The following is a 57,671-nucleotide window of genomic DNA, read 5'->3' on the forward strand; positions in this document are numbered from 1 at the left end:
ACCCGCACCGAGATCAATACCTTTCTTGACAACTTCACCCCCGCGGACCGGGACAAGGTCAGCTCCGGCACCGCAGCGGACCTGTACTCCATCACCGTCTGAACCGCAGCGCGGACACAGACGCCGGCCACGGACCGTCGCGACAAAATTTCCCGCCCGGTGGTCCGCCCCGACTAGGGCACAACCCGAGCGACACCGCTGAGGCGACGGTCCCGGCGTCGGCGACCACACCGACCGCGCAGCCGCCGCCCGCAAGCCCCCGCCCAGGCTCGCAGCATTAGCCAGCCCACATCAGGCAGCACATCCAGCACCTGACCAGCACGCAACCATCTCGAAGGAGAACATCATGACGACAATCACGAGCACACCGACGACCGAGCAGGAGGCGGCGGCGACCACCGGCGTACGCGCGGCACCGCGGACCGGTCCGCGGACGGTGGTGATCACCGGCGCCGCCGGCGGGATCGGAACCGCCCTCGTCGAGCGGTTCCTTGCCGACGGCGACATCGTCATCGGCGCCGGCCGCGACCTGCCCGCCCTGCGCAAGGCCGCCGAGGGCTGGGTCGAGTCACTGGCGTCCTCGACCATCACGGCGCACGTACTGGCCATCGACGTCGCCGACCCCGTCAGCGTCTCCGCCTTCGCCGCCGACGTCGCAGCACTGACCGATCACGTCGACGTCCTCATCAACTCCGCCGGCTATTTCCCGACAGCCTCGTTCGAGGACATGACTCTCGAGCAGTGGCAACGCGTCATCGACATCAACCTGACCGGTGATTTCCTCGTCATCAAGAGCCTGCTGTCGCTGATGAAGGCCTCCGGTCGCGGACGGATCATCAACATCGGCTCCGGCACCACGTTCGTCGGAACCCCGGGCCAGGCGCATTACGCAGCGGCCAAGGGCGGGGTCCTCGGCCTCACCCGAACCCTGGCCCGCGAGCTGGGACCTCACGACATCACCGTCAACTTCCTTACACCCGGCCTCACCATCACTCCCGCCGCGGTGTCGGCCATGCCCGAGGCCGCCATGAAGATGCAACGCGACACCCGCGCTATCCAGCGTGACGAGTACCCCGCCGACGTCGTCGGGTCGGCGGTGTTCCTCGCCTCCGACGACGCCGCCTTCATGACCGGCCAGACCGTCAACGTCGACGGCGGTCGGTACCTCGTCGGCTGACACGACAACGCCCGACGCCGCTACCCGCACCGCCCGCTGGGCCGGCCGCCCTTCTGCGATCGCAGGGGCCGGCCGGCCACCACGGCCAACCGCCCCACCGCCGCGATCGTGCGGTGATAGACCGGCCCGCAGCGGCGGGTATTGGGTCCGGGCCGGGGTCGAGACCCGCCACGGTCCACGCACCGTCAGGACGTGCCGACATCTAACGACACGCTGCACAACCACGGAGGAACAGATGACCGCATCCACCGAGTCAGTCGCCGGCCGGCCCGTCAGCTTCGCCCGTGTCGCAACCACGCGCGCCGGACGCTACGGCAAACAACTCACCGCGCACCTGGGGCACCGCCTGACGACCCACTGGAACGACACCGACAACATCGGCTGGATCCAACTCGGCGAGGCCCGGGCCCACTTGATCGCCGACGACGACGCGTTGCACATCCGCATCCATGCCCCCGGCGACCTCGACCGGCTCGAGGACGTCGTAGGCCGCCACCTCGTCCGGTTCGGCACGAAGGACGAGCTCGTCGTCAGTTGGGCCCGCGACGACGGCAACCCCGGCACCACCCAACGCACTTAGTCCCGGGCCCGACGCTCGCCCACGTCCGCCACCGCCAATGCCCCGGCCCGGACACCGGTGGTCCCGAACCCCCACCGGCCACCCGTGGGCGCCGTTCCGGCGCCGCCGCGTGGACCAGACCGGGAGGAAGGCCAGATAATGATCGATCCCAACACCGAGAACCACGCCACCGTCGACTGGAGCAAAAACCACCGGCCTGGTGATCGCCCTCCTCGCCGACATCAGCATCTCCGCCCAGCACGCCTTACTGGTCGACGGGCACATACCCAACGGGGTGTGAGCAGCTGGCGGTGATGCGCCCGACGGTGGCGGTGATCGCGGCGTCGTCGACGTAGACGGTCATCGGCAGTACCAGCGCAGTTCGATGGCGCGGACGTCGTCGGGTACGGCGCAGTGCCGTGGAAGGCGGTGCACGCTCATCTGCCAGCGGAGGGTGGGCCGCGGGTGACGCGGCTGGACGAGCCGGGCCGTGTCGACCAGGTAGCGCGAACCTGCCGGGGTGGTGATCCAGTCGCCGGCGCCAATCGCGGCCGCATCCTCGGGCATGTCGATGTAGAGGGCGCAGCGGCGGCCGAGCGGCAGCGGGGGCGGGCTGATCACGTGCTCGACCCGTGTTGGGCGTTGGCGGCGTGGCGGGGTGTGGGCAGCGCGGGCATGGTCTCGCCGACGACCCAGGTCCAGGTGTCGGTCCCGGTGGTGACTTGCAGGGTGTCGATGGCGTCGCGTTCGTCGGCGTCGTCGAGCAGGTAGGCGGCGGTGGGGACCTCGGTGTCGGTGAACACGACCGAGGCCATGGGCGTGGCCGCGGCCAGGTTGTAGCGCAGGCTCTTGGTCAAGCGTCGCCGCGCCGTGATCGCGGTGTCGAGCAGCAGCTTGTCGGCGGCGTTCTCGTAGGGCAACCAGTGCTCATCGGTCATCGCCAGCGACAGCTCCTGGACGCTGGCCAGCCCGGTGCGACCGACCGTGAACGTGGCAATGACCATCAGGTGCCCTGCCTCGTCGGCTTGCCACAGCTCCAGTTCATCGGCGAAGCGTTTGAGCATCCGACGGTGCAGATCGTCATCGAGCATCAGTGGGGCGTCGGGCAGGTGCTTGATCACGAGCTTGTGCCCGAACCGGGCTGCTGGCTCGACCGTCTTCACCTCGCCGATGAGGATCATGAACTGACTGCTGCGGCCCTTGGCGCGGGCCGGGGCCCAGGCCGACATGCGTCGCGCGGCCAGCTCGGCCTTGTGGTCGGTGCTGAACGGTTCGGGGATGAACAGACGGCCGGCCAGCGGCTTGCCGCGGGTGAACTTGCCGCGTGCGGCCTGGCGCAGGTACCAGCTGACGATGCGCCAGTTGCGTTTGCCGGCCATCGCAGCCGACCAGGTCGCGAGGTCGGCTTCCTGCCAGAGGTAGTGCAGGACCGAGCGCATCCCCAGTCGGGTGCCGTCCGCGGCCACCGAGTCGCTGCCACCGTCGCCGCTGCTGGCCGGTGACGGCCCGTTGCGGTCGGCCTTGGCCATCCGGAATCCCAGCCGCAGCGCGGTGACCCCCGTGTCGGCCTGTTCGATGATCGCGGCGCCGAGCACCTGACCGAGTCCGGACAGGGCCTCGGGCGGCAGGTAGGACGGGCAGGCGGTGGCGTGCACCATCCCGGTGTCGGGCATCCGTTTGACGATGAACCGCTCGCCGACGCGCGCGATGTACATCGGCACGCCACCGTCGACGCACAGGCAGGCCGGGCGCACGCGGTGGCTGTAGGCCTCGGCGAGCACACGTTGGGCGTCGACGCTGGTGGCGCTGATCTGCGCGCCGTCGACGTCGTAGATCGGACCGTCAGCCGTCTTGTCGACGTCGTGCTCGGGCGTGGTCACGGGGTACCTCCGGCCGGTTCGGGCTGGGTGCTGCGTGCTTGTGCGGGGAACTGGTCCCAGGTGCGTCCGTCGAGGGCTCGGCCGGTCTTGTGGCCGCCCAGTCGCACCATCAGCTGGCCGTCGACGGTGCGCATGCGGTGGCCGTTGACGCGGTTGTTGCCGACGCAGCGACGAAACAGCGGGTCGTCCTCGCCGGCGGCGTCCAGGCCGTGGTCGACGTCGGTCCACTCGCCCCACTGCTTGAACGTGGAGGCCACCTCGGCGGCAGTGCACTGGTCGCGCAGCTGCCGGACCCACCTCGGCGACATCGGCCGCGCGCCTGGTCCGGACTCGCTGCCGGCGACGACCCAGTCGATGCCGGGCACGCCGAGCAGGTGCGGGGTGAGGTCGGCCTCGTCCAGCAGCGGTTCGCAGGACAGAAACCGGACGGCGGCCGGTGTCGCGCGCAGCAGCGGGATGCGCTGCTCGGCCCAGCGCTGGTTCTCGACCGAGACGCCGAGCCACACGTTCGACAGCGGCATCATCACTGACCGGCCGTGGTCGATCGCCCAGTAGCCGCGTCCTTGTTCGGCAGCGCGACCGGCCAGGCTGCCGTCCGTGGCGGCGTCGAAGACGGCGGCCTGGCCGGGGTCGGCCAGCAGGGCCCGCATCCGGCCTGGCCGTTTGGTCAGCACCTGGAAGGTGTGCAGCCAGGCCAGCCCCATGACGGCGAACACGCGGGCGATGAACTCGTCGGGCACGTCGGCGTGGAACAGATCGGCCATCGAGTTGACGAAGATCATGCGCGGCCGCCGCCACCGCAGCGGCTGGTCAAGGCGCTGCGGGTGCAGCTGCACGCCAGTGCTCGCACCGACGCCGGGTCCTTCAGAGCGGCGGCCGCTTATGCGGAACGGGGGAGTGCGCTCGATGTAGCAGTGCTCGCAACCCTCGCTGACCCGGGTGCAGCCGGTGACCGGGCCCCAGGTCGCGTCGGTCCAGACGATGCCGCTGTGGTCGCCCATCGGGCCCTCCAGGCGCGGGTGGTGGTGTGCGGGCGGTGGTGACGGCAGGACGCGGTCCGGCATCGGTGCCGGGGACGGCGCGTCCTGCCGCCTGGCGGCGTGCGGGACTGCGGGGTGGTGATCTTGGCGGGCTGGCCGTAGTTCCACGCGTGGTCGGTCACGGGTCGAGCTGGTCGTGGGTCTCGATGGCTGGATGTGCTGGGCGGTCCGCGAGCCGGTTGTGGGCGGCTCATCGGGCGGTGGCCTGGGGGTGCGCCGACCGCTCGGCGACGGCGTGCAGGTAGTCCGCGACGGCCTGGTGCAACTCGTTGGTCGCCGCGGTGATCCACGCGTCGACGCCGGACTGGTGGGCGGCGTGTAGCGCGCATTCGGCGTCGTAGAGGTGACAGGCGCACGCGTCGACGTCGAGGTCGACGCGCTCGGCGGCCGGGTTGGCTGTCGTGTGGGCGGTGGTGGTGCTCATCGGGGGTTCCTCTCGGCCTGGGCGTCGCGGTAGGCGCCGAGTAGTGTCAGGCGGCGCTGATGCGTCGCCGGCGGGAGACGGTGCGGGTGCTGGTGGCGAGCTGCTCGGCGATGTCGCGCACGGACTTGCCGTTCTCGGTGAGGCGGCGCACGACCTCGTCCTGCTCGGCAGGGGGCAGCTGGGACAGGCGGATGCTGCGGCCGCTGAGCGCGAGTTCGATGGCGATCTCGTCGATGTCGTCGAGGGCGTTGCTGGGCGGCGTCGGTGGCTCGGGGTCGGTGTCGATGTCGTCCCAGGCCAGGGGAGTGAGCCACTGACGCTGGGTGGCCATGGCCAGGGCGTCGGCGATCGCGCGCTCCCCGCGAGGGGTCTGCGGCTCGGGCCGGGTGTTCCACAGTTCGTCGTAGAGGGTGGCGACGTCGCTGGCAGTCCGGGCGGTGACCTCGTCGCCGGCGAGCAGCGTCATGCGGAAGTTGCCGCGGTCGCGGCCGAGGCGGTCGGCGATCCAGGCTGGTGGCCAGCCCAGGGCGACGAGCGCCTGCAGGCGGCGGCGGGTGCCGGTGCCGTCGATCTTGCGGTTGGGCGCGAGGTTGTCGTGTTCGGCGTCGACGGCGAGGATGCGACGGGCTGTGTCGGCGCGCACGTGCGCCTGCAGCTGGCCGTTGTCGCCGTTCATGATCCGCCGCAGCCAGCGCTCGCTGACGTCGGCCAGGAAGGCGATGCGGGGGACGCCGAGGCCGGTGTCGCGCAGCCGCTCGAGGTGGGCGCGGACCAGGTCGGCGTCGACCAGCGGGCTCCACCGGCCGTAGGTGAGATCGCGGTTGCGGACCCGGGTGGCGGCGGCGTTGGCGGCCCGGCACTCCAGGCAGCGGCACTCGTCCTTCTGGTAGGCGAGCAACGTTCCGTGCTCGTGCGGGTGCCCGGCGTGCTGGCAGTCGCGTCGGCGGCCACCGGCCTCGCGTTCGGCGCGGGCCTTGGCGATCGCTGCCAGGCGCAGCTGGGTCTCGCAGGAGTGTCGGACGAAGTACTTGTTGGCGAAGCCCTGGCTTCGGTAGGTGCGGGTGAACCCGCACGTGGGGCAGCTGCGGGTGATCGGGCCCGTCGGGGCGGCGGCCATCTCAACCCGCCTGCCCGAGGACCAGCTTGAGCGCGTGCTGCTCGCGCTCGACGCGCTGCTGCAGGTGACGGGCCGACAGGTCGTGCCCGGCGGGGCTCTGCTTGGGGTCCAGCACGTCGTCGAGTTCGCGCAGCACCTTCTCGGCGCTGCGGATGTGTTCGGCGGCGACGTCGAGGGCCGCGCGGGTCAGGCGGCTGTGCGCGTAGCAGGCCAGGTTGCCCAGACGCGCGGAGGTCTGATGCAGGAGGGTCAGGTAGGCCAGTTCCTCGCCGCGCAGCTCGGCGATCTGCTCGGGGGTGGCCAGGTCGTCGGTGACGCTGGCACCGGCCAAGTCGTAACCGTTGTGCCGGTCGGCGGCGCTGGTCATCAGGCCACCTCGCCCTCGGCGGTGTAGCCGTAGCCGGGCACGCCGGCCTTGTCGAGCACGCTCTCGATCCAGTCGGTGCGGAAGGTGGCGGCGTCGCCGACGTGGTCGTCGAAGTCCAGGGCGTGGAACTGGCTGCTGGTGGCGGCCCATTCGCCCGCGGTGAGGCTGCGTTCGAGGTGGGCTTCGATGGTGGGTCGGTCGACGTAGGCGATGCTGAGGTCGAGGTGGTCGCCGAGGTCGCGTAGCAGCCGGTACGTGCTGCCGGTGCCGTAGGCGGCGTAGGCCTCGACCATCTCGACCAGAGCGCGGCACTGGCGGGCGAGCTGCACGGTGCGTCGGGTGAACTCCACTGCCTCGTCGGCAGCCTGCGCCACGGCGGTGTCCTCGTCGAGGCCGGCGGCGATGAGCGCGCGGGCGCGGCGTTCGCTGTGGTCGGCGGCGGCGGCGCGGATCTCGTCGGTGATCTCGGCGGGGTTAGTGACCGGGGGTGCGACGGGACTGGTGGTCATCACCGGATCACCTCGCCGAGCGTGGCGATCTGGAAGACGACGTCGACGACCATTTGCTCGAACGCGGCGGGGTCGTAGTCGGTCACGCCGTCGGCGACGCCGGGGACGGCGGCAACGGTAATCACGCCACGCTCACGGGCCACGGCCAGCGCGCTGCTGACCAGGGTGAGCAGCTGCGGGTCGCTGATGCGGTCGGGGTGGGCGTAGGTGAGGGGCTGGTCGATCAGAACGGTGACGGCGCGGTCGATGTCGTCGAGGTCGCCGCTCCACACGGCGCGTGTGCCCAGGTGGATGCCTTCGGCGAGGACCTCGTCGGGTGGGCAGTCGGCGGTGTAGCCGTGGACGCGGGCCCAGTGCAGGCTGGCGCCGTTGACGGCGTTGAGGAGTAGGTCGCGGTTGAGGGCCTGTTCGGCGGTGTAGCCGGTGAGATCGGACATCGGTGTCTCCCTGGTGGCGTCGTGGCCGCGGGTCGCGCGGCTCAGGCGACGTGGGCGGTGGGGTGGCTGGCTGCGGTGGGCAGCGGGTGCCGGAACTCGGCGAGGACGTAGATGGCTTCGCTGTCGAGGTCGAGCACAAAGCTGCGGGTGCCGAGGGTGTCTTCGAGGCCGATCAGCTGGCGGCCGCCGTTGAGTTGGGCGCTGCCGACCAGGCGCAGCTGGTCGCGACGGTGGTGGAAGACGGCCATAACGATGGCGCGCACGACCTGGCTGTCCAGGCACGTCGGTCGGGTCGGGGTCTCGACCCAGTTCATCCGGTCGATCGCGGCAAAGATCTCGTCGCGCTGCGGCTGCTCGCTGGTGAAGCCCATCCGTTGTCCGAGCGCGGTCCAGGACAGCCGGTCGGGGCTGTGGGTGCTACTCGTCATCGCTGCTCGCCTCCGGTGGGGGTCAGGAAAGTCGAGTGGCCGGAGGTGGTCCAGACGTTGACCACCGCTCCTAGGCCGCCGTCGGGGCCGTCGAGGCGCACGACGTACTCGATGCCGTTGTCGTGGTGGTGGACCGAGCTAATGCGCCCGAGCCGGCGAGTGCCGCGGCGGTGGACCTGTACGCGGTCGTTGACCTGATGCGGGGTGCGCGGGGTGGTGTCACGCTGGGCTGCGTGGGTGGTAGTCATGGCTGCCTTTTCGCAGTGGGTACCCTTGTAGGGTACTACCCTATTCGGGTAGTATGCAAGTGGGGTAGCACCCCTTCGGGGTACGCTTCGAGGGTGAATGAGCAGCCGCCGGTCGTGGCCCACCAAGAGGTCGGGCAGATGCTGGATGTGACCAAGCGCCGCGTGACGCAGCTGGTGACGCGCGAGGATTTCCCGAAGCCGATCGCGCACCTGAGCGTCGGCCGGGTCTGGTCCTACGAGCAGGTCAAGGCGTGGGCCGAGAGCAACGGCCGGACGGTGCACCCGATTGCGGGCCCCGCCGGTTCCTGACCCCGCGCCGACGCACACGGCCATGCCCATGCCGCCCAGCCAGGCGTGTGGCCTTGCCTCGGTCGCTGCGTCCTGACCGGAGATGTGCGTTGCGCGGGAGGCCGGCGGCGTCGGCCGGGATGCACGCCACGGTGTTAGGCGCTGGGGCTGCCGATCGGTGTCCGGCGGCGTGATCCGCTGGTTCGCGGCCATGTCTGCTCCTGGTGGTGAGTAGTGCTCTCACCACGAACAGGTGCAAACGGAGGCCGATCACTGTCACCTGTGGCTGAAATTTCTTGGGCCACGTAGTGCTGGACCCGGTGGGGTTTTGGTTTTTCTGCTTGGCGCCATGAATCGGCGGGCCCGATCGGGTGTCGACGACTGCGTGGCGCGGTCATCGTGCGGGCCCGTCGCGGCGCGGTTGGGGGGCGCTGATCGGCGTCGACGGCGAGCTGGGCACGGGCCCGCGTGGATCGGTGGACCATGGCCGGTCAGGGGCCGCTGCGGCGACGTCGGGGGCTGCGTCGGCGAGGCGGTAGTCGAGGCTGCGGGCCGGGTTGCCCTCGGGTAGGCCCCGACGGCTGGTCACCTCGTGCAGCAGCTGTTCGACGTCGTGGCCGCCGGCGACGATGCGGTCCAGGGATTGGGCGAGCGCGGGCCAGTGCGGGTCTTGCAGCACGCGGGGGTCGATCGCGCGGCAGACCGCTGCCCACCGGTCTTCGGCTGCGGGGGGTTGGGCCGGCGCGGGTGCGGACGGTGGGGCGCTCGGCGGCTCGGTGGGTCGGCTGACCTGGTTGAGGTGGGCGACCCGTCGGGTGCCGTACGGGGACTCGACGATGACGTGGTTCGGGCTGGGGTGGTCGACGACTCGGCCGTGGCCTAGACGACGCCCGCCGCCGCCGTTCTCGGTGACGGCGTGCACGGTGGCGGTGGTGCCGAGCGGGAACTGCTGCGCGGAGCGGTAGGTGCTGGTGTCGCGTGGCTGCGCGGGGTGGACGCGGTCGGCTTCGGTCCATCCGCCGGGTGGGGCCTGCTGCATCGGGGCGTTGCCCTCGACGTGATCGCGCGGGGGAGCGGTCGTGGGTGCGTCAGCGGACTGGCCGAGGTGTGGCTGGCCGTCGACGGTGACGTTGGTGAGGCTTGGGTCTTGGTCGATGCGGCGTAGCAGCCGGTCGAGGTGCCGGGCGTTGAGGTCGGTCGGCTCGGAGCGTAGCTCGAGGCGCATCTTCAGATCCAGGTCGACGGCGTAGGTGACCCAGACCCGTTGCCCGCTGTAGGTGGCCTGGACCTGGTGCACCGACGCGTCGGCTGCAGGCGCGGTGCCGGCGGGGGACTTTTCGCCGGCCGGCGGCGGCGCAGCGGTCGCTGCTGTGGGTGTCGGCGTCGCGGCTCGGGCCGCGGTGAGAGCGTCGCGGGCTGCGTGGGCGGTGTTGTAGTAGGTGTCGTCGCTGTGGACGTGCCGCAGCTCGCGCTCCACGCTGGGGCGGTCCATCGCCGTGACGGGGGTGCGGGCGGCGAAGCTGGCGGCCGCGGTGTCCTTGGCCATCTGCTGGTGTTCGGCGGGCGTACGGGGCGGCTGAGCGGCCCAGTCGCGTACGGCAGCGGCCGCGGCGGGCTCATTGACCGGCGTCGACGGGACTGGCACGGCGTTCGCCGCGGCGGCCGGTGACCGGTCGGCAACGACACCGTCGGCGGGGCTCGCGGGCGGTGCGGCGGCGCGGCCGCCGCCGCGGGGCTGCTCAGGCGTCGCCGTGGCGTCGTTGGCGGTGCGCTGTCGTTGCTTGTCCTGCTCGGCGAGCTCGGCGGCCAGCTCGGCGCTACGGGCGCGGGCTGCGTCGAGGGCGTCGCGGCGTGCGAAGGGGCGGCAGTAGTCGTCGCGGGCCCGGTCGGCCTCGCGCGACAGGTTGTCGGCCTCGGCGCTGATCCTGTCGCGGGTGCGTTCGAGGTCGCGGACGCGGTTCTCCAGTTGGATGACGATGCCCAGTGGCCGGTCGGTGCGCAGCTCGTCGTAGGCGACCTGGATGGCGCTGCGGGGGATGCCGGCCAGCTCCAGGGACAGGTGCGGTTCGAGGAAGCGGCGAGGGGTGGCGATGACGTCGAAGCCGCCGAGGTTGCCGATGTGGTTGGGCTTGTCCCAGGCGGCGAACTGGGTGGTGTCGGGGTTGCTGCCGCCGATGGTGGCCAGCGCGTTGCGCAGGGCGATCGCGGCGTCGGCTCGGGCGCTCCACCGGTTGCCGCGCACGGCCATGCTGAAGCGGTCGCCACTGGTGTCGATGCGGTGGTCGATGGCCTGGTCGATCTGCGTGAGGGCGGTCTCGAGGGTGGACAGCTGCCGCTCGGCCTTGTCGATGGTGCCGGACAGGGTGCGCTGGTTGCGGGTGTGCGAGCGCTCCAACCGCTCCAGGCGGGTGACTTCGGCGTCGAGCTTGGCCTTTTCCAAGATCCTCGGGTCACCGGTCGCGAGCGCCTTAACCTCCGAGTAGCTCAGTGCGGTCTCGCCGACGTCCTCGATCTCGCGCACGTCCAAGCTCCCGCGCATGACCTGGCCGATGAAGCGGGCTTTGCGTTCGACGGTCTGCCAGAGGTAGGCGTCGAACGATCCCTCGGAGACGTAGCGGACGACTTCGACCTCGGGGTTCTGGTTGCCTTGGCGCAAAATGCGGCCCTCGCGCTGGGCGATGTCGGCCGGCCGCCAGGGGCAGTCGAGGTGGTGCAGCGCGACAGCGCGGGCCTGCACGTTGGTGCCGACGCCCATCTTCTCCGTCGACCCGATCAGCACGGAGACGCGGCCGTTACGGCAGGCCGCGAACAGCTCGCCCTTCTCCTTGTCGTTGCGGGCGTCGTGCACGAAGCGGATCTGCTCGGCGGGCACACCGCGGTCGACGAGCAGCTGCTTCAACTCGTCGTAGACGTTCCAGTTGCCGGCCAGACCGGTGCCGCGCCCGCGGGCACTGGGGGTGCCGAGGTCGCTGAACACCAGCTGCAGCGCGCCGAGCACGTTGGAGTCGCTGTAGCGGCGCTCGGCGTTGGCGTGGTGGGTGGCGGCGATCCGGTTCGCGGCGACGGTGAGCTTGCCGTCGCGGTCACCGGGGACGGGTTCACGGCCGAGCAGACGCAGATCGAGCGCACCCATCCGCCCGTGGGTGGCCACCCGGAGCATGTTGTCCTCGTCGGGCTGCACCTGCCGGGCTTGCACCTTGTCGGCACGCTCAGACAGCTCGGTCATGAACTCGCGCAGCTGGTCGGTTGCGGGCACGACGACCGTCTCGGCCTGCCCGTTGCGCAGGTCGGGGGTGGGGAGTTGGAGGTCCTCGGCGGTCTTGATGTCGGCCGAGACGTGCCAGATGCGCAGCAGCTCGGGGACGTTGCGGAACTTCGCGAAGCGAGCCTTAATCCGGAACCGGGACCCGTCGGGGGCCAGTTCGAGGTCGGAGGTGACCTCGCCGAAGGTGGCGGCCCAGGTGTCGAAGTCGGTGAGGCCGGCGTCGTCGAGCAGGTCCGGCCGCAGGAACCGCTGCATCGTGTAGGCCTCGGCCACCGAGTTGGCGATCGGGGTAGCGGTGGCGAAGGTCGCGACGCGGCCGCCGTGGCGTTCGCGCAGCCAGGCCAGTTTCATGTCCAGGTCGGAGGCGCGTTGTGAACCGTCGACGGCGACCCCGTCGATGTTGGACACGGTGCGCAGGTTTTTGTAGCCGTGGGCCTCGTCGGCGAAGACGTAGTCGATGCCGGTCTGCTCGAAGTTGATGCCGGGGTCCTTGGCCGAGTCGGCGAGCTTCTTCAGCCGCTCCTCGGCGCGGGCCAGGGAGTTCTCCAGCCGTTTGACGGTCAGGCCTCGTCCGCCCTTGGCGGCCTCGAGCTGGTGGCGCATCTCGGCCAGCTGCCCGTCGAGGTAGCGCTGTTGGGCCTGGATCGACAGCGGCATCCGCTCGAACGCCGAGCGGGAGACGATGACCGCGTCCCAGTCGCCGGTGGCGATGCGGGCCACCATGAGCCGACGCTTGTCGCGCTGGAGGTCCTCGACCGAGGCGGCGAGGATGCGGGCTTGCGGGTAGAGCTGCATCCACTCGCGGGAGAACTGCTCCAACATGTGGTTCGGAACCACGACGCACGGCTTCTGCGCGAGGCCGAGCCGGCGCAGCTCCATCGAGCCGATGACCATCTCGGCCGTCTTCCCGGCACCGACCTCGTGGGCCAGCAGCACGGCGGGCTCGGCGATGATGCGGGCGACGGCGGCCAGCTGGTGTTCGCGGGGCTGGAAGGTGACGGTCAAGCCGGGCAGCTGCATGTGCGCACCGTCGTAGGAGCGCAGCACGATGCTGTTGAACATGTCGTTGTAGCGGCGGGCCAGGCGTTCGGCGCGGTTGGGGTCGTCCCAGATCCAGTCGCGGAACCGCTCGGTGATCTCCCCGGCCTTCTCCTGCGCGGCGATGGTCTCGGTGAGGTTGGGGATGCGGGAGCCGTCGGGGAAGTGGTCGTAGATGCTGATCTGACGTTGCTCGAGCAGGGCCGCGGTCAGTTCGCCGGCCGAGGCGCGGCTGGTGCCGTAGGTGCTGGTGGCCAGCACGGTGTGCCGCCCGCCGCGCACGGCCCAGGTGGACCCACCGGGGTGTTCGACGGCGATGCTGTCCTCGTCGAGCAGCTCGCGCAGGAACTGCTCGACGACGTCGGCGCTGATCCATGACGCGCCGAGGCGGGCGTCAATCTCGGCCGGGGCCAGGTCGGCGGGCACGACCTCGCGCAGCGCGGCAATGTTGGCATCCCAACGGCGGCCGCCGTTGGTGCCGTCGGGCAGCTGGGTCGCGGCGTCGCGTTCGGCTGCGGCCTCGGCGGCGGCGAGCTTGGCGCGCACGTTGCCGCTCAAGTACTCCGGAGCCGGGATCAGGCGCTCCTGCTCTTGTGAAGAGCCGCCGGCGGGGTCGGCGAACACGATTCCGGTCAGGGCCTCGCGGGTGTCGTGCTCGCTGCGGCCGAGCAGCCGGGCGACCTCGCCGAGGCGGACCTCTCCGTGGGTGTCCAGGCAGATGGCGACGGCGTCGGCGGGGGAGTCGGCGCCCAAGCGTGGGGTGCGGGGGGCGATGACGCGTCCGCGCATGATCGGGGCCTTGCGCGCGGTGCCGGTGGTGGCGTCGAAGTCCTCCAGCGCGTACACGGCCGGCGCGTGCGGGTCGGAGCGGAACCCGCCCTGGCCGGGGTTGATGCGCGCTAGCCGGTCCTCGCCGGTGACCTCGTCGACGCGGCCGGTGCGCCGCCAGCTGATCCGGTTGATCGGTCCGAACTGTTTGACGTAGGCGTCGTAGCGGCTGTTGAGCTGGCCGCGCAGCGCGGCGAGCTGGTCGGTGTCGTCGACGACGGCGGCCTCGGCGGCCAGCAGGGCCATCGTGGTGTCGCGCAGCCCGAGCAGCGCGGTGAGTTCCTTGGCCTGGCTCTTGGGCACCTTGTGCTCGGCGAGCGCGCCGTCGGCGACCACGGTGAACGTCGTCGCCCGGCCGGTTCCGTTGTCGACGGCGAGGTGGCCTTCCTGCCGCTCCAGCGCGGCGTCCGGCCGGGAGATCGGCACCGGCGCGGGTTGGCGCTGGTCGAGGGTCAGGGGTGGCGCGAACAGACCGCCGGCCGGGCTGGGGTTCTTGGCGACAGCGCCCTCGAGGATGTTGCGGAGCAGGCCGGGCAGTTCGTCGTCGTGGTCGCGGCCGACCGTAACGGCCAGCTCTGGCCCGAACTGCCCTGAGCGGGTGCCGACCTCGCCGATTACGTGGTGCGGGTGGTGCTCGGCGAAGTAGCGGTTGACCAGGACCTGGCGTTGGGCGTCGCCGCCGATCGAGACGGTGCTGTCCCATTCGCTGGTATCACCGGGTCCGTCGGCGGGGTCGCGGCGGCGCAGCACGAGCACGTCGGTGATGACCTGGGTTCCGGCGGCCTTCTGGTGGGCGCTCATCGGCAGGCGCACCGCGGCGACCAGGTCGGCCATGCCCGCGATCTCACGCCGGGCGGCCGGGTTGGCCGAGTCCATCGTGTAGTGGCTGGTGAGCACCGCGACCACGCCGCCGGGCCGGGTTAAGGCCAGGGACTTGATGATGAAGTGGTTGTGCAGCGAGTGGCCGCCGGCGTTGTGGGTCTTGTCGTGCAGTTTGATGTCGCCGAACGGGACGTTGCCGACGACCAGGTCGAGGTAGTCGCGCGGCATGCGGGTGTCGGCGAAGGACTCGTTGCGGATCTGGGCCTGCGGGTAGAGGTGCTGCGCGATCGCCGCGGTGGTCGGGTCTAGCTCGACACCGAACACCGCCGCATCGGTGTCCCGCGCAAGGTCGGGGGCCAGGCCGAGGAAGGTGCCTGCTCCGCAGCCGGGCTCCAGCAGCCGCAGCGGCCGCCCGCCGGTGGCCGCCGCGGTGTCGAGCCCGTGCTCGGCGACGACGTCCCAGATCGCCTGGGCCAGCCCGGCGTCGGTGTAGTGCGCGTTCAGGGTCGTCTTCGACGCCGCTCGCCACTCCCGCTCGTCGAGCATGGACCGCAGCTCGGCCCGCGCAGCGGCGAACTGCTCGTCGGTCTCGTCGAACACCTTCGGCACCGCGCCCCAGCCCGACCAGCGCGCCAGCACCGTCTGCTCCGCGGCGGTGGCCGGACGGCCCTCGGCCTGCAGCTGGCGCAGCATCCGCAGCGCGGCCACGTTGGCCGTCACCTTGGCGACGGCGCCGGCCGGGGCGAGGTCCTGCTGCGAGCGGGGCCGGAACACCGGCGGCGGGTCGGTGCGGTTGTTGGCGGGCGTGGCCTCGTCGAGGGTGGGCTGGGGGTCGGGCAGCTGGAGGAACAGCCTGTTGCCGGCGCGCTGCACACGCGGGCCGCCGCGGCCGACGTCGGCAGAGGGGCCTGCGGGGTCGACTAGCTCGGCGGCCTCTGCGGGTCGCTGCCGTTCGAGCTCTGGCGTGCTGCCAGTTCTTCCTCCGTCACGTAGTGCAGGAACGGGCTGTCGTCCAGGTCGTGATAGTTCGGGTGGTCTGGGGTGAGCACCATCGGCATCCAGTCGGTCTGGCCGATCACTCCCGGCTCCCGCTCCTGCGTCGGGTCGTCCGGGTCCGCTGAGTCCTCCGCGTCCGGGTGCCCCGGTTCCGGTTCGAGCAGCACCATCTCCCGCAGCACCTGGGACTCCGCGGTCGCTCGGGCCATCCGCAGCCGGCCCACCTTCTGCAGGTACTCCTCCCCGCCCGGGTCGTCCCCGGCCAGGCTGATCTCCAGCGCCTCGATCTGTATCTCCACCTCCTGGCCCAGGTCGGTGAAGAACGTCTCCGGGTCCTCGATCTGGCGCAGCTGGTTCGGACGCCACTTCGCCCAGTGCTGCTGAGCCACTCGTCCGTAGCGGTTCATTGCCTGCACCTTCTCCCGTCTCCGAACCCGCCGCCGTGTGTGACGTCGGGTCGTCCGCGTCGACGACATCGTCGGCGGGGCCCCACAGCAGCGCGTCGAACGACATCTGCCCGTCCGACACGGGGGACTCGTGTCGTCGGTTGCGTCGGTTGTTCCCACTGCCGGCCATGCGTGCAGCCTGCTCACGAGTGTCGCACCGGATGCGAGCGCAGCGGCGCTGTGACGGCGTGTGCGGGCCTCAACCGGGCCCGGTGTGTGTCAGTACGTGGTGTCACGCTCAATACGACACAACAGCGGACAGGCGGGCGGTGTGTGATGAACGCACGAGACGATCGACGGCGCGCGGGCCTTCGTCGGCAGCGGCGGCGCGGCTACGGGGTGGCCAGGCTGCTGGTCGCGACCCCGGCCATGGTCGGCAGCCTGCTGCTGTTGGTGCTGTGCAGCTGGGCCGGGCAGTGGGAGGCGTTGCTGTTGCTGGCCTGGCTGGCCAGCGCCGCGGCCGTGTTCACGCCGGTAGGGGAGCGGGCAGCGGTGCGATGGGCATGCGGGTTCGTGCGTCCCAGCGCGCGGCAGCGGGCGCAGCTCGAGCCGGCGTGGCGCCGGGTCCTGGGCCGGTGCGGCGTCGATCCAGGCGACGTCGACCTGTACCTGCAGCGCAGCCGAGCGGTCAACGCGTTCACCGCCGGGGGCCGCAGCGTGGCCCTCACGACGGGTGCTCAAGCAGAATTTGTAAAACCCCACCTAGTCCAGCATCACGAGCAACCCGCGAACACGGCTCGTGTCGAGGCGCTGCTGGCGCACGAGCTGGGGCACTGGGCCGGCAACAGCACCCGCGTAGGCCTGGTCACCGCGTGGCTGGCCGCGCCGTGGCGTTTGGTGAGCCGACTGTTCCTCGCACTTGGCCTGGCGTTCGCGCATCGGCAGCCGCGACGCCTACTTGCTCTGCTCGTCGTTGCTGTGGTGGGCGTGGCGGTGGTCCAGGCGATCCAGCACGGGCAGCCCACGGTGGCTGCTCTGCTGGTCGGCCTCGCGGTCGGGGGGGTGGGCTGCCCGCTCGCCGACGCGGCGCTGAGCCGTCGTGATGAGTACGCCGCCGACCGTTACGCCGCCGACGCGGGCTACGGAGCGGATCTGGCGGCGGCGCTGGCGTGCCTCGATGGCGGCAGCGAGCACCGCCGCCCGGGCCTGCTCGACCGGCTGACCGCCCGGCACCCGTCCGTGGCGCAGCGTCTTGACGCGCTATACGAGCTGGAGCTGGCCGGCACGCAGGTTCCGCAGTCGCCGGCGATCCTGGCGGCCGCCGCCGCGGGGCCGGCTGTCGCGGTGCGCTGATGCGCTCGCGCGCGTGGGGACGGCGCGGTGCCGCTGCGGTGGTGCTCGCGGTCATCGCCGTGCTCGGGGTCGCCTGGCGGGCCCAGTCCCACGGCACCACACACACTGGTTCGCGTCCACCGACCAAGACGGCTGCGTCGCCGACGTCGCCTGCGCGCCCTACGGCTGGCGATGCGCCGCTGAGCTGGGCGGCAGCACGCCAGGCGTTGGCAACGCTTCGGGTGCTGCCGCGTCGGCCGTATGAGCAGGGCTACCAGCGTGACTGCGGCCAGGGGCAGGGCTGCGTATTCGGTCCTGCCTGGACCGACGACCAGAACGCCCCCGAGGGGCACAACGGGTGCCGCACGGTAGTCATTCTCGCAGCGGGGACATCCAGTCAGACGCCGAGAGCAACGCCATGCGGCACCGACTACGCAACGAAGTAGGCCACCCCGAGCCTCGGGTCTACCAGGAAGGCTGCCCCACGTCGCCTAGTCGCCGCGGCCGCGGACATGGTCCCACGACAGTTGTCCCAAGACTGTTGGGACGACTGCGCGGCCCAGCGACGCCGTCATGAGGTGGCCTTGGAGCGGCGTTCTCGGTGATGTTGTCGACCCACCGCGGATCCTGTGGGTAGGCCATGCGGCGCTGCTCGACCTGAATGGCCAGACGAAGGGGCCATCCATCCGCATCACTCCGAGAGTAGCTCGAGACGTAGAAGCTTGGCAGTGCGAACGGAGCCGTCCGGCAGTGGGTTGGTTGTGCCGCCGTCGGTGGTGAAGAAAGCCACCCGCCCGACCTGCCCCGGCTCGCGGCCCCAAGCGCCACTGGACGGACCGAGTAGGCGCTCATCCAACGGATCGCCTGCGACGATGACACGGGGCTGGTCGACCGGACCGGCCAATGCGACCCGGTCGATCGTGTTCTCACGGTGGGTGGTGATGTAAGCGACGCCGGCCTCCTCATCGATACAGAAGTCGTCGGCCATCGTGCCCCCGCCGACCTGTTGCGGACTGCCGGACGGCGCGTGAGTCGTCGGGTCAACGCCGACGCGCATGAACAGTTTGCGGCTAGTAGAGGTGTAGTACACGCATTGCGTTCTCGGGTCGTACCGGACACCGTTGATGCCTGGCTGTGGCGGCTTCATCGGATGTCGAAGATCCTGCGTCATGCTCACGTCGGCGAGCCAGACGTCCGGTGTCAGAGCCGTTCCGTCTTCGTGTAGATCGACGCGCCAGACGAGTCCGGCGATGCTGTCGGCGACCAGCATGACGTCTGGGGCGACCAGGCACCCACCGTTGAGTGCGCGGGCACGATCGTCGAATGTGCAGACGTCGCTGACTCTGGGCTGATCGCCCGGTTTCCACCCACGCAGATCAACTCGCTGTAGGTACGAACCCGTTCCTGCATAGATCTCGGAGGTGGCAACGACGAAGACATCGGGCATCACCTCGACAATGGCCGTGGGCGGGTGAGCGAAATTGTGGATCAAGGTGGGCGTCTCGGGCGCAGCGCCCTGCTGGGCGGGGACGAACCACAGTTCGTGCTGGTTCATCGCCGTCACCAGAATTGAGTTATCGCTGCGGACGGCGAGATTTTCCAGGAAGTAGTGAGCCGAAAACTCCGCAACGACCGTCAGCGCTGCTCGCGAGGTCGGCACGTTGACAGGCATCCCATCGTCACCCGGCGGTGTCATTGATCAAGACCGAGGGCATTCGACGGCACGTCGAAGGCGGACAGAGTGAGGGAGACGCCTGTGAACCAGCCGAGCAACATGGTCAGGTCGACTATTCCGGCGTCGCCGATCGCGTGCTGGGCGCGTCGGAATAGTCCGACCGGGACGACGCGCGGTTGCGTGAGCGCGCTCGCGAGCTCGTACACGACGCTCTGGCGAGGGTCGTCAAACGAGGTAGGCCGGTTGGCGATGAGTGCCTCAACTTTTTCGGCTGGCAGGTGTCCGGCTCGCTCGCCAATTTTCTCATGCTCGTAGTTGGAGTAAGCGGCGAGCCAACGACCGTTGATGATGTTGGTGGCGATCTCGATCTCGGCCTTCGTCAACGTCGACGTTGTCTGGTAGTACGCGCCCACCGGAACCACGGTTTTCGCCAGCGTGGGGTTGCACAGCCAAATCTTGTGCGGTCCAGGTACGAGCCCGCGCAAGCTCACCGTGTAGTTGTAGGCGTCCTTCATATCTGTCGGCATCTTGTCGACGGGCGTCTCCACGAATCGCCCAAATGTCCCAAAGTCCGAGGGGTCGTTCGTCTCGGTCATGAGGTCATACTCCATTTCGACGGGCTCGTGTTCGGGTACAGAACGGAGGGGTCCTGAGACAGGGCGGACTTCAATTGGACGGTCCCGTCGTCCGCGAGAACCTCCAAGGTCCCTGCTTCGATTCCGTCGAGCGCCTTCTCAACCACCAGTTTGGGGTCGGCCTTCGGGACGTCCCAACCAGCCATCATGTCGGTGTCGACGCTACCTACAAGAAGTCCGGTGACTTGAGTTCGCTGATCGACAAGTTCGAGCCTGACGGAGTTCGTCAAACCCCATTCTGCTGACTTCGCCGAGCAGTAAGCGCCTACGCCGTCGAACGCCAACCACGACAGTGCTGACAGCATGTTCAGGATGGCGCCGCCGCCGTTCGCGCGCAGGATCGGCGCGAATGCTCGCACCATGTTCAGGGTTCCGTAGTAATGGGTGTCCATCTCAAGCCGTATCTTGTCGAGATCTCCATCCACCAGACGCTGATTGGTGGACGACCCGGCGTTGTTGATTAGCAGTGAGGTGTCTTGGGCTGCAGCGGCAGCGGCCGCGATCGCGGACTGATCGGTGACGTCGAGGGTCAACACTTCGACGCCGGGTATGCGTTGCACGGCATCTGGGTTCCTGGTTGCTGCGTACACGCGTGCCGCTCCCCGCTCGAGCAACTGTTCGACGAACTGCGCTCCCATGCCGCGGTTGGATCCCGTAACGAGTGCCGTCGCCCCGACTAGCTTCACGTCGCCTCCTGGTGCGGTTTTGCTTTCTGGGCCGACTGAGGTCATCGACGGCCGCCAGATCAGCGTTCCGCGGGAGACATGACCGGGACAATGACGCGCGACCACAAGACGAGGCCACCAATATGACGTGATCCGAACGCTGGCCCGGTCGCAAGGGGTGCAACTGGTCTGACCAGTTTCTGTGTGACCTTTGTCCGCAGAACAGTTCTACTCCGTCTCGGCCTCGGTACCGCGCCGCGGCTGACCAATAATGATGACGTTGCCGCTGTTTCGTCGTTGCAGGGCTGCCGCATCGAGTGACGTATTTTCGTGCCCGCGTTGGGTGACACGGCATGCGACGTCGAACTCCGTGAAGCTCGAACTCTGAGCTGTAACGAGCGCGCGGATTTTGGCAGAACGCCTTGGGCCATGAGCTGGTCGAGGTCGCGATGCACATCATGTTCTTTGCATCGGTCAACGCGTCGCAGGCATCTTCTGTCGCGCCGGCTGACCGTCAATGGCTCGACGATTGTTTCGACCCGGAGTCAGCCTCCGCAGGCGAAGGTCGGCGCCATCGGCACCTACGACACTGCACATGTGCTGGGCGCTCTATCACCCACCGACTGAGACGTCATCCACCGAGGCAACTGTCGGCGTTACTCCTGGGGGGCGGCTCTGAGATCAATCGAGCGAGTCGCCGAGGAGATCCTTCATGCGGCCTTTCGCGCTGTCCCCCGAAGCGCGCAGCAAAGCCACGCGCGACCTGCGTGACGGTGGCCCCTTGATGTACTCGTCGTACGCGGTGGGGTCGTCGGCACCGGCGCAGTGCTTGATGCGATGAGACGCAGTTTGCGCGTGGGCATCGTGGAAACCCGAAACTGGGGCAGCGGCACGTCCTCGCGCTGGTCCAAGTTCAAGCGTGCGGGCTTGCGCTACTTCCAGATGCTCGACTTCGGTCCGTCCCGTGAAGCGCTTCGCGAGCGGGGCACGTCGAGGACGCTGGCCCGTACCTGGTGCAGGTGGTGCCGTTCCGGTGACTGCTCAGGCACAGAGTGTGGGAACGGCTCGATGTGGGCGCAGGGGATCGTTGCCCACGACGCGATGGCTGCGGCGTCCGGTCACGGGCCTTCCAGGGCGCTGGCACCTCACCAGACGCGCGCCCTCAGATCGCACCCGCACTGCTGTCCACCCCGCTTGTCGGCGCCATCCGGTGTTTCAATGCCCAAGTCGATGACACCCGCCACACCATGCACTGTTCCGCACTGCCGCGTCCTATCGGGCCCTGGCCGCCAGCCGGGCTCGTGTCGTCGATCAAACGCTTCGGCGTTCGGGTGACCGCATCGCACTACGCGACGTCAGAACGGGCGAGTAATTCGCGGTTGCCACCAAGCAGGTCTTCAACGCCAGCGGCGTCTGGACTGACGACCCAGACCATGGTCGACAGTCGGAGCCGGCTGCGTGTTCGAGGGTCTAAAGGCGTCAATGTGGTGGTCCGCAGGGACCGCGTGCAGCTCGACACCGGTCGGATCTTGAGGACCGAGGCCCCGGTCCCCTGTGTAATCCCACGGGGCGGCACTGGACAATGGGGCCACGACCGACACCAACCGGAAGCCGACAAGGCCCATCCCGCGGACGCCGCGGGCGAAGTCGACTACCTGTTCGATCGCCTCAATCGGGGCGCTACGGACGGCCGTGACTGCACATGATGGCGAGGGTGTTTCTGAACGTGCGGCCGCGCCTGGCTGATAGGCGATTCGACATCGAACTGTTGCGAGCACAGAATGACGCGGTGGACTAGACCTTTCGCTCAGGCAACAACCCGATGACGCGGACGCCGCGCGCTTCGGTGCGAAAGACATCGTTCCGGCAAATAACGCTACGGAGCGGGCGCTTGTCGCGACGGGTGTGCAGCTGGCCGCCACATGCTTTACGGGTGTTGCGGTGCCTCGTTCGAAGGCCCGGCGCCCGCTTCCAGGAAAGCAAAGACGGCAGCAGCATCTTGATCCCCGCGCCCTGCGTCTTGGGCTCCGCGGTAGTAGCTAGCCGCCCTCGTTAGCAGGGGCGTCGGGGACCCGGCAGTTTCTGCAGCACGGTCGATCAGATCTAGATCCTTCAAGAAGGTGCGGATTCTGACGAAGGGCTCCGAGTAACCCTCATCGGCCATCAACGGTCCACGCAGTTCCAACATCCGCGAGGTGCCAGCGCTGTTTCCAACCACTTCGAGGACACGGTCGAAATCAAGCCCGAGGCGTCGCGCAAGTAGCAACGCCTCCGCCGCAGCCAAGGTGTGCACAGCCACGAGCATGTTGGTCACGAACTTGAAGCGAGAGCCATTCCCGAACGCGCCCACGTCATACCACCGGCTGACGAGGTCGCCCATCACGTCCGAGGCTCGGCTCTTGGCTGAGTCGTCGCCGCTGACGTAAGCGACCAGCTCGCCGGCGAGGGCTTGCGGGGCCGAACCACTCACCGGGCAGTCGAGCAGGGTGATGCCGGCGGCCTGAGCGAGTGCGCGCGCGGTGCGTTTTGCATCTAGCGAAAGCGTTGAGGTCTCGATAATGACTAGATCTTGACGATCAGCGGTTTCGAGTCCATGAAGCGCGGCGATGACCTCAAGCAATGCGGTGTCACTCGGCAGCGACGTGATGATCGCTGACGCGTGACAAGCAACGTCGTAGGGCGTCTCGACGATCACGCCGCCCCGCGTCCGATGTTCGGCCAGGCGCAGGTCGTCTACGTCGGTGCCAATCACGCGTCGGCCTGCTCCAATCATTCGCGTACTCATCGCGGAACCCATGATCCCTAGCCCGATCACGCCAACGTTCTCTGTCGGCTCGACAGTCACCCCGAGCTGCCGAGGGCGGCCGAAACCTGCGGCATTACTTTCGAGGACATGAGTTCCATCGACCGGCGGGCCAGTTCGGGATCGACCCAGTCCATGCCGGCGTAAACCAACTCACCGAAATCTCCGGTTGTCTCGCGTAACGCAAGTATCTGCTCGGCAACGGAGTTTGGTGTGCCGCAAATGACGAGGGCATCCAGGACACCGTCAAGTGTCACCGACTCGTCCGGATCGTCTTGGTCCGCTTTGAACAGACCCAGACGCCCACCTTTCGCCATCTTTCGCAACATCTGCTCGTAGTAGAACCGATAAGGGCTTTGGGGCGACTCGCGGCCGTAGGACCGAGCATCGGCATCGTTGTCTGAAACGAAGATCGTTCGGGCTACGCGCCAATCCGCCGGCTGCGCGGCCTGACCAACCGACTCCTTGCCTTCGCAGTACTTCGGCCAATGGGTGGTGACCCATTTGGGCAGCAGGAAGTTGGCCGACAGAGGGTGAAAGTCTCTGGTCCCCATCGCTACGACGCCGCGTGAGTAGGGAGCGACGACCGTGCCCACGATCTCGGGTCGCGGCTGTTGCAGCGGTCTGGGCAGGATGCCCATTCCAACCTCAGCGTCCCAGGTTCGAGCCGTTGTCAATTCCCACCGATTTCCGGCCATCTCTAACTGGTATGGCGCGTCTTCCGACCATGCGGCCAGGATGACGTCTATCGAGTCGGCAAACATGGCGTTGCGATCGGTGTCGAGGAGTCCTAGAACCTCGGCATCGGACGGCAACGCTCCAGGACTGATGCCAAGGATGAAACGCCCGTCGGCGAGGTGGTCGAACATCGCCGACTGAGCGGCGATCAGCACCGGATGCATGTGCGAGAGGTTGGTGGTCCCCGTCGCGAGTTTGATCTGCTGTGTGTCAGGGATGAGGGTGGCAAGGAAAAGCAGGCTGTTGGTGATTTTTTCGAACTCGTCGGTAAGGTGCTCGCCGATAAAGGCGTCGTGAAACCCGAGTCGGTCGGCAAGAATGACCGCGTCGCGATCCTCTTTCAGTGTGGAAGACCAATCGCGCTCTCGCGGGTGCATCGGCATCGCGAAGTATCCCAGTCTCATCGTCTCATCCGTCCTCTCGACCGGCACAAGGTCGACGCGTAGCAGTGCGGCGTTGTCGGCGACCGACACAAGACAGCTAATAGGCATCGCCCTCAGAAGGCACTCGCGCTGGCTGTCAAAGTCGGCGACCCCTGCTGACGACCTCCGCCATTGCGGCCGCGCCCGACGCCGTTGCTACCGGGGTCAATCGGACTCAGGTGTCGGCCGGTCTGGACGGCGACGTCGGATTCGGTCGGAGTCACCCTCCCCCAGTTTGTCGACTAGCTCGGCCAGCTTGACCTGATACTCGGCCACGTTCTTCATCTTGACGTCTTCAAACCCTCGAACGAGGTCGGGTAGCTGCGCGATGGCTATCGCCGTCGCAACGTTGGCTGGGCTAAGCCCACGAATGACCAGGTCCAGCGCCTCTACGTACTCTCGTACCAGCGCCCGCTCTGTGCGCCGTACCTTCGAGTGTCCGAACGGGTCCATGACGGTCCCTCGGAGCCGGCGCATCCGCGTCAGCGCGATGAGCGCAATGCGACCTGCCGGTCCGAAGGCCAGTTTGTGCTTGAGACCGAACGCGCGCAGAACCGGGGGATGAAGAAGAACGGCCGTCTTTACTCCGGTTCCGAATTGCTCAGTGAGATCGTGGTTGATTATCGGATCCAGGGCGAGTCGCGCGACCTCGTATTCGTCCTTATAAGCCATGAGTTTGTAGAGATGCCGGGCGACGGCCATGGTCAGGCCCGTCGAGCCCGGCACGCGCGCTCTCTCCGCCTGGGCAACCCAAGCAACCTGCTCCGTGTACCGACGCGCGTAGCTGTGGCTCTGGTAGGCAATGAGCTCGGGCACCCGGATCTCGAGAAGGCGGTGTAACTCCGAGTTGGGCTCCGCACCGATCGAGTCGACGAGAGCAGACGCGGCCGCGTCGAGTCCGGCCTCAGTCTCATTCGGCGTCCTGGTCAGCTTCTCCAACACGGTTCGGAACGCAGCGGGGTCGAGGACATACTGCTGACCCCGTCGGAATGCCTGCGTGTTCTGGGCGACGGCCGCGCCGTTGAGCGCTATAGCTTCTTCGATCGCCGATGCGGGGATCGGCATGGCCCCGAGTCCGGACGCGATCCCAGCCAAGAAGAGATTGGTGGATTGGTCGCCGCCAAACAGAGTGCGCGTGATCTCGCGCGCGTCGAGATATACGCCTCGGTCGGTCGGAATTCGATCCTGTATTGCGGCGACAACATCGGGCACACTCGGAAAGTCAAGCTTGACGTCGGCGACCATGGGCCCTGTAGGTACGCGAGCGGTAGAGATGACCGGGATCGTGCGTTCCGCGGCCGTCGCGGCGAGGTTCTTCGGGTCGGCGGCGACCAGAAGGTCCGCGCCGAGATACAGGTCAACGTCACGCTCTATTGCCTTGCCGGCCCGCGCAAGCGGACGGTCGCTGACCGTGACGTCGGAAACGACGGCTCCGCCTTTCTGGGCCAATCCGGTCTGATCCAGCGTGACGACGTACTTGTCGCTCCGGGTCGCGGCCGTACTCAGCACCTGAGCGAGGGTCACGACGCCCGTGCCACCGATCCCGAGAATGCGGGTGGTGTGACTACCGACCAACGGATGCGGCACCGAGTTGGCCGGCGGAAGATCAGGCGCACGACGCTGTGTGACCGGGGTGGAGCCGGGTCGCACCCGGATGAACGCTGGACAGTCGCCGTCGATACACGTGTAGTCCTTGTTGCACGAGCTTTGATCGATTCGGGTCTTGCGGCCGAACTCCGTCGCGACGGGTTGCACGGACAGGCAGTTGGACTTCGCGCCGCAGTCGCCGCAGCCCTCGCAGATGCGCTCGTTGATGACCACGCGAGTGGTCGGTTCCTCGATCTGCCCGCGCTTGCGCTTGCGTCGGAGCTCGCTGGCGCATTCCTGGTCGTGTATCAAGACGGTCACTCCGGGCACGCCGGCCAGTCGTTCCTGTGCCTCGACCGCTCGTACGGTGGGCCAGACTTCCGCCAGCCGCCGTTCTCTCCGACCGAGCACCCCGGGACTGTCGGACGTGACGATCGTCCCGGCCACACCCTCGGCATGAAGTTGGCGGACGATTTGTGCAATCGTCATCCCTCCGACGATGTCTTGACCTCCCGTCATCGCGACCGCAGAGTTGTACAGGAGTTTGTAGGTGATGTTGGTTCCGCTCGCTACTGCTTGTCGGATGGCGAGACTGCCCGAGTGGTGGAAGGTCCCGTCGCCGATGTTCTGAATGAAATGAGCACGGTCGAGGAACGGAGACATTCCGACCCACTGCGCTCCTTCGCCGCCCATCTGAGTCAAACCTGCAACCTCGCCGACCTGCTTGGGTTGCATCATCAACACCATGGTGTGGCAGCCGATGCCCGCTCCGACCAGGGAATCGTCGGGAACCTTCGTCGAGGTGTTATGCGGGCAGCCAGAGCAGAAGTAGGGCGTTCGGGGCGCGAGCGGAAGCAGGTTCTTGCGGGCGGCTCGATCCGGTCCGGTGCTCTGCACCGCTCGCCACCTGTCGACCGATGGGAAGGATCCACGACGCGAGAGAACGCCGGCCAGGGCGGAGGCGATGGAGTCCGGATCGAGTTCTCCGGTCGAACGGAAGAGGTCCTGGCCGCTCTCGTCCTTGCGTCCGAGGATCCTGGGTGCATGCTGACGTCCGTACAGGATGTTTTTAACGGCGAGTTCGACGAATGCGCGCTTCTCCTCCACGACGATCAGGTCGTCCAGCCCTTCGGAGAAGCGTCGCACCACGTCGGGCTCCACGGGGTGGATCATGGCTAGCCGGAGCAACCGCACACCTCGGCGCGTCAGCTCGTCGTCGTCCAGGCCCAAGATCTCGAGAGCCTGGCGTACATCGTTGAAAGTCTTACCCGCGGCGACAATGCCGATTCGGTCGTCAACGTCGGACCGCACGATGCGATTCAGCTCGGCGATGCGGGCGTACGCCACCGCGATCTCGCTCCGTACGCCGTTACGCGACCTCTCCAGGTCTGTGATGACCGGGTTGAGCAGCTTGCCGGTGACCTCGTGGCGAAACCTGATGCCGGTCGATTCCTGGTTGACGATCGGCGCCACCCGGGCGGGATCGAGAAGGACGGTGGACGATCCGTCCGCGACGCTCGTGGTGATCTTCATGCCGACCCACAGACCCGAAGCGCGGGACATCGCGACCGCGTGCTGGCCAAGGTCCAAGACGTCCTGGGAATCGGCCGGATAGAGCGTGGGCATCCCGAGATCAGCGAGCAACGCCTCGCTCGCGCCGGGCATCGTCGATGACTTCGCGCCCGGGTCGTCCCCCACGAGCGCAACGGCGCCGCCGGAAGGGTGCGCGCCGGCCAGGTTTGCGTGTCGCAGCGCATCGGCGGCACGGTCGAGGCCGGGAGTCTTGCCGTACCAGAATCCGGTGACTCCGTCGACTCGGCAGCCCCTCATCGTCGCGGCAAGCTGCGCACCCTGCACCGCGGTCGCGGCAAGTTCTTCGTTGACCCCAGGTCGGAAGACGATGTCGAGTTCGTCCAGAAGTGCTCGCTGACGGTTCAGCTCGAGGTCATATCCAGCCAGCGGGGATCCCTCGTAGCCGGAGATGAACGCCGCGGTCCGCCGAGTGGCACGCTGGTCGGCTCGGCGAACATCCAGTGGCAACCGGACAAGAGCCTGAACGCCGGTCAGGTGTGCTCGACCCGTCGTCGCGACGTACCGATCGTGCAGGACGGTATCGGGCGTCGAGGTCACTTGCATCGTTGCCGAATGGTGCCGATGGTCTCAATGGTGGACACCAGCTCGTCGCCTGGGCGCAGGAACACCTTGGGGTTGCGTGCGTTACCGATTCCGCCGGGCGTGCCCGTGAAAATGAGGTCGCCTGGCCAGAGAGTGCAGACCCGCGAAAGCCTGGCGATCGTTTCGGCGACGCCGGCGATCATGTACGACGTGCGAGAGTTCTGCATGATCTCGCCGTTGACTTCGGTGCGCAGCTCGAGGTCATCAGGATCATCGATCTCGTCGACAGTGACCACGCACGGTCCGATCGGCCCGAACCCTGCGTAGGACTTGGCGAGTGAGAACTGTGGAGCGGCCCCCTCCATCTGCTCGTGGCGCTCGGACAGGTCCTGTCCGACTGTGAGGCCGGCCACGTGAGACCACGCGTCGTCTTCGGTGACTTCGCTGGTCTCTCGTCCGATAACCACAACGAGCTCGACCTCCCAGTCCACGAATTCGGTCGGTAGTCGGATGTCACCGAACGGGTCAGCGATGCAGCTCGGGAACTTTGTGAAAACGGGTACCGGGCCCTTCGAGTGCAGACCTGCCTCGCGGGCGTGCTCGTCGTAGTTCAGACCGAGCGCGAACACCTGTCGCGGGCGGGGGACCGGCGCCCGCAGCGTCACCTCACTCAGCGCACCATCGATGTCGCGCTCGCCGCGGCTGCCCTGCCACCAGTCAACGAGTTCGTCCCGTCGCGAGTACACCTGCTGGACGTCGCTCCCGAACTGCCGCGCGCTCGCGCGCGAGACGTCGATGTACCCGTCGCCAACCACGATCGCGAGGTTGCCGTCAACATTCGCGATTCTCACTCGGGTCTCCTTGCTAGGGTTCCAACGATCCTCACCGACAGCAAGGTCACTTGGTGACTTGAAGATTTCCCGATGGGCAGGGCGTTGTCAAGCGTCGTCGCTAGACAGGTTCAAGAGGTCGGCCGTTGTGGTCCCGGCCTGCACCTGAGCGACGATGTTCTGCTCATGAGCTTCTCGCCCGGCGGCCGCGACGAGAACGTTCTCCACGTCGTCGGCGGTCACGATTACGACGCCGTCTCGGTCGCCCACCACAACGTCGCCCATCGACACCGCACAGCCGCCGATCACCACTCGTCCGCCGGTCTCGCCGCGATGCTGTTTCGAGGTCGCTCTGATGGACAGCCCGCGGGCGAAAACCGGGAAACCGAGGTCGACAATCCGCTGCGCATCGCGGACCGCACCGTCGATGACCAAGCCGACCACCCGAGCCTGCTGGGCCGCGCGGGTCAAGACGTCACCCCACGGTCCGGCGTGCACGCAACCGCGTGCGTCTACAACGAGGACGTGGCCCGGCGGGACGCGAGTCAGCGCCAGGTGGAGCATCCGGTTGTCCGCGTACCCGGCGTCGACCGGGTACGCCGGCCCGACAATCTGCATGCCGGGGTCGATGGGCTTGATCGCCTCATCGACCGCTCCGCGGCACCCCTGCGCTTCGTACACCGTTGCGGCGCCGAACTCGAGCAGTCGCCGCCAGTCGGATTCAGCCGCCGATACACCCGCGGGCCACCTGCCTTGCGCCATGATTGAAGATCAGCTCAGGCGGGGCGACACGTTGATCGCGATGTCGCCGACCGCGTCGATCGCGTCGCGGTCGTCGAGCGTGATTTGTGACAGCACCGGATCGGTCTCGAAGCGGGTGTGCTGTGCGTCCATATAGCCTCGCCAAGCAGAGAGGACCGCGTCGACGTCTCGTTTGCGCAGACCCTCGAGTAGTCGGACACGGTGGTTGCTGAGCTCGCTGGCGTAGGTCCGCCACCAGTCGTCGCGACGAGTTCCATAGGCCATCAACTGGATCTGGAGCAAGATCCGGATCAGCACGCTCTCCAGAGCCGTGAGCAGTGCGTTTCCACCGGCTGCGGAGAACGCGATCTGGTAATCCGCGATCGCGTCGGCGACTCCCTGGGCGTCGGTTGCGCGGTCGATCCGGTGCAGCGCGCTCTCCATTCCGTCGATGTCCTTCTCGGTGGCGCCGACGCACGCCAGCACAACCGAGTGCATGCTGAGTGCGCGACGCACCTCAAACACCTCTCGAATGTGCGCACGCTGCATCTGAAGAAGCGCCTCCATGCTCCGAGACACGAAGTCGTCGCGAGTTGCCTTGACGTACACGCCGCTTCCGTGACGGCTCTCGACGAGACCGACCGCTTCGAGCCCACGGATGGCCTCTCGGACCGTTGGTTGACTCACTGCGAAGTAGGTGGCGAGGTTGCGTTCGGTGGGCAGTCGCGCTCCCGGCGGGAGCGAGCCGGACGCAATGTCGGCACGGAGAGATCTCATGATCCCCTGAGATGCCTTGATTCTCTCCGGGGCGGGTGGCCGGGTCAGGGCACTGGTCTGCGTAGGGGCCGCTCGCGACTGACCTGTGCTGGTCACTGTCGGATCCGTCGAGTAGCTGGGTCGGCTTGAGTCAAGGTCACCAAGTGATCTTAACGCAGGCGGACAAATCATGGTGTTAAGACGATGCGACCCACGACCACACCCTGGCGTAGCAAGTCGATGGCATCGTTGACGTCGTCGAGGTCGATCGTTCTCGACACGAACGGGCGGATCCGCCCGTCTGCCACCGCGACCAAGGCCGCGCTGGCCTCCGCGGGTGTGCAGTTGCGGCTGCCGAGAATGCTGATCTCGTCCAGCACGAGCCGTCCGGAGTCCATGCCGTAATCGACGCCAGGACGATAGCCGTTACATACGATCCTCGCTCCCGGCGATACGAGGTCGGACAAGGTGTCGAAACCTCGCTGCGTCCCACTGCACTCGACACCCACGTCAATGCCGCTGTCCGCAGCCCAGTCCAGAAGGTGTGCCGCATCGGCGGGTGCCACGGCGAGGTCGGCTCCGACGAGGACAGCGGCATCGCGCTGTGCCGGCGACGGGTCGATCGCGGCAACTCTCGCTCCGGCGCATCGAGCGATTTGGATCGCCGAATTGCCCAACCCCCCGGCCCCACATACGACCACCGTCTCGCCCTCGGCCACGGACGCACGGGTCCTGAGCGCACGCCACGTCGTCGACACCGCGTCCATGGTTACTGCCGCTTCGGCCATACCTAGCGTGTCCGGGATAGGCATCGCGGAACTGCTCGCCACCGACACGACCGAGGCGAGTCCGCCGGGAAGGTCGAAGCCGAGGTGCGCTGCGGATGTACAGACGGTGACGAGCCCCCGGTCGCATCGGTGGCACCGCCCGCACGGCTGTAGGCCGCGCACCGCCACCCGAGTGCCGGATGCCAGCCGGTCGTCGCCGTCCACAACGACGCCCGCTATCTCATGGCCCAGGATCAGCGGCAGCGAGGGCGGTTCACCTAAGAGGCCGTCGATTATCTTCAGGTCGGTACCGCACAGCCCCACTGCCTGAACCTGCACGAGGAGTCGGTTGGAGGCCGGCTGCGGAGGCGCCACCTGCGCCACGGTCAACGGCGTCCCTACGGACCGCATCAATGCCGCGCGCACCGACGCCGCTCTTCTGATGGGACAGATACCGTCATACCCGCGCAACGAACTAGAGCGGCTTGCGCAGGCGGCTGAGCACTCCGCCTGCCGCCGGTCGCGTTGGTCGCGGTCACCGTGGACCACCCACGATGCGAACCTCATAGCCCGCCAGCACGGGATGTAGCTCGGGCCGCACGACGCCGGATTCGCATGTGCGCCGGAAGTAGCACGGGCCGCATGGCCCGCGCATCTGCAAGGTCACGCTACGCCGGCTCTCGTCGACTTCGACGAGAGCTATACCCCCAGCGTGCGAGCTGAGGGACGGACGCACACTGCGGTCGAGTATCCGCTCTACCGTCGCGCGCGTTCTCTCGGCACGCGCCGGGACTTCATCCGATGCGTCGGCGGCAGCAGTCACGCGATCCGTCCGACCGGAGAACGGGGGCCGCCCACTGCCGGCAACGGCTCCAGATCGAGCAAGCGGAGCAGGTTGTGCCCGAACATGAGCCGGCGATCGTCGTCAGTGATTTCCGGGAAGTCCCATCCTCGGCGGAGGTCCTCGGAGATCTGAAAGGTGTAGGAGTCCTCCAGCAGGGCTTGTGCGCTCGGCCATAGCGGCGTCTCACTTCCCCAGATGGCCTTCTCGGGCCCACACCACCGGAGCATCTTGCCCAGCCGCATCGCGGTCTCGACTGGCGCAATGCGGATCATATTTATCCAGGTCGACATGGCGACGTACACGTTGGGGAGCCGCGCGGCCAGGTCGATAGCTTCGTCCTCGAATGGAAAAGCCAGATGATGCACGATGAAGTTCAGCTCGGGGAAGTCGAGTGCCGCTTGGTGGACGTCGCGTGGGTGCAGCGCGTCGAGCGGCTCCGTTCCCTGCGGGTCGCCCTTGTGGACCTGAACCAGATTGCACCCTAGCTCGAGCATGCGCTCGTACATGGGATAGGCGATGTAACGATCATCCATTCGCCAGGACGCGCCTCCGGCGTGCGCGGTGTACAGCTTGATCGATCTGGCCCCCAAGTCACTCACCTGACCCTCGATATCGCGAAGGGCGGTGTTGACTCCACGAAGCACGGGATCGGTTCCTCCGCAGAAGACTATTCTGTCCGGCGCGAGCCTCGTGAGCTCGTACACGCGCTGGTAGTTCTCCTCCGGACTCTCAGCGAACAGGTCGAACATGGGCACGACCTGCGCCATGGCGTAGTCAATTTCTGAGCCGTGGCCGAAGATCTTGTCGTACACCACCTGCGGGTCCGGTGGCACCCGGAAGGCTTGGGCCAGTGGTGGAATGGTTTCGAGACCACGCTTGTACATCTGGAGGTTTCGATGCACATAGGGTGTGGCCACCCTTGCTGCTGGAGTGGTGAGGTTCTCGCGTAGCAGGTTGTGAACATGGACCACGAGGTCGAAGATCATGTTTCCGTCACGCATCGTGCGCCTTCCCGCAGGAGTGTTTTTTCTCGGTCGGGATAGTGGACGACTCTACTTGTCCTTCGATTTCTTGAGATAGCTCATGTTGACGATGGTGGCGTAGCCGAACTTGGGATCCTTTGCATCGAAGCCAGGCAGACCGAAGTCCAGCTGGAAACTCTTCAGCGCGGTCGTCCAGTCGGCCTCACTGATCACGCCTGCGCGAGCCCCACTGGGGAAGGAGGACATGGCTGGTTTGAGGGACTGAGCCAGCTGAGCCGCTGACAGGCCTTGGAAATACGGCGTTTTCGCCAAGATCGCCGCAACCTCGTCGGCGGACTCCGAACGCAATTGGCCGAGTCCTTCTTGCAACCCGGCCAGGAACCGCTCCACGGCAGGAGACTTCTTCTTGAGTGTGGACGTCAGGCCAGACACAGTCAGGATGGGGAAAGGCTTGGGCACGATCTTGGCGGCCTGCCTGTCGGTGATGGAGCTAGGGTCGATCAGTGCGTGGGCCCCGCGAGCGATCACGGTCACCGCGTCGGCCGGGGTGAACGCCGCCGCATCTGCTCGACCGGCTGTCATCGCGGCTACCTCGAGCGGATTGGTCGTCAGCTCTGTGAGTGAGCACTTGAGACCGTAGGCCCGGGCGACCTGCCGGGCGAACGCATAGACGGCCGTGCCCTTCTGCGTGGTGGCGATCTTGCAGTTGGAACCTTTGGCCTTCAACTGCGCCATCGACTTCACCTTCGAGCTCCCGACGAAGGCGAGCCCTCGCGGCGAGTAGTTGAACATCGCCTGGATGATGTTGATGGGCTTGCCGGCCGCGGCGACGGAGATCTCCTGCGAGGCGCTGGTCAACAGTAGATCTGTTCGACCGCTGGTCAGCAGCGAGGGCGCTACGGCAAGCGCATTGGCGTTGACTACGTCGACCGTGACGCCATGCTTCTTGAAGAGATTCTCGCCCGATGCCACCCAGAAGGCGGCGTAGTTGACCGCGTTGGAGGCGACCGCAACTTTGATGTGGGCGCCGCCGGCATCGCCTGACTTCCCGCTCTCGGAGCTGCACGCGGACAACGCGGTGACTGTCGCCGCGGCCGCGAGACAGACAGTGGTGTTGCGGAATCTTGCCTTGGTGTGACGTTGCATGAGGGAATCTCTTCTCTACGAAATCAGGTGCGGGCAAGTTGTCGCGACATCGCCAGGATTCATTCCTCCCAGCGCAGCACGACTTTCTTGATTGCTATGGCGGCTCCGTAGAGCATCAAGCCCAAGACGCTGAGGATCACGACGATGGCAAAGGTGGTCGAGGTCTGAACGTAGGTCGTGGAATTCTGGAGCAGCTGTCCCATTCCGCGAACACCTGCCAGTAGCTCCGTCGTGACGGCGACGATCAGGCCGAAGGAAATGGCGTTGGGGACGGCGGCGAACGTCCAGGTCAGAACTCGAGGCAGTCTGATAGAGCGCATCAGCTGCCACGGGCTGGCCCCCAGCAGTCGAGCGTTTTCCAGCATGGCTGGCTTGACGCTCCGACCGCCCTCGAAAGCGTTGAAGAAGCCGACGAAGAAGACGACGGCGATCACATTGATGATCGAGGCCAGGGGCGTCGGGCCGAAGATGACGACCGAGATCGGGATCAACGCGATGCGCGGCACCGAATTGGCCAGCACGATGAACGGGCGTGAGACCTCGCTGAGCCGCCAGCTGTTGCTCAGGAGCAACCCTGCCAGCGCGCCCAGGACCAGGCCGATGGCAGTGCCTTCGACCGTGGCCAGAACGGTTGTACGAAGGTATGGCCACACCGAGCCGCCGGTGGCGGGATCACCCTCGAACAACAGACGCAAGCTGTGCCATACCTGGGTGGGCGAGCTGATGTAGAAGGGATCAAGGAACCGTATGTGGTCGGCGAGGAAGTCGATCTTCGGCAGGAATTGCCAGGCGAGCAGACCGAGCACGACCAGTGCTGCTTGGATCAGGCTGCGGGTTATCACCCAGGGCACAGCCGGCCGGCCGGGCCGGTCATCGTCGGTTCGACCGTATACGGGCGTCGAGCGCGGCGGGGACACGGTCATGACGCGGATCCGTGCGACGAGAGTTGGCCTTCCATGCCAGCCCAGAGATGCGCGTACAACTCGAGGAACTGTGGATCCGAGCGGAGCCCGGCGACGTCGCGATCGTGGCCGAACGGGATCGCGAGGTCTTCGACAACGGTCGACGGCGGCCAGGACAACATGACGACGCGGTCGGATAGCGAAATTGCTTCGCCGAGGTCATGGGTCACCAGGACGACACTGGCGCCCGTATCCTTGACCAGTCGGTAGAGATCGCGGTGCACACTGACGCGGGTCGGCTCGTCCAGCGCGGAGAAGGGCTCGTCGAGCAATAACAGCTCCGGGTTCGCGGCGAGCGCGGTGAGTACCGCGACACGACGCCTCATGCCGCCCGACAACTGCGACGGATACACGTGTGCCTTATCCGAGAGGCCCACCATGCCGAGCAGATTGTTGACCTGCTCGTGAGTGTCTTTGCGGCGTCGGGTTCCGTTGAATCGATGGTGGAGGGCGACGTTGTCGCGGACTCGAAGCCACGGGAGCAGCGTGTCGTCCTGAAAGACCATGCTGATGCCGTGCTGTCCGGGGCGGCGATAGGCGGTGGTGATGCGGCCGCGCCACGGACGGGACAGGCCACTGATCAGACGGAGCAGGCTGGACTTGCCGCATCCGGATGGGCCGACGACGGACACGATCTCTCCCGGCGCTAGCGACAGGTGCAGGCCGTCGATGACCGGCGTCCCGGCCGCGTAACCGAAAGCCAGATCTTGCAGTTCGAGCAGGGGCGAAATCGGTGGAACCGATGCCGAGCTGGCGGACTCACCGGTCGAGTTCCCCTCGTGCGACAGGCCGTCGGGCTTCTCCACGTCTTCGACACCGCCGGCGGCAGCCGGAACGGACGTTTCCGTGGAGCCCGCCTTCGCGGCACCGTCCGTCCGGACCTGCAGTTGTCGATTCATTCGACGGTCCTTTCCGGTGTGAGGCTGTGCGGACTCAGATGCACCAGTTGACTTGGTGACTTGCCGACGAAGTGTGCGGGCTCGTCCGCGCGGTGTCAACGGCGAGTTCTGGTGCGGCGCGTTCGAGGGGCGTCGGTGTTGCCGTGTGCGAGGCCCTTGACAGACGGCTGGGTCACGACGAATAGTCTTCAAGTGACCTGGCGACTTGGCGAGCGGCTAGCCGAAACCACACGCATTGTGGCCACTGGCCAGGCCAGGGTCGCGACCGGGATCAGACGGTGCGCTTGGCGCGTCCGGGAGTCGTGACGGCGTGAAGTTCTTCTGCTTCCAACGTGACCGTCCGGGTGCCTTCGCGCTGCGAATGAAGTGCTTGGAAGATCATTGGTCGTACCTCGAGCGATGGTCCGAGCAGCTCGTCGTGCGCGGTCCGACCTTCGAGGGGGATGTGCCCTCCGGAAGCGTCTACATCGTCGACGTGGCGACGCCGGCCGAAGCCCGGGCGTTCGTGTTCGAGGAGCCGGCGTATCAAGCCGGCGTCTACCGGGACGTGTTGCTGCGCCGGTGGCAGGACGCGCTGCACCGAACGACGGACGGGCCTCGCGGGGACTCAACGGCAGGGAAACACTTCTTGGTGGTCGGACTCGGCGCCGGTGTTCACGAGAGCGAGAAGACGCAGGACACGAAGAATCTGGTCGCGTTCGGAACATTGTTGTCCGATGACGCATCGAAGTGGCTGGGGACGGCGGCGCTGCTTCAGGCGCCTGATGCCGATGCAGCGTCCGCGATCCTGACTACCGACCGGTACAGCCACATTGAGGTGTGCGACTGGCAATTCGGTGGCAGACGTTGACGTCACACGATCCCTCGCTGCTCTAGCACGCATAGACGTCATACCAAACCGATGGAGGAGTTATGACAGACACTTTCGCAAAGCTGTACACCCAGTCGGCTGCAGGGCTGGAGTGGGTGCCGGCTGAGATGTTCGCACTGCCGGAGGGCTGCGAATACAAGATCTTCAAGGACGACGGTGGTGACGGGTTACGAGCCGTGATGGTGCGGTTCCCGCCGGGATACGTCGAGCCGGAGCATCAACATGCGATGGAGCACTGGGGGATCGTGATCGAGGGCGAGATGCACGTCGATGGCAAGAAGTTGGGCCCCGGCGACTTCCACTTCGCTCCCGCCAACGTGCTGCACGGACCCTTCTACTACCCGAAGGGTTGCATCGTGTTCGGCACGACTCATTCGTTCCAGCCCGACGGAATGCGGCACGACTACACCGCGGAGGCCGCCCAGGCGGACCCTCGTGACATCGAGGTCTCGGCCGCAGGGGCGTGACCAGTCTGGCGCCGCGGCGCCGGCTCGGCTGCAGCGATCTGAGCGTGCATCCGCTGTGCCTCGGCGGCAACGTGTTCGGATGGACGGCGGACGAGGCTCAGTCCTTTGCTGTTCTCGACGCCTATTCGGCAGCAGGGGGCAACTTCGTCGACACGGCTGACGTCTACTCCGCGGACGGGCCAGGCAGCGACGGCGGGCTTTCCGAACTCATCATCGGGAGGTGGATGCGACGTCGCGGTCGGCGAGAGGATGTCGTCATCGCGACGAAGGTCGGCGGTCGCGGCGGACTGTCGCCGACAAACATCCGGGCTGGCGTCGAATCCTCGCTGCGGCGGCTGCAGGTTGAGCAGATCGACCTGCTGTACGCGCACATGGACGACCGAAGCACCCCGCTCGAGGACACGGTCGCAGCATTTGGTCAGCTCGTGCAGGCGGGCTGGGTGCGCCACGTCGCCGCCGCCAACTACTCGGTGGAGCGGCTGAAGCTCGCCCTCAACATTGCGAAGGCCGGTGGTTACGCCACCTTCGTCGCCTTATCCACGCAGTACAACCTCCTGGAGCGTCGGTGGCTTCGAGAGGATCGATTTGGGACAGAGGGCTTCGAAGGCCGGTTACGTGACCTCTGCATCGGACAGGACATCGCCTGTCTGCCCTACTGGGTGCTGGCCAAGGGTGTGCTGACCGGGAAGTACGGCACGAGGGGACACAAGGTCGCAGGACCACAAGTCAGCGCTCGTGGCGCGCTAATACGACCGGAGGACCTCGACGCGGAGCGAAGCATCGCGGTGCTGAAGGTGCTGACCGACGTCGCGCGCGAGCACGAGGTCACTGTCGCTGCCGTCGCGACAGCGTGGACCGCTCGACAGCCCGGTGTGATCGCGCCGATCGTGAGCGCGCGGACGACCTCACAGGTCAGCGAGCTGCTGTCCTTCATGCACATCGATTTCACCGCAGCGGAATTGAGCGCTCTCGATGCCGTATCAAGCGACTCGGCGGACCGCGTCGTGCGATGCGACAACGACTGACGAGCCGGCCCGCTCGAGTAGTCGCAACTCGCGACGCGCTCCCGAAGTTCTCCGGAGTCCGGGTTGAAGTTCACGGAAGCTGTCAGGACCGATAGCAAGCTTTCACGACGTCGGACAGTGCGCGGACATGACGGGCCCGCTTTACTGCGTTGAGCGGATGCCGAGCGCAATCCTGGCTCGACAAGAGGCTGCGGGACGAGAAGCACGGTCACTGCCCGACAAGAACGAGTGATCGCGAGAGGTGCCATGGCTGGGCCGCCGAACGCTGTGCCTATCTCGTCGATTTCGATGAGCGCCGCTCGCGCCGTGATCGATGCGGCCGTGCGCAACGCCGAAGAGTTACGCGCGCCCGCCACGGTTGCCGTCGTCGATGCGGTGGGGACGTTGAAGGCAATGGTGAGGATGGATGGCGCGCCGTTGGTAGGAGTCGATCTGGCGCGGCGCAAGGCCGTTACCTGTGTGATCATGGGCGACCGGGACACTGCGACCCTCGTCGACACGATCGTCAAGCGTCCGCAGATGTTGGCGGCAATCACCACGCTTCCCGACGTGGTCGCGCTTCCCGGCGGACTGGGTCTGCTCGAGGACGAGCTGTTGATCGGCGCAGTGGGAGTCAGCTCGCCCACTGGCGATCTTGATATTCGGATCGCAAACGCCGCCGCGGCGGTGCTCGCTCACGGGAGCGAATCGTGACTTCAGCTGCGGCGGCCCGAGCCTCGCGACCTGCGTCGGACACACACCGCGGCACTGAGAGATGGGGCGATGTTGAGACACTTTGACTACGTCGTGGTCGGGGGCGGTTCGAGCGGCTGTGTCGTCGCTTCGCGATTGAGTGAGCAATCCGACGTTTCGGTCCTGCTCCTCGAAGCGGGTGGCTCAGGACGCAATCCTTTCATTGCGATGCCGCTGGCATGGGGCGTGCAGCGCCGACGGCAATGGTTCGACTACGCCTGGATCACCGAGCGTGAGCCAGGCGCCGATGGCAACGCCATACCAGCACCCGCTGGTCGCGTCCTCGGCGGCGGCTCATGCATAAACGGGATGATCTACTCGCGCGGCAATCGTGGAGACTACGACTCTTACGAGTCGCTCGGCGTGCCTGGCTGGTCGTACGACGAAGTCCTACCGTTCTTCACGCGCTCCGAGAACAGCTGGCGCGGTGCGTCCCGGTATCACGGGCCGAACGGGCCGCTACAGACTTCGCACGCGCATCCGGATGACCTCTTCGAGGCGATCGTTGAGTCAGCCAGGCTTGTCGGTTTGCCTCAGACCGATGACTTCAACGGGAGTGAGCCAGTCGGAGTAGGGCTCCCCGATCTCACCATCACGCGTTCTGGGCGACGTGCGGATACGGGGCGGGCATACATCCGTGCGCAGCGGCGGAGACCAAACCTTACCGTGGTCACCTCGGCGCAAGCCACTCGTGTCCGGCTCGACGGCACGCGCGCTGTCGAGGTGGATTACCGCCACGCCGGCGGGACCGAGCGCGTCCGGGCCGAGCGCGAGATCATCCTGTGCGCCGGTTCGTACGGGACGCCTCAACTGTTGATGCTGTCGGGTATCGGACCGGCCGATCATGTACGCGAAAATGGGATCGACGTCGTCGTGGATGCGCCGGACGTAGGGCGCCATCTCCAGGATCATCCGCTTGTCAGTCTGTTCTTCGCCGCCAAGCGACCGCTCGAGTTCGGACAGAAACTTCGCCTTGACCGCGCGGCTGTCGCCGCAGTGCGCTGGTTGCTAGCGGGCCGGGGCTACCTCGGCACGCTGCCGCTGTCGGCGATGATCTACCACCGTTCGGATCCTTCGCTGGAATACCCGGACCTGGAGAACTTCTTCGTTCCTGCGAACCAGGCGAAGGCGCGCGTCTGGGTGCCGGGGCTGTACCCGCCGCCCGAAGACCTGATGCAGGTGGCCAACACACTGCTCGCGCCGAAGAGTGAGGGCTGGGTGAAGTTGAGATCCGGCAGGCCCGACGATGCGCCGCGCATCTTCGACAACATCCTCGGCGATTCGGAGGACGTAGACCGGTTGTTGATCAACATACGGACGATGAGGGAGTTGGTAGGGCAGTCACCGCTGCGTGATCATGTCGGCGTTGAGCTGACGCCTGGTCCACAGGTCGAGCGCGACGAGGATCTCGGTGCGTGGGTCCGCACTGCCGTGCGAACCGCTTACCACCCGATCGGTACGTGCCGCATGAGTCCCGAAGGCGCCGGCGTCGTCGACTCGAAGCTGAGGGTGCAGGGCCTCGACGGGTTGCGCATCGCCGACTGCTCCGTCCTGCCGGCTCCGATCAGCGGTCATACGAACATGCCTGCCGTCATGGTCGGCGAGCGGGCCGCCGATTTCATTCGCGCTTCCCGTTGACGGCCGCGAGCAACGAGCAGGAGGGCTATCACTGTGCGACTACCTGAAGCTCGGCCCGGCGGTCTGACTGACGCGCAACGATCGGCTTATGCAATCGCGCAAGGAGTAACCAGTTCGAGGGCGTACGCGGGGTCCGGGGTCCAGCGACCTGACGGCACATTCGCCGGGCCATGGTCGGTGCTGATCCAGTTTCCAGACATAGCCCCGGCATGGGGCAGCCTGACCGAAGCGGTGACAGCCAGACCGGGACTCTCCGAACGGGCACGCGAGGCCGTCATTCTCCGGGTGTGTGGGCACTTCGATGCTCGCTACGCCACGCATGCCCACACCCTGGCTGCGAAACGCCGCGGCCTGGGTGCAGCCCAGATAGACGCACTGTGCGCCGGGGTGAATCCCGTGAACCTGACCGACGAGCAAGCCTGTGCCGTCGAACTGGTTGATTCGCTGCTTCAAGGCGGAGTGCTTCCGGCGCACACCTATGACCACGCCGTGACGGTTATTGGACAGGATGCTCTCGACGCGGTTGTTCTTCTCACGCTCTACTACACGGCTGCGTGCGTGCTCCTGAACGCATACGACGTGCCAGCCGACTCATAACGAATCGATGGATCAAAGACAATGCGGCGACCGAAGGTTGCGACGGACGCCGTCAGTTACAGACGTGCGCGATGTCCTGGTCGCGCCGCAGATCATGCGTCGCCTGATCGCGAACCACGCAGATGGTCGCTCGCCACGGCGAGCGCCGGACACCGACGATGAGACGTTACAACACTTCACCCACGCGAGCGCGAGGTGCTCGTGTTTGTCGCCGACGGGTTGGGCAACGCCGACATCGCCTCCTTGCTCGTCCTGAACGAGGAGACAAGACCGGTCTGTCTCTTCGTCGAGCTTGTCCAGCACCCAGCGGGCGACGTGAGCGGCGAGCGCGATTGCGCGGTCGCCGCGCAGTTGGGCGAGTCGTTGGTCGATCGCGGCCAGGTAGGACGGGTCGGGTCGGTAGAAGCCGCAGCCGCTGGGTGGAATCGGATGGGGCAGCTCTTTCGGCCGTCCTCGACGAGGAAATCCGGGCGAATCGAGGAGCCGACAGAGTTGCAGTCCGCTCGCCGCCGGCAACGTGAATGCTTATCGAACTCGACCGGATCTTGTCGGCGGTCCGAGCGGGAATGGACTCGACCCTGGCCGCCGACGAGACCCGAAAGATCCAGATCGATCTCGAGCACGCCCCCGCTGTCATGCACGAGTGGGAGCGGTCGATGGCGGCCACGAAGCGCGCTCACCGAAGCCAAGGTCCGCTCCAGCATCGGCGACGCACGGCGTCTAGGCGTGCTGCAAGAACGCTCGCATGCGCTGACTCGTTTCAGCCGGTCGTTCCAACGCAGCAGCATGCTTTCCGTGGATCCAATCGAGCTCGGCCTCGGCGATTGCTTCGCTCAGCTCGTGCGCGCCTTCAGTGAAAAGAGGTGGTTCCTGGTTACCGCACAAGACGAGCGTCGGCGCTGCGATGGTGTGCAGTGCGGGCCTGGTATCGGCGTCGGCCAGGACCTCGCACGCCCTCGCGTACGAATCGGGGTTGGTCGCCGAGAGGGCCCGGCGTGCATACCGAACGGGTTCGCTGTTCGCCGTCAAGCTCTGTTCGGTGAACCAGGTGGCCATCGTGGCCTCGACGAGGCTTTCCGGGCCTTGCTGACGCATCGCTTCTGCTCGCGATCGCCACATGTCGTCCCAGGGCGGGGGATAGTGCGCGACTGTATCGATCAGGATGACCCGGTCGACCGATCGCGGTCGATCGATGGCGATTTGCTGGGCGACCATGCCCCCGATCGAGACGCCAGCAAGGCTCATGCGCTTGATGCCGGGCCGGATCTCATCGAGAACCGCCTCGGTCAGGGCCTCAAGTGTGGGCTCGTCCAGAACAACTTGCGACGAGCCGTGACCGGGTAGGTCCGGTGCCACGACTTGCCAATCGGCGAAGTAGGGACGGTGCGCATCCCAGAAGTGCCTGTCGACGCCGAGAGGGTGCAGTAGGACGAGCAGGTCGGACTCGTCGTCGACCTGCCGCTGTGGCGTGACGCTGTGAGTCACCAGGACCTCTCGATCGAGGCTGGCAGCTGATCTGATCCCGTTTCATCGGAGATGCGACCGGCATTAAGAATCATCGCGAGGGCCGAGTAGTAGCCCGCAGTGGCGATGATCTCGATCAAAGCTGCTTCATCGAACGCGGACGCAGCCGTAGCGAATGTCTCGTCGTCAAGCTGGTGGGTACCGATGAGTTCGACGACGACATCGTGGGCGGCGAGGTGTGTCGGGTCCAGATTGGTGGGACGGCGCTGGGCCGCAAGGTCAGCGATACATGCAGGATCGAGCCCAGCCTTGATGGCGAGGGGTGCGTGGTGGTTCCACTCGAAAGGTTGATTCCATGCCCGAGCAGTCACCAGGACGGTCATCTCAAAGATGCTCGACGGCAGGTCGCTCTCGAAGCGGAGGTACTCGCCAACACGCGCGATTGCTCGCATGAGCCTCGGACTGTGCAAGAGAGGCACGAACGGCCCCCCGAACGCGCCGCGCGAGCCGGCGACCGCATTTATCGCCTCACGTTGCAAGGCGGTAAGGGTCTCATCTGAGGGGGTAGGAAAGCGCTCAGCGCTCATGTCGTGGCCTCCGGCGCGGGTCGTGAGCGGGGTTGTCACGGTGCCAGGATCGAACGCTGTACCCGCCCGGTTTCGACGTCTTCCAAGGCGGGACCGAAAGAATCAAGACCGACCGGCGGCTCGACCAGCGAGGCCCAGTCGACCGCACCTTCTCGTAGGTAGTCGATCGCAGCCGGGTAGTCGTCGCCCAACCCCCGGCAGCCGATGACTCGGAACTCCTTGCGATAGAGCAGGCCAGGACTGAAAGACGCCCTTACCTGATCTCCGGGAATACCGAACTGCAGGATGTCGCCGCCGACTGCGACTGCATCGACGGCACGCTCGAAGATCCCGGGCGCGCCGACCGCGTCGACGACAAGATCGAAATTGGCCCCGTGAGCCTCGATCGCCTCGTCGACTGAGTAGTACACGGCGTCAGCGCCTCGCGCTGTCGCTGCGCGTCGCTTGCCGGGTGCTGTATCCACGACCACCACCGAGGGCGCATCACGAGCGGTGAGTAGGTCGAAAAATAGGGAGCCGCTGACGCCCCCGCCAACGACAAGAACACGTTCCGCCGGCGCAACGACCCTGCTCAGAGCGTGCACGACGCAGGCCAAGGGTTCGGCAATCACGCCCGCGGCAAAGGACAGATCGCCGAGCGGGTACACCTTGCGAGCCGGAACCGCGATGTACTCGGAGCACCCGCCTGCACGTCCGCCCGCACCGATCATCGTCGGGAACGCGCAGATGTTCGGCCGCCCTGCCCTGCACGTCGCACAAGAACCACACTCGATGAAGGGGTGAACCGCGACCCGCGAGCCTTCGCGGGGTGCTGTCGGATCACCGCCGACATCGGCAACGATGCCGGCCACCTCGTGGCCAGGCGTGAACGGGTAGCTCAACGGTGTGAGCTCGCCCCGGACCAGGTGTACATCGGTACCGCACAGGCCCGATGCCTTGACCTCGACAACCACGTCGCCCGCGCGCGGCACGGGATCCGGCACGTTTTCAACCGAGTATTCCGAAACGTCGCTGACGACGATCGCTCTCATCCAGTCCTCGTCCGATCCATGGCTCCACACCCGCAATGTCCCGGAACGCTGACCGAAGGCACCTACAGATGTCCGCTCGCGGGCGTAGAGTCAGCCTATGACGATCGAGTGCAGTAGCCATGACGGTGAACGGCAAACTTCGCCGTCGCCGCTGACGTGGCACGACAGAATCACTGCTGACTCGGACCAGCGATGACCCTGGAATTGACTCAAGGCTCGGCCCAGGCGTGGATGTCGGAACTGATCGAGAGCTGGGATGTCGACTCGCTCGCGACCAAGATCGTCGAGCGCGACATGGCTATTGCCTTCGCCGATCGCTCGAACGACCCGAGATTCGCTGAACTGCTCCGCAGGAGCGCCAGCAGCAACATCGACGTGTTGTGCCGATACTTCTCCGGCACCATTTCCTTGGAAAGCATCCCGCTGTCTGAGCAGGTTGAATTCGCGCGTGAGCAGGTCAAGCTAGGTGGCTCGCAGAACGTTCTTCAGCGGTCCTACCGGATCGGGTTGCAGACCATTGCGTCGGATTGGTTGGCCCTGCTGGCCCAAGAAGTGACTCATCGCCACCTGGGCGCCGAAGAGGCAGTGTCCGCGATCACCGTCAGCGTCGAAAAGCTACTTCAGTTCACCGACGTGGTTCTGACGAAGGTCGCGTACGAATTCGCCGAGCACGAGGCGCAGCTGCGGCGGACTGGTGAGCAGGTGAGACGGCAGATCGTACTTGAGCTGGTCGAGCGCGACGGTCCGATCGAGACGGCCGAACTGCTGACTGTGCTCGGTTACGACGTGTCCGGTGCACATCTCGCGGTAGAAATTGCCGGCATCACGGCTTCCGCTGCGCACGGATTGATGAGCGAGCTGCGCCGGGCGGGGAAGTCGTCCAACCAGTTGGTGCTGGCCCGCCGGATCGACCACCTCATGCTCTGGCTGTATCAGCCGCGTGCCTGGAGCGAGGAGGCGATCTCCGCCGTCGTCGAAGCGTTGACAGCCCGAGGTGTCCTCGCGACGGTGTCTCGGCCCGCGGCAGGCCTTGAGGGGTTGCGAAGCAGCTATCGCGAAATTTCGGAGATGGAGACGCTACGCGCGTTCGGATCGCCTGCCGTTCCCCAAGTGATCAGCTACGCGGACGTTCAGCTCGACTTGCTCCTGCTACAGCAACCTGACGCCGCTCGTCGCTTTGTCGAAGAGACGTTGGGGTCTCTGGCCGACGACACTCACGTCTCGGCCAGGCTCCGCGAGACGTTGGCCGCTTCCTTCTTGTATGCATCCCATGTCCAGGCTGCTGAGCGTCTGGGCCTGCACGAACACACTGTAAGAAACCGGCTGCAGCGTGCGGAGCAGATCCTCGGCAAGCCCGTCTCGGGGCGTCGCGTCGAGATCCAGGCTGCGTTGCGTCTGCACGCCATCCTTCAACCCTCCGCCGTGTGAGGTTACTTGCGCCGGTTTCGGCTGGCGCAACTTAGCTTGCTGTCCGTCGCCTGCTGAGTCCATGGTTTCCGCACGTCAACGCGCCCGATCGTTGGCGAGCCGACGGCTCATGCATCTGTCGCTTCCAGACAAGTGTGTGATCCCGATTCCTTCGGTCAAAGGTGAGGTGTCCGCAGCTCGTGACCAATCATGGAACGCGCAACGCCGACAGTGCGATCGGCCCAACATCAGCACGCCGGGTCTCCAACGAACCGGGTGAACTACGGGCGCTGCTGATCGGCGTGCTCATCGTCGTTTCCCTCGACACCGAGTTGCTGACCGTCATTCCGCTGCTGCGCAACATCGAACACGAGTTTCACCTGTCTCTGACGCAAGGCGCGTGGGCGTTGTCCGCCACCGGGATCGCTGCCGGTGCGTCCATTCCTCTTCTCACGCGACTGGGGGACATCTACGGACTGCGTCGACTGCTGTTGATCACCCTGGCCATCGTCACGATCGGCAACATTATTTGCGCGGTATCGACCGGGCCGGTGATGTTCATTATCGGCCGCTCGGTGGTCGGTGTGAACGCCGCGCTACCCCTGTACTACGCGGTACTACGGGCTGTCAGCCCCAGCCAGCAGGCTATCGACCGGTTCGTCGGCGTGATGACAGCGGCCATCGGCGTAGCCGTCAGTGTGTCTTTCCTCTTGGGCGGCATCATCGTCAACGCCGGCGGGTCTGCGCGCACAACATTGTGGATCATCGCCGGGCTTTCGACGCTCGTGCTTGCCCTAGTGGCAGTGATGGTCGACGAGGTTCCGATTCGGGTCGTCGCCGCAGTCGACTGGCTCGGTGGGTTACTGCTCGCCGGCGGCTTGGCGCTTCTCGTGGCAGGCATTGGTCAAGGCAACGCCTGGGGCTGGAAGTCGGGCTCGGTGACCTCGATGTTGTCGGGCGCCGTCGTCCTCCTCGCGGCCTGGGTCGTCTGGGAAATGCGCTGCCGGCACCCTCTCATCGACCTGCATACGATCTTCCGCCGGGACATGTGGCCGGCCTTCACCGTGGCTGCGCTCGCCTTCGTGAACGGCGTGAACTCTCTGCTGGTCATCAGCACATTCGTGCAAACACCGCCGGTGGCGGGGTACGGCTTCGGCGCTTCGGTGCTCAAGACGACGGTGTACCTGCTTCCCGCCAGTGTCATGATCGCATTCGGCGGCCGATTAGTGACTCCACTCGTGGAACGTTGGGGCGAGCGAACGATGATCCTCGTGGGCGGAGGCATCGGGGCGGCCGTGTTTCTCTGGTTCTCGATGGCCGACTGGTCGAAGGGCGAGTTCGTTTTCTTCTCTTTCATGCTCGGCGCGGTGTACGCGGTCCTATGTACCGCGGGTATCACCGGGTACCTGCGGGCAGCCCGGCCGGGGGAACAGGGAATGGTTACCGGCGCCGCTCGATCCGCAGCGAGTGCGATCGGCGCCATCGGCCCGGCTCTGATCACCGCCCTTCTCACCGCGTCCTTCGTCCCGAAGACCCCCATACCGGAGAAACATAACTACGGCCACGTGTGGTTGATGATGTTCATTGTCGCACTCTTGATCATCATCTGCGGATTCTTCCTGCGGGAGTCGAAGTTCGATCAGCGCCCTACGGACGACGTGATCGACACCCGGTTGCACGAGGCCTCGAGCTAGACAATCTTACCAAGGATGAGGTGCACCATGGATGCGACGTATAGGGTCACGGACCTCGTAGGAACGAGCAGCAACGGCATCGACGACGCCATCCGCTCCGCGGTCGCGCGCGCCAGCGAAACCTTGCACCACATCGACTGGTTTGAGGTTGTCACCGTCAGAGGACGGATTCACGACGGCTCTGTCTCTCAGTACCAGGTCGAGGTCAAAGTGGGGTTCCGCCTTGACCCAACGTCATGACATGCGGCGGCGACCATGACCATGTCACGGGACTTGGCCGATCAAGCCGCGCCACTTGATGCCTTGCTGGTGCAGGCGGCGTTGGGCACAACCCGCCGCTTCAGGCCGGACTCGTCTGCCATCCGATTTGTCGGCGCGCTGACGAGGCATCCTCGATCCACCGCGAGCCGTTTTCGCGCACTCACCGCCGAGACAGGACGAATCATGGTCGGTGCTTCGGTACTCACCCCGTCAGTTCGCGATCGCCGCTTTACCGACGATGCGTGGTCGACCAACCCGATCCTTCGTCGACTTCTTCAGCTCTATCTGGCGAGCGGTCGGACCGTCGAACAACTCGTCGAACAAGCTAACTTGGATCACCGTGACGAGCAGCGTATTACATTCTTGACAGGCAATCTGATGGCGGCATTGGCCCCCAGCAACGCGCCGCTCATCAACCCGGCGTCCGCCAAAGCCGCTATCGACACCGCGGGCGCCAATATCGTGCGCGGCGCCGCCCAGCTCGTGCGCGATCTTGCTTCCGCTCCTCGCGTCCCGCAGATGGTCGACCCGTCGGCCTTCGAAGTCGGCGTCGATCTCGCTATTACACCCGGCTCCGTCGTCATGCGAACCGAAGTGTTCGAGCTCATCCAGTACGGACCCCAGCGAGACGAGGTCCGCGACGTGCCCTTGCTGTTCGTTCCGCCCACCATCAACAAGTTCTATGCGCTGGATCTAGCTCCCGATCGGAGCCTGGTGGAGTTTCTCCTGCGCGAGGGGCAGCAGGTCTTCATGATCTCGTGGCGCAATCCGGACGCACGGCACGCCCGGTGGGATCTCGACACTTACGTCCAGTCGATCTTGGACGCTCTGGAGACTGTCCAACGTTTGTGCGGCACCGACCGCTCCGCCCTAGCTGGCATCTGCTCAGGCGGGATTCTGGCCAGCATTGCCGCCAGCTTGCTCACTTCCGCTGGCCGCGGCGACAGCCTCGCCGCGCTCCTGTTCGCCGTGACCGTTCTTGACAACGAGAACGCGGGCGTATCAGCCGCCCTCATCGACCCGGCGCTGGCCGAAACAGCGAAGGCAGCGTCGAAAGCCCGCGGATACCTCGATGGGCGGCTCCTGGCAGAGGTCTTCTCGTGGCTTCGCCCGGACGACCTGGTTTGGTACTACTGGGTCAACAACTACCTACTTGCGAAGAAGCCTCCCGCATTCGACATCTTGTACTGGAACTCCGATACCACGCGCATGAGCGCGGGTCTTCATGCCGACTTCATTGATCTGGCGATCAACAACAAGCTCACTGTTCCGGGAGCACTTACTGTGCTCGGCGTCCCGATCGACCTGTCTCGAGTCGAGACCGACAGCTACGTCGTGGCCGGCATCGCTGACCACATCACACCGTGGCGCAGCTGCCATCGCACCACACAGCTGTTGGGTGGGGTGTCTCGCTTCGTCCTCTCCACCAGCGGCCACATCGCCGCGCTCGTCAATCCTCCGGGCAACACGAAAGCCAGTTACCAGGTCAACAAAGGCAACCCCCCTGACGCCGAGGATTGGCTCAGGACGGCCCAAACGGTGCCCGGAACATGGTGGAGCGATGCATCTGCGTGGTTGGCCGAGCGATGCGGTGCCGTACGACCTGCGCCACGAGAGCTCGGTGGTGGCGGTCTCCGACCCTTGGTACCGGCGCCGGGCACCTACGTGTTCGACTCGTGAGCGCGCTAGGTCGGTCGGCAGGCACCGATTTCTTCCGCATAGCCGAGCAGCTCACCGATCAGGAGAGGAGTTACTGGATTCGAGCACGCGACTTCGTCGACGACGAGGTCCTACCCGTCATCAACCAGTATTGGGAGGACGCCGAATTTCCGAAGTCGCTCGTCGAGCGTCTCGCGACCTTGCAACTCGTGGGTGACGGTATCGACGGCTACGGATGTCCGCAGATGAGCCCTCTTGCCTGCGGGTTGATCCACATGGAGCTCAACCGCGGCGATGGCAGTCTCGGCACGTTCCTCGGAGTGCAGGCAGGTCTTGCGATGCAATCGATCGCGATCCTCGGATCGGAGGAGCAGAAGAGACGATGGCTGCCCGGCATGGCGCGTCTTGAGCGCATTGGTGCGTTCGCACTCACCGAACCGACACATGGATCGGATTCGGTAGCGCTCGAGACCACTGCTAGTCGACACGGCGACTTCTGGGTGCTCGAAGGCGTGAAGAAATGGATCGGAAACGGGACCATCGCGGACCTCGCTGTTGTGTGGGCTCGAGACGATGGGGACCACGCGGTGAAGGGCTTCGTCGTCGAGACCGACACCCCCGGGTATTCCGCTCGCCGCATCGACGGCAAGGGTGCGCTCCGTGCGGTGTGGCAGGCGGAGATACGGCTGGATCACGTTCGTGTCCACGAGTCTGATCGTCTACCAGGGGCAAGAAGCTTCAAGGACACAGGACGCGTCCTGGCAGGCACGCGCAATACGGTCGCGTGGGCTGCATTGGGCCACGCGACAGCCGCCTACGAGATCGCGCTTCGATACTGCGGCGAACGCCGCCAGTTCGGCCGACCGCTAGTCGGTTTCCAGATCGTTCAGGAACGTCTGGTGAACATGCTGGCCGACGTGTGTGCCATGCAGCTGTATTGCTTACGCCTGGCCCGTCTCACCGAGGAAGGCAACCTGACCGACACGATTGCCGCGCTCGCGAAGATGAACAATACGCGCAAGGCCCGAACGGTCGTCGCGCTTGCCCGCGACCTGCTGGGCGGCAACGGGATTCTTCTCGACCACCACGTCATGCGGCACATGGCAGATCTTGAAGCGCTGCACACATATGAGGGCACGGAGACCATCCAAACTCTCATCGTCGGAAGGGACATCACCGGTGTCGGGGCTTTTGCGTGAGGTAGTGCACGTGGACCTCTCCTCAGTACGCCTGCGCGCCCGCCTCGCCGGCGATCCGAGTCGACGTCCCCCGCTGCTCATCATCAGCGGCATCGGCGCGGGCCTGGAGATGGCGGCGCCGTTCGAACACGAACTCAATGAGTGCGGCGTTCGTACAATCAGCTACGACGCCCCGGGCGTAGGCGAATCCACCGCCTACCGTTGGCCACGTCGCATGCCGTCCGTCGCTCAAACCATCGTGGAGTTGCTCGACGCGCTTTCGGTCGACGTTGTGGACGTCTTTGGCGTGTCTCTCGGTGGCGCCGTCGCGCAGCAGTTGGCACGCCAGGCATCACATCGCGTACGGCGACTCGTGCTGGCGGCAACTGGCCCGGGAGTCGGTGGTCTGCCCGGCTCGCCTCGCGTGCTCTGGTCACTGGCTACCCCACGCCGCTACTACCAGCCCGACTACTACCGGAGAATCGCTGGCACTACCTACGGCGGGATCGCCCGCAGCGATCCCGATGCGTTGCTCTACGGCTCTTTGGCGCGTTTTAGGGGTCGACCGACAGCGAGCGGATATTTCGCGCAGATGTATTCCATCGCTGGCTGGACCAGCATCCCCTGGCTCCGGCACGTCCAGCAGCCGACACTCGTTCTCGGCGGCGATGACGATCCCATTGCGCCGCTCCTCAACAGCCGCATTTTGACGCGACTCATACCGCACGCACGTCTCATCGTGATCCCGGGCGGCCACCTGTTCGTTCTCGAGCGGCCTGCCGCGGTTGCGCGCACGGTCGCGGACTTCCTCACATCCTGAAAGGAGGTTGGACCATGACAGCGAGCGACGAGTCCCTGTGGCCGAAGTCTTACGCGACGCCTGCCGACCTGGAGCTGATCGAACAGGTCCCACTCGGAGCGCGCGGATTGCCGCGGACGACCTACGACGTCCTGTTGGAGGCCGCGCGTCGTTGGCCGGATCGGGTTGCTCAGTCCGTGCTACCCAACGGAGCACGTTGGAAGCACCCCTCTCGCCGGACCTTCGCCGAGTTGCTTTCCGACGTACACCGCTTCGCCAACGGACTTCGTCGCGCCGGCGTCCGTCGCGACCGTCCGGTGGGGCTCATCTCGCCGAATTGCGAAGGACTGATCACCGCGACTCTGGCCGCAGAATTGGCCGGCATCGCCGCCCCGATCAACGGAAGCCTCCGACCCGAGCACATCGCGCATATGCTCGAACTTCTTGGTGTCCGAGTGTTGGTCGCGGCAGGCCCGAGGCTTGACTCGGCCACGTGGCGAGCGTGTACGGATCTGGCGAAGAGTGGTCAGATTGACGCAGTGGTGCGCCTGCATCCGACGGGCGAACCAGATCCCGCCGAGCTGTGGGCCCATGGTGGAGGACCCGACCTGGTCATGAGCGATCATGTTTTCGGCGGTGATTGTCCAAGTGATCGGTTCGAAGGAACCGTGCCCGCATCCACAGATATTGCTGCTGTCTTCCACACCGGCGGAACAACCGGCGTGCCGAAGATGGCCGCTCACACCCACGCCAACGAGGTCAGTGACGCCTGGATGTTAGCTGCGAACACGACACTCGGCCCCAGGGACACCGTATTCGCCGGGCTGCCACTCTTCCACGTCAACGCTCTCATCGTGACGCTGCTGGCCCCGATCATGCGCGGCCAGCACAGCCTGTGGGCCGGCCCATCGGGCTACCGCGACGCTGACATGATGAGTGACTTCTGGCGGATCGTCGAGCACCATCGGATTAACTCGATGAGTGCGGTTCCAACTGTGTACAGCGCATTGGCCCGCGTTCCGGTTGACGCAGACATAAGCAGTCTGCGGTCTGCAATTGTTGGTGCATCCGCCCTTCCCCCGGGTATTCGCGCGACATTCGAGACCGCGGTAGGCGTGCCCCTCATCGAGGGTTATGGACTGACCGAAGCAACGTGCGCGAGCGCCCGCAGCTTCGAGGGCATGACCCCAACAGGTGCCGTAGGACAACGACTGGCTTACCAGCGTGTCAAGGCAGTGCAGATTGACCAGGATGGAGCATGGCAGGACCTGGTGCCGGGAAGCGTAGGAAGTCTGGTCATCACGGGACCGACCGTGTTCCCTGGGTACGTCGTGGGCCGGAACCGAGATGGCCTCGAACTCGACGGCGCTGGAAAGCTGGTCAACGGCTGGGTCGACACCGGAGACCTGGGCCGGGTCGACGATGACGGATTTGTCTTCTTGACCGGTCGGGCCAAGGACCTGATCATCCGCGGAGGGCACAATATCGATCCGCGCACCATCGAGGATGCTTTGCTCTCACATCCGGATGTCGTGTCGGCCGGGGCCGTAGGACGACCCGACCGGCACTCGGGCGAAGTGCCGATCGCGTATGTCACTGTGGATACGAACGTGTCCGAGGACGAGCTGCTGCAGTGGGCCGCCCAACACGTCAGTGAGCGCGCGGCCGCACCCAAGGCCGTGCACATCATGGACACACTGCCGGTGACGGCGGTCGGTAAGCCGTACAAGCTGGCTCTTCGCGCTGATGCCGCGCGTCGAGCGATCTGTGTCGCGCTCGCCGGGCTCGTCCCGGAGTCGTCCGTCACCGCCGCAGTGGACGAGGGGCAGGTCGCTGTGACCATCACGCTCAGGACCGGGGTCGACGTTGCCAGTGTAGGAGCGTGCCTCAACGACTTTGATGTCGTGTGGCGGGTGGTGACACAGACGACTGCGCCGCCGCTCCTCTGACGAGCTCGGTTCACGGCGGCATGTCTGAGTACTGCCGATCGGCGGTCCGGACCATGACACCTTCGTCGAAGTAGGCGTCGAAGATTTCACAGTGACCGCCCTCGCACTCGGGCTCCGGTCGGACGACGCTCATTCCGTGAGTAGCGCGATGCGAAGGAGCGCAGGCGATGTCCACCACCGAGGCTGAGGCCGGGATCGATAGTGAGGCGTTCAAGCATGTGGTCGGCCACCTGACAAGCGGAGTCACTGTGGTCACCGGGGAAGCGAACGGCACGCGTTTTGGGATGACGGCAAGCTCGGTGACATCGCTGTCGGTCAAGCCGCCGATGATGCTCGTGTGCATTAACCGCTCCGCACCAACCGCTGATGCGATCCTGCGTGCGCGCTACTACACGATTAACGTTCTCGGGGTAGGCCAAGAGGATCTCGCTCGGCAATTCGCGATACCCAGTCCGGACAAGTTCCGCGGCGTCCGTGTCGCTGAAGGCCGCCTCGGAGGCCCCGTGCTCTCGGACGCATTGGCGTCCATCGAGTGTGAGGTGGAGGACAGCGTAACTGCTGGGACGCACGCCATATTCATCGGACGCGTCGCCGATGCGATCGCACGGGTTGGCGAACCGCTCGCATATTTCCGAGGCGGCTTCGGGCGCTTCCAGCACGTTGACGATGAGGATGGATATCGCGCCATCCGCGGAATGATCCTCGGCAACCGATGGGGTTCCGGCGCCAAGCAGTGCGACGAGATCGCCGAGACATTAGGCATCGAAGCTTCGGTCGTCTTCCATGCTCTCACTCGTCTAGGGACAGACGGCTTGGTCGCCTGGGACCCCAACCGCGGATACGTGCTCACCGAGCTCGATCCGCGGCTGGTCGAGTCCGCCGCAGACGCACGCTGCGCGATGGAGCTCGGCGTGGTCGACGTCTCACTTCCGCAGGCAGACGACGCGGAGATCGCTGAGGTCCGCCAGAGGTTCGACGAGATGGAGCCCTTGCTCGTCGCGGACCAATTCCTGGACATCGATGCGTTTTTCGACGCCCACGCGGCTTTTCACCGAGCGATCATGGCGCTGTCACGTAACACGACGCTGGTCAGCGCTTTCGACGGACTCGATCTTCAACAGCTAATGGTGCGAGGTCTTCAGGGATCGCACGACACCTCGGATGCTTTCATCAGGGTCCAGGCCGACCTCATGGTGGCTTTGGAGGGACGCGACGTATCTGCGGCGCGTCACGCCATCCTTCGCTACGCGAATATGGTGAGAACCCGGGTGCGCTCGCTGTTGCCGCTTACGTCCGATTGACGACCGATGCAATACACCGTCTCGGCGAGCAGGGAAGCACGCCGAACCGCACCCGGGCAGTCCGAGACCTCGGCCGGCAGGGCCTAGAATGAATGGCTCGCTTCAGATTCTTGAAGTTCTCGCCGGCGTGCAGCAGCCAGCGAGTCTGGACTGCCTCGTCGACAATCTCCATTGGACAAAGTCGCGGACCTACCGAGCCTTACGCTTGCTTCAGCAAGACGGCTACGTGGATCACTGCGGCCGTCGCGGCTACCGGCTAGGCGCTCGCGCGATAGCGCTGGGCACGTTGGTCGGACCACGACCCATCCTCCGCAGCCGCGTTGAGCCTGTACTGACCTGGCTTGCCAAGTTGACTTCGACTCCTGTCGGTCTTCATCTGCGAAGCGGTGACCACTGTGTCCTCATATTCAAAGCTGAGCCAGGCCTTAACGATCGCCACGTCAACGCCGTCGGCGAACGCATCCCACTGACACGCGGTTGCGCGGGTCTTGCAGTGCTGTCCCGACTCTCCGACGACGAAGTCCGCGCCGTCCTCGGACGCCTGCCTGCATCGGAACGCAAGCCAACGGCCGAGGCCCTCGCCGCCATACGGCGTAGGGGTTTCGCTCTGGGCACTGACCTCGACAACAACAGCATCGCGTCGGCCGTACTCGATCCTGACCTTGGTACGCCGCTCGGGGCGATCTCTCTCCTCGTTCGCGGGGACACGGCGTGTCCCTCTATTGCACGAAGCCTCGCGCCCCCTCTTAGCGCCGCGTGCGCGCGCCTCGCGACACAGATCTCACGTCTGATCGGGTCGGAGACGACTCTGCGTGACCCCGCGACCGAACATCGTCGCGGCCGGTCTGAAACAGACGGCTACGAACTAGGCGAGTTGGCACACTGAGAAGATTGGCGTGGGGACCGAACTTGCACACGGAAGTGAAAGGGCTCATGCGTTCTTCGAAGCCGTTCGCCGAGATCCGGAGAAACTCAAGTTTGATCCCGGTTTCATCGATCATGACCCGGGGCCAGGTCAGCCATCTGGTGGCCAGGGGTTGGCCCGGTTCTCGCGCAAATTCGAGAATGCCTTTAGCGATGCCACCAGGACCGAAGCGCAGACGATCGTGACACAAACCGACGAACTCGGACTGATGAGCCAGCTCGGCCTCGTCGCCGGCCCCGAGCGGTGAACTTCAGCGCCAGCTTTGCATAACGGATGCTGTCACCCGCAGCAGGCCGTTCTCACCTCTCGGTACAGACTCCTAGGGCTCGCAACGGCCTAAGTTCTACGTATGAGCAATTCGACGCCGACGGGCATGCGCGTCACCTGGTTCTCCGAAGCCACCCCGTTTGCACCGCCGGATCATCACGCAGTGCGCGCACTGCTTCTACGAGGCGGAGATGCTTTTCGCGGCGAGAGCATGGTCATTGGGCTTTCCCACTACTTGCCCGGCGGCGAGGCCGAGACCGAACCTGAACCTGCCGACACTGCGTACGTCGTCGTTAATGGTGAATTGGCGATTATCGGAAACGATGTCGAGAAAACGCTTCGATCCTTCGATTCCGCGTTCTTGCCGGCAGGCGCTCATCGCCGCGTCATCAACCGAACGAATGTCCCCGCAAGCATGCTGGTCATTAGGCCGGAGATCGACGTACGCGAGGGGTGACTTCATCAAGTGCAGCTACAAGCATGCGATGGCGCAAGACTTTGCTGGTCAGCGCACGCCGCATCAGAGGGCGCTGACGCGTAGCCAATTGCTAGCAATGCCAAGGGGGTCTGGTGGCGACGAAACATGACGAGATCGTTCTACGCCCGATCGAGCTCGTTGTCGGATTCGATGGTTCTCCGTCGGCTTGCAGCGCGCTCGAGACGGCAAAGAACCTTGCTCTAGGCCGTAACTGCTCGATCACGGTCGTATACGTGAGCGCGCCCACGGCTATGGACAGTCTCGCATGGGAACCAGGGACACCGGCTCTGCTAGACGCACGTCGTCACAACGAGGACGCGATCAGCCAAGAGCTGCAGGAGGTCGCCTCCTCCGTCATCGGTGCGGCAAACCTAAATTGGCACTTCAACCATCGCAGGGGGACTGTAGGACACGAGCTTGTCGGCGCTGCAGACGAGATTCGTGCCGATGCGCAGGATCGCGCGCGACCCCGGATCATGGTTCTTGTCGGAAGTACTGATAGGTCTCGTGACCGCCTCTTCGGCTCGATCCCGCATGGGCTGTCCCGGCAGAACCGCTACGCCCTGGCGATCGTGCCCAGCGATTGATTGGGCTTGCCTCCGCCCGCCACAACCACGGCGGTTAGCTTTGCTGTCGGCGGTTCTTGAACTGCTGGGGGAGAGGTGATGGCGGGGGCCTGGTTCGAGGTTGGCGTCCGGACGACTGGTCTTGGCTTCTTATTGCCGGGCTGTGGGGTGACGCCGTGCCGGACTTCGGATCTGATTTGCGGCAAGCTCGAAACGAACGATCAGACAGATGGCAATCTGCACCGAACCCGGGGCGATTCACGAATCAGGATAGCAGGCGGGCTGATGCGTGCAAAATGCGTACAAGATCAAATGTAGCTAGACGTCGCAGGCCTTCAATCGGGCCAAGAGCCCACGTCCATCGGCCCACGTTTGGTGCCCCCGGCAGGATTCGAACCTGCGCTCCCGCCTCCGGAGGGCGGTGCTCTATCCCCTGAGCTACGGGGGCCGAACCGGCCGGGTGCGTGTCGTCACGTCCGGCCTGAGGCCCGGATCAGCTTAGCAGCGGCGACGTCAGTGACTCGGCGGCGGCAGCATGGTTCCGCCGAGGCCACGCAGCATCTGCTCCATCTGCACGAGCTCGTTGCTCTGCAGGGTGTACATCGCCCCGGCCAGGCGCACCACGGATGCATTCGTGGCATGGTCGCGGGCGTAGGCGGCCATGGGCAGGCCGCCCTGGTGGTGATGGATCATCAATTGCAGGAACAGGATGTCGAGGGCCTTGCCGTGCAGGGTCTCGAGCCTGCTCATCTGCGCCGGGGTCGCCATGCCGGGCATGAGCGCGGTCGACCCGATGCCCATGCCGCTGCCCATCCACGCCATCTGGTCGGGGTTGTTGCGGGACTCGCCCCACTGGTCGAGCCAGCCCTGCATCTCGCCGACCTGGAACTGCTGGCCGCTCTCGATGTCGAAGGCCAGGTTGCGCATCGCCGGGCTCGTGGTGTTGTCGCGCTCGTAACCGGCCATGGTGACGGCCTGCACGTGGTGCGTGGACATGTCCTGGGCGAATCCGACGTCGACCGCGCTCGGCTTGGCTGTCGACCCCGACGACGAGCCGTCGCCGTTC

53 protein-coding genes, 1 tRNA gene and 2 pseudogenes (1 of these 56 running past the window's edge) are annotated in these 57,671 nt (G+C 66.0%); 23 read left to right on the plus strand and 33 right to left on the minus strand.

Annotated features, from left to right (window positions below; genetic code table 11):
* Window positions 1–346: 346 nt before the first annotated feature.
* Together ACFFCA_RS00970 and ACFFCA_RS00975 are read left to right on the plus strand one after the other, a co-directional pair.
* Window positions 347–1,177 carry an SDR family NAD(P)-dependent oxidoreductase gene (locus tag ACFFCA_RS00970; protein WP_375481049.1) on the plus strand — a complete coding sequence of 277 codons (831 nt, stop codon included), beginning with the start codon at window positions 347–349 and terminating at the stop codon, window positions 1,175–1,177.
* A 235-nt stretch (window positions 1,178–1,412) separates the two neighbouring features.
* Window positions 1,413–1,757: a DUF2218 domain-containing protein gene (locus ACFFCA_RS00975; RefSeq protein ID WP_375481050.1), complete on the plus strand. Its 345-nt coding sequence runs from the start codon at window positions 1,413–1,415 to the stop codon at window positions 1,755–1,757.
* Window positions 1,758–2,096: 339 nt separating this feature from the next.
* Here ACFFCA_RS00975 and ACFFCA_RS00980 read toward each other — a convergent pair whose 3' ends face one another.
* From ACFFCA_RS00980 to ACFFCA_RS01025, 10 genes are all read right to left on the minus strand, one after another.
* Window positions 2,097–2,357 carry a hypothetical protein gene (locus tag ACFFCA_RS00980; RefSeq protein WP_375481051.1) on the minus strand — a complete coding sequence of 87 codons (261 nt, stop codon included), beginning with the start codon at window positions 2,355–2,357 and terminating at the stop codon, window positions 2,097–2,099.
* Window positions 2,354–3,616, minus strand: coding sequence for a DUF1173 domain-containing protein (locus ACFFCA_RS00985; protein ID WP_375481052.1), 1,263 nt, complete (start codon window positions 3,614–3,616; stop codon window positions 2,354–2,356). Before ACFFCA_RS00985 ends, ACFFCA_RS00980 begins: the two co-directional genes overlap by 4 nt.
* Window positions 3,613–4,617 carry a phage Gp37/Gp68 family protein gene (locus tag ACFFCA_RS00990; RefSeq protein ID WP_375481053.1) on the minus strand — a complete coding sequence of 335 codons (1,005 nt, stop codon included), beginning with the start codon at window positions 4,615–4,617 and terminating at the stop codon, window positions 3,613–3,615. Before ACFFCA_RS00990 ends, ACFFCA_RS00985 begins: the two co-directional genes overlap by 4 nt.
* A gap of 229 nt (window positions 4,618–4,846) precedes the next feature.
* Entirely contained in the window at window positions 4,847–5,080 is a 234-nt protein-coding gene (locus ACFFCA_RS00995) for a hypothetical protein (RefSeq protein WP_375481054.1), read from the minus strand.
* 46 nt (window positions 5,081–5,126) lie between these two features.
* Window positions 5,127–6,197, minus strand: a complete 1,071-nt coding sequence (locus ACFFCA_RS01000) for a helix-turn-helix domain containing protein (RefSeq protein ID WP_375481055.1) — start codon at window positions 6,195–6,197, stop codon at window positions 5,127–5,129.
* A gap of 1 nt (window position 6,198) precedes the next feature.
* Complete coding sequence (locus tag ACFFCA_RS01005) at window positions 6,199–6,564, minus strand: hypothetical protein (RefSeq protein WP_375481056.1); 366 nt, start codon at window positions 6,562–6,564, stop codon at window positions 6,199–6,201.
* Window positions 6,564–7,073: a hypothetical protein gene (locus ACFFCA_RS01010; RefSeq protein WP_375481057.1), complete on the minus strand. Its 510-nt coding sequence runs from the start codon at window positions 7,071–7,073 to the stop codon at window positions 6,564–6,566. Before ACFFCA_RS01010 ends, ACFFCA_RS01005 begins: the two co-directional genes overlap by 1 nt.
* A complete protein-coding gene (locus tag ACFFCA_RS01015) occupies window positions 7,073–7,510 on the minus strand; it encodes a hypothetical protein (RefSeq protein ID WP_375481058.1) in 438 nt (145 codons plus the stop codon). The genes ACFFCA_RS01010 and ACFFCA_RS01015 overlap by 1 nt, the downstream gene beginning before the upstream one ends.
* Before the next feature lie 41 nt (window positions 7,511–7,551).
* Window positions 7,552–7,938, minus strand: coding sequence for a hypothetical protein (locus tag ACFFCA_RS01020; RefSeq protein ID WP_375481059.1), 387 nt, complete (start codon window positions 7,936–7,938; stop codon window positions 7,552–7,554).
* Entirely contained in the window at window positions 7,935–8,186 is a 252-nt protein-coding gene (locus tag ACFFCA_RS01025; RefSeq protein ID WP_375481060.1) for a hypothetical protein, read from the minus strand. The genes ACFFCA_RS01020 and ACFFCA_RS01025 overlap by 4 nt, the downstream gene beginning before the upstream one ends.
* A 93-nt stretch (window positions 8,187–8,279) precedes the next feature.
* Between ACFFCA_RS01025 and ACFFCA_RS01030 the strand changes: the two genes are divergently transcribed.
* Window positions 8,280–8,495 (plus strand): DNA-binding protein, encoded by a 216-nt coding sequence (locus ACFFCA_RS01030; protein WP_375481061.1) that lies wholly within the window; start codon window positions 8,280–8,282, stop codon window positions 8,493–8,495.
* Between the two features lie 373 nt (window positions 8,496–8,868).
* Here ACFFCA_RS01030 and ACFFCA_RS01035 read toward each other — a convergent pair whose 3' ends face one another.
* A complete protein-coding gene (locus ACFFCA_RS01035) occupies window positions 8,869–15,300 on the minus strand; it encodes a helicase-related protein (RefSeq protein WP_375481062.1) in 6,432 nt (2,143 codons plus the stop codon).
* 47 nt (window positions 15,301–15,347) lie between these two features.
* Entirely contained in the window at window positions 15,348–15,830 is a 483-nt protein-coding gene (locus tag ACFFCA_RS01040; protein WP_375481063.1) for a hypothetical protein, read from the minus strand.
* Between the two features lie 315 nt (window positions 15,831–16,145).
* On the opposite strand from ACFFCA_RS01040, the gene ACFFCA_RS01045 reads away from it, so the two are divergent.
* Complete coding sequence (locus ACFFCA_RS01045) at window positions 16,146–17,162, plus strand: M48 family metalloprotease (RefSeq protein ID WP_375481064.1); 1,017 nt, start codon at window positions 16,146–16,148, stop codon at window positions 17,160–17,162.
* Between the two features lie 670 nt (window positions 17,163–17,832).
* Here the strand turns inward: ACFFCA_RS01045 and ACFFCA_RS01050 are convergent.
* The 3 genes from ACFFCA_RS01050 to ACFFCA_RS01060 are packed head-to-tail and all read right to left on the minus strand — an operon-like array spanning window position 17,833 to window position 20,137.
* Window positions 17,833–18,813, minus strand: coding sequence for a hypothetical protein (locus ACFFCA_RS01050; RefSeq protein ID WP_375481065.1), 981 nt, complete (start codon window positions 18,811–18,813; stop codon window positions 17,833–17,835).
* A 20-nt stretch (window positions 18,814–18,833) separates the two neighbouring features.
* Window positions 18,834–19,412 (minus strand): carboxymuconolactone decarboxylase family protein, encoded by a 579-nt coding sequence (locus tag ACFFCA_RS01055; protein ID WP_375481066.1) that lies wholly within the window; start codon window positions 19,410–19,412, stop codon window positions 18,834–18,836.
* Complete coding sequence (locus ACFFCA_RS01060; protein WP_375481067.1) at window positions 19,409–20,137, minus strand: SDR family oxidoreductase; 729 nt, start codon at window positions 20,135–20,137, stop codon at window positions 19,409–19,411. Before ACFFCA_RS01060 ends, ACFFCA_RS01055 begins: the two co-directional genes overlap by 4 nt.
* Window positions 20,138–20,911: 774 nt before the next feature.
* Here ACFFCA_RS01060 and ACFFCA_RS01065 point away from each other — a divergent pair.
* Window positions 20,912–21,451, plus strand: a pseudogene (locus ACFFCA_RS01065) (hypothetical protein); the annotation flags it as partial.
* 592 nt (window positions 21,452–22,043) lie between these two features.
* Here ACFFCA_RS01065 and ACFFCA_RS01070 read toward each other — a convergent pair.
* The 13 genes and pseudogenes from ACFFCA_RS01070 to ACFFCA_RS01130 form a co-directional block, all read right to left on the minus strand.
* The gene (locus ACFFCA_RS01070; RefSeq protein ID WP_375481068.1) at window positions 22,044–22,961 is read right to left on the minus strand and encodes an NAD(P)-dependent oxidoreductase; all 918 of its coding nucleotides are present in this window, start codon (window positions 22,959–22,961) and stop codon (window positions 22,044–22,046) included.
* Complete coding sequence (locus ACFFCA_RS01075; protein ID WP_375481069.1) at window positions 22,958–24,130, minus strand: LLM class flavin-dependent oxidoreductase; 1,173 nt, start codon at window positions 24,128–24,130, stop codon at window positions 22,958–22,960. The genes ACFFCA_RS01070 and ACFFCA_RS01075 overlap by 4 nt, the downstream gene beginning before the upstream one ends.
* Window positions 24,131–24,244: 114 nt before the next feature.
* On the minus strand, window positions 24,245–27,802 hold the full coding sequence (locus tag ACFFCA_RS01080) for an indolepyruvate ferredoxin oxidoreductase family protein (RefSeq protein ID WP_375481070.1): 3,558 nt from the start codon (window positions 27,800–27,802) through the stop codon (window positions 24,245–24,247).
* Complete coding sequence (locus tag ACFFCA_RS01085) at window positions 27,793–28,632, minus strand: fumarylacetoacetate hydrolase family protein (protein ID WP_375481071.1); 840 nt, start codon at window positions 28,630–28,632, stop codon at window positions 27,793–27,795. The genes ACFFCA_RS01080 and ACFFCA_RS01085 overlap by 10 nt, the downstream gene beginning before the upstream one ends.
* Window positions 28,633–28,719: 87 nt before the next feature.
* Complete coding sequence (locus tag ACFFCA_RS01090; RefSeq protein WP_375481072.1) at window positions 28,720–29,373, minus strand: RraA family protein; 654 nt, start codon at window positions 29,371–29,373, stop codon at window positions 28,720–28,722.
* Window positions 29,374–29,382: 9 nt separating this feature from the next.
* A complete protein-coding gene (locus ACFFCA_RS01095) occupies window positions 29,383–29,961 on the minus strand; it encodes a FadR/GntR family transcriptional regulator (protein ID WP_375481202.1) in 579 nt (192 codons plus the stop codon).
* 3 nt (window positions 29,962–29,964) lie between these two features.
* Window positions 29,965–30,300: pseudogene (locus ACFFCA_RS01100) on the minus strand (FadR/GntR family transcriptional regulator); the annotation flags it as partial.
* Window positions 30,297–31,259, minus strand: coding sequence for an alcohol dehydrogenase catalytic domain-containing protein (locus ACFFCA_RS01105; RefSeq protein ID WP_375481204.1), 963 nt, complete (start codon window positions 31,257–31,259; stop codon window positions 30,297–30,299). The pseudogene ACFFCA_RS01100 and the gene ACFFCA_RS01105, both read right to left, overlap by 4 nt.
* A gap of 151 nt (window positions 31,260–31,410) precedes the next feature.
* The gene (locus ACFFCA_RS01110) at window positions 31,411–31,698 is read right to left on the minus strand and encodes a NifU family protein (RefSeq protein ID WP_375481073.1); all 288 of its coding nucleotides are present in this window, start codon (window positions 31,696–31,698) and stop codon (window positions 31,411–31,413) included.
* The gene (locus tag ACFFCA_RS01115) at window positions 31,695–32,705 is read right to left on the minus strand and encodes an amidohydrolase family protein (protein ID WP_375481074.1); all 1,011 of its coding nucleotides are present in this window, start codon (window positions 32,703–32,705) and stop codon (window positions 31,695–31,697) included. The genes ACFFCA_RS01110 and ACFFCA_RS01115 overlap by 4 nt, the downstream gene beginning before the upstream one ends.
* 66 nt (window positions 32,706–32,771) lie before the next feature.
* Window positions 32,772–33,848 carry an ABC transporter substrate-binding protein gene (locus tag ACFFCA_RS01120; protein ID WP_375481075.1) on the minus strand — a complete coding sequence of 359 codons (1,077 nt, stop codon included), beginning with the start codon at window positions 33,846–33,848 and terminating at the stop codon, window positions 32,772–32,774.
* Between the two features lie 59 nt (window positions 33,849–33,907).
* Window positions 33,908–34,771, minus strand: coding sequence for an ABC transporter permease (locus ACFFCA_RS01125; RefSeq protein ID WP_375481076.1), 864 nt, complete (start codon window positions 34,769–34,771; stop codon window positions 33,908–33,910).
* Window positions 34,768–35,709 (minus strand): ABC transporter ATP-binding protein, encoded by a 942-nt coding sequence (locus tag ACFFCA_RS01130; RefSeq protein ID WP_375481077.1) that lies wholly within the window; start codon window positions 35,707–35,709, stop codon window positions 34,768–34,770. Before ACFFCA_RS01130 ends, ACFFCA_RS01125 begins: the two co-directional genes overlap by 4 nt.
* Window positions 35,710–36,019: 310 nt before the next feature.
* Here ACFFCA_RS01130 and ACFFCA_RS01135 point away from each other — a divergent pair, with 310 nt between their 5' ends.
* The 6 genes from ACFFCA_RS01135 (at window position 36,020) to ACFFCA_RS01160 (ending at window position 41,039) form a co-directional block, all read left to right on the plus strand.
* Entirely contained in the window at window positions 36,020–36,559 is a 540-nt protein-coding gene (locus tag ACFFCA_RS01135) for a YciI family protein (RefSeq protein ID WP_375481078.1), read from the plus strand.
* A gap of 62 nt (window positions 36,560–36,621) precedes the next feature.
* On the plus strand, window positions 36,622–37,047 hold the full coding sequence (locus tag ACFFCA_RS01140) for a cupin domain-containing protein (RefSeq protein WP_375481079.1): 426 nt from the start codon (window positions 36,622–36,624) through the stop codon (window positions 37,045–37,047).
* A complete protein-coding gene (locus tag ACFFCA_RS01145; RefSeq protein ID WP_375481080.1) occupies window positions 37,044–38,072 on the plus strand; it encodes an aldo/keto reductase in 1,029 nt (342 codons plus the stop codon). The genes ACFFCA_RS01140 and ACFFCA_RS01145 overlap by 4 nt, the downstream gene beginning before the upstream one ends.
* 288 nt (window positions 38,073–38,360) lie before the next feature.
* Window positions 38,361–38,765, plus strand: coding sequence for a heme-binding protein (locus tag ACFFCA_RS01150; RefSeq protein ID WP_375481081.1), 405 nt, complete (start codon window positions 38,361–38,363; stop codon window positions 38,763–38,765).
* 69 nt (window positions 38,766–38,834) lie between these two features.
* Window positions 38,835–40,442 carry a GMC family oxidoreductase gene (locus ACFFCA_RS01155; RefSeq protein WP_375481082.1) on the plus strand — a complete coding sequence of 536 codons (1,608 nt, stop codon included), beginning with the start codon at window positions 38,835–38,837 and terminating at the stop codon, window positions 40,440–40,442.
* Between the two features lie 177 nt (window positions 40,443–40,619).
* Window positions 40,620–41,039, plus strand: coding sequence for a carboxymuconolactone decarboxylase family protein (locus ACFFCA_RS01160; protein WP_375481083.1), 420 nt, complete (start codon window positions 40,620–40,622; stop codon window positions 41,037–41,039).
* Window positions 41,040–41,759: 720 nt separating this feature from the next.
* Here ACFFCA_RS01160 and ACFFCA_RS01165 read toward each other — a convergent pair.
* Genes ACFFCA_RS01165 through ACFFCA_RS01175 form a run of 3 tightly spaced genes read right to left on the minus strand, consistent with a single transcriptional unit; the run spans window position 41,760 to window position 44,121 of the window.
* Window positions 41,760–42,524: an alpha/beta fold hydrolase gene (locus tag ACFFCA_RS01165; RefSeq protein ID WP_375481084.1), complete on the minus strand. Its 765-nt coding sequence runs from the start codon at window positions 42,522–42,524 to the stop codon at window positions 41,760–41,762.
* The gene (locus tag ACFFCA_RS01170) at window positions 42,521–43,129 is read right to left on the minus strand and encodes a carboxymuconolactone decarboxylase family protein (protein ID WP_375481085.1); all 609 of its coding nucleotides are present in this window, start codon (window positions 43,127–43,129) and stop codon (window positions 42,521–42,523) included. Before ACFFCA_RS01170 ends, ACFFCA_RS01165 begins: the two co-directional genes overlap by 4 nt.
* Entirely contained in the window at window positions 43,126–44,121 is a 996-nt protein-coding gene (locus ACFFCA_RS01175; RefSeq protein WP_375481086.1) for an alcohol dehydrogenase catalytic domain-containing protein, read from the minus strand. The genes ACFFCA_RS01170 and ACFFCA_RS01175 overlap by 4 nt, the downstream gene beginning before the upstream one ends.
* A 192-nt stretch (window positions 44,122–44,313) precedes the next feature.
* Between ACFFCA_RS01175 and ACFFCA_RS01180 the strand changes: the two genes are divergently transcribed.
* From ACFFCA_RS01180 to ACFFCA_RS01235, 12 genes are all read left to right on the plus strand, one after another.
* Complete coding sequence (locus ACFFCA_RS01180) at window positions 44,314–45,549, plus strand: PucR family transcriptional regulator (protein WP_375481087.1); 1,236 nt, start codon at window positions 44,314–44,316, stop codon at window positions 45,547–45,549.
* 179 nt (window positions 45,550–45,728) lie between these two features.
* Entirely contained in the window at window positions 45,729–47,222 is a 1,494-nt protein-coding gene (locus ACFFCA_RS01185; protein WP_375481088.1) for an MFS transporter, read from the plus strand.
* 27 nt (window positions 47,223–47,249) lie between these two features.
* The gene (locus ACFFCA_RS01190) at window positions 47,250–47,462 is read left to right on the plus strand and encodes a dodecin (RefSeq protein WP_375481089.1); all 213 of its coding nucleotides are present in this window, start codon (window positions 47,250–47,252) and stop codon (window positions 47,460–47,462) included.
* 33 nt (window positions 47,463–47,495) lie between these two features.
* Entirely contained in the window at window positions 47,496–49,163 is a 1,668-nt protein-coding gene (locus tag ACFFCA_RS01195; protein WP_375481090.1) for a PHA/PHB synthase family protein, read from the plus strand.
* Complete coding sequence (locus tag ACFFCA_RS01200; protein ID WP_375481091.1) at window positions 49,160–50,341, plus strand: acyl-CoA dehydrogenase family protein; 1,182 nt, start codon at window positions 49,160–49,162, stop codon at window positions 50,339–50,341. Before ACFFCA_RS01195 ends, ACFFCA_RS01200 begins: the two co-directional genes overlap by 4 nt.
* Window positions 50,342–50,351: 10 nt before the next feature.
* Entirely contained in the window at window positions 50,352–51,140 is a 789-nt protein-coding gene (locus tag ACFFCA_RS01205) for an alpha/beta fold hydrolase (RefSeq protein ID WP_375481092.1), read from the plus strand.
* Between the two features lie 14 nt (window positions 51,141–51,154).
* Window positions 51,155–53,068 (plus strand): acyl-CoA synthetase, encoded by a 1,914-nt coding sequence (locus tag ACFFCA_RS01210; RefSeq protein WP_375481093.1) that lies wholly within the window; start codon window positions 51,155–51,157, stop codon window positions 53,066–53,068.
* A gap of 167 nt (window positions 53,069–53,235) precedes the next feature.
* A complete protein-coding gene (locus ACFFCA_RS01215; RefSeq protein ID WP_375481094.1) occupies window positions 53,236–54,369 on the plus strand; it encodes a flavin reductase in 1,134 nt (377 codons plus the stop codon).
* A gap of 88 nt (window positions 54,370–54,457) precedes the next feature.
* Window positions 54,458–55,255 (plus strand): IclR family transcriptional regulator, encoded by a 798-nt coding sequence (locus ACFFCA_RS01220; RefSeq protein WP_375481095.1) that lies wholly within the window; start codon window positions 54,458–54,460, stop codon window positions 55,253–55,255.
* Between the two features lie 10 nt (window positions 55,256–55,265).
* Window positions 55,266–55,541, plus strand: a complete 276-nt coding sequence (locus ACFFCA_RS01225) for a hypothetical protein (protein WP_375481096.1) — start codon at window positions 55,266–55,268, stop codon at window positions 55,539–55,541.
* Window positions 55,542–55,643: 102 nt separating this feature from the next.
* A complete protein-coding gene (locus tag ACFFCA_RS01230; RefSeq protein ID WP_375481097.1) occupies window positions 55,644–56,018 on the plus strand; it encodes a cupin domain-containing protein in 375 nt (124 codons plus the stop codon).
* A gap of 113 nt (window positions 56,019–56,131) precedes the next feature.
* A complete protein-coding gene (locus tag ACFFCA_RS01235) occupies window positions 56,132–56,626 on the plus strand; it encodes a universal stress protein (RefSeq protein ID WP_375481098.1) in 495 nt (164 codons plus the stop codon).
* A gap of 352 nt (window positions 56,627–56,978) precedes the next feature.
* Here the strand turns inward: ACFFCA_RS01235 and ACFFCA_RS01240 are convergent.
* Both ACFFCA_RS01240 and ACFFCA_RS01245 read right to left on the minus strand, forming a co-directional pair.
* Window positions 56,979–57,053 (minus strand) — tRNA-Arg (locus ACFFCA_RS01240).
* A 65-nt stretch (window positions 57,054–57,118) separates the two neighbouring features.
* On the minus strand, window positions 57,119–57,671 hold the 3' portion of the coding sequence (locus ACFFCA_RS01245) for a DUF305 domain-containing protein (RefSeq protein ID WP_375481099.1). Its footprint extends 170 nt past the window's final position; only the last 553 of its 723 coding nucleotides appear in the window; the start codon falls outside the window, past its right edge — the gene reads right to left on this strand; it ends in the stop codon at window positions 57,119–57,121.

The organism is uncultured Jatrophihabitans sp., assembly GCF_964252635.1.
GTDB lineage: Bacteria > Actinomycetota > Actinomycetes > Mycobacteriales > Jatrophihabitantaceae > Jatrophihabitans.

Bases quoted from the DNA above. Each gene is read 5' to 3' on its own strand.
- ACFFCA_RS00970 (WP_375481049.1), top strand. From the start codon at position 347: ATGACGACAATCACGAGCACACCGACGACCGAGCAGGAGGCGGCGGCG.
- ACFFCA_RS00975 (WP_375481050.1), top strand. From the start codon at position 1,413: ATGACCGCATCCACCGAGTCAGTCGCCGGCCGGCCCGTCAGCTTCGCC.
- ACFFCA_RS00990 (WP_375481053.1), bottom strand. From the start codon at position 4,617: ATGGGCGACCACAGCGGCATCGTCTGGACCGACGCGACCTGGGGCCCG.
- ACFFCA_RS00995 (WP_375481054.1), bottom strand. From the start codon at position 5,080: ATGAGCACCACCACCGCCCACACGACAGCCAACCCGGCCGCCGAGCGC.
- ACFFCA_RS01000 (WP_375481055.1), bottom strand. From the start codon at position 6,197: ATGGCCGCCGCCCCGACGGGCCCGATCACCCGCAGCTGCCCCACGTGC.
- ACFFCA_RS01005 (WP_375481056.1), bottom strand. From the start codon at position 6,564: ATGACCAGCGCCGCCGACCGGCACAACGGTTACGACTTGGCCGGTGCC.
- ACFFCA_RS01010 (WP_375481057.1), bottom strand. From the start codon at position 7,073: ATGACCACCAGTCCCGTCGCACCCCCGGTCACTAACCCCGCCGAGATC.
- ACFFCA_RS01015 (WP_375481058.1), bottom strand. From the start codon at position 7,510: ATGTCCGATCTCACCGGCTACACCGCCGAACAGGCCCTCAACCGCGAC.
- ACFFCA_RS01020 (WP_375481059.1), bottom strand. From the start codon at position 7,938: ATGACGAGTAGCACCCACAGCCCCGACCGGCTGTCCTGGACCGCGCTC.
- ACFFCA_RS01025 (WP_375481060.1), bottom strand. From the start codon at position 8,186: ATGACTACCACCCACGCAGCCCAGCGTGACACCACCCCGCGCACCCCG.
- ACFFCA_RS01040 (WP_375481063.1), bottom strand. From the start codon at position 15,830: ATGAACCGCTACGGACGAGTGGCTCAGCAGCACTGGGCGAAGTGGCGT.
- ACFFCA_RS01045 (WP_375481064.1), top strand. From the start codon at position 16,146: ATGAACGCACGAGACGATCGACGGCGCGCGGGCCTTCGTCGGCAGCGG.
- ACFFCA_RS01050 (WP_375481065.1), bottom strand. From the start codon at position 18,813: ATGCCTGTCAACGTGCCGACCTCGCGAGCAGCGCTGACGGTCGTTGCG.
- ACFFCA_RS01055 (WP_375481066.1), bottom strand. From the start codon at position 19,412: ATGACCGAGACGAACGACCCCTCGGACTTTGGGACATTTGGGCGATTC.
- ACFFCA_RS01080 (WP_375481070.1), bottom strand. From the start codon at position 27,802: ATGCAAGTGACCTCGACGCCCGATACCGTCCTGCACGATCGGTACGTC.
- ACFFCA_RS01090 (WP_375481072.1), bottom strand. From the start codon at position 29,373: ATGGCGCAAGGCAGGTGGCCCGCGGGTGTATCGGCGGCTGAATCCGAC.
- ACFFCA_RS01115 (WP_375481074.1), bottom strand. From the start codon at position 32,705: ATGATCTTCGACCTCGTGGTCCATGTTCACAACCTGCTACGCGAGAAC.
- ACFFCA_RS01120 (WP_375481075.1), bottom strand. From the start codon at position 33,848: ATGCAACGTCACACCAAGGCAAGATTCCGCAACACCACTGTCTGTCTC.
- ACFFCA_RS01125 (WP_375481076.1), bottom strand. From the start codon at position 34,771: ATGACCGTGTCCCCGCCGCGCTCGACGCCCGTATACGGTCGAACCGAC.
- ACFFCA_RS01130 (WP_375481077.1), bottom strand. From the start codon at position 35,709: ATGAATCGACAACTGCAGGTCCGGACGGACGGTGCCGCGAAGGCGGGC.
- ACFFCA_RS01140 (WP_375481079.1), top strand. From the start codon at position 36,622: ATGACAGACACTTTCGCAAAGCTGTACACCCAGTCGGCTGCAGGGCTG.
- ACFFCA_RS01150 (WP_375481081.1), top strand. From the start codon at position 38,361: ATGAGCGCCGCTCGCGCCGTGATCGATGCGGCCGTGCGCAACGCCGAA.
- ACFFCA_RS01155 (WP_375481082.1), top strand. From the start codon at position 38,835: ATGTTGAGACACTTTGACTACGTCGTGGTCGGGGGCGGTTCGAGCGGC.
- ACFFCA_RS01175 (WP_375481086.1), bottom strand. From the start codon at position 44,121: ATGAGAGCGATCGTCGTCAGCGACGTTTCGGAATACTCGGTTGAAAAC.
- ACFFCA_RS01180 (WP_375481087.1), top strand. From the start codon at position 44,314: ATGACCCTGGAATTGACTCAAGGCTCGGCCCAGGCGTGGATGTCGGAA.
- ACFFCA_RS01190 (WP_375481089.1), top strand. From the start codon at position 47,250: ATGGATGCGACGTATAGGGTCACGGACCTCGTAGGAACGAGCAGCAAC.
- ACFFCA_RS01210 (WP_375481093.1), top strand. From the start codon at position 51,155: ATGACAGCGAGCGACGAGTCCCTGTGGCCGAAGTCTTACGCGACGCCT.
- ACFFCA_RS01215 (WP_375481094.1), top strand. From the start codon at position 53,236: ATGTCCACCACCGAGGCTGAGGCCGGGATCGATAGTGAGGCGTTCAAG.
- ACFFCA_RS01220 (WP_375481095.1), top strand. From the start codon at position 54,458: ATGAATGGCTCGCTTCAGATTCTTGAAGTTCTCGCCGGCGTGCAGCAG.
- ACFFCA_RS01230 (WP_375481097.1), top strand. From the start codon at position 55,644: ATGAGCAATTCGACGCCGACGGGCATGCGCGTCACCTGGTTCTCCGAA.